The sequence below is a fragment of the Turicibacter sp. HGF1 genome, from assembly GCF_000191865.1.
Classification (GTDB): domain Bacteria; phylum Bacillota_I; class Bacilli_A; order MOL361; family Turicibacteraceae; genus Turicibacter; species Turicibacter sanguinis.
Map to the genome: position 1 here is coordinate 1 of NZ_AEXQ01000012.1, position 57,671 is coordinate 57,671.

General features: G+C 34.8%; 57 protein-coding genes, 1 pseudogene and 2 riboswitches (1 of these 60 running past the window's edge). Of the genes and pseudogenes, 11 read left to right on the plus strand and 47 right to left on the minus strand.

Going from position 1 to position 57,671, the window contains the following annotated elements; all coding sequences use genetic code 11:
* Positions 1 to 59: 59 nt before the first annotated feature.
* The 7 genes from HMPREF9402_RS01180 to HMPREF9402_RS01205 are packed head-to-tail and all read right to left on the minus strand — an operon-like array spanning position 60 to position 4,756.
* Positions 60 to 344, minus strand: coding sequence for a (Fe-S)-binding protein (locus HMPREF9402_RS01180; protein ID WP_006783791.1), 285 nt, complete (start codon positions 342 to 344; stop codon positions 60 to 62).
* The gene (locus tag HMPREF9402_RS14415; protein ID WP_006783792.1) at positions 341 to 499 is read right to left on the minus strand and encodes a hypothetical protein; all 159 of its coding nucleotides are present in this window, start codon (positions 497 to 499) and stop codon (positions 341 to 343) included. The genes HMPREF9402_RS01180 and HMPREF9402_RS14415 overlap by 4 nt, the downstream gene beginning before the upstream one ends.
* Positions 499 to 1,074, minus strand: a complete 576-nt coding sequence (gene rsxA, locus HMPREF9402_RS01185) for an electron transport complex subunit RsxA (protein WP_006783793.1) — start codon at positions 1,072 to 1,074, stop codon at positions 499 to 501. Before rsxA ends, HMPREF9402_RS14415 begins: the two co-directional genes overlap by 1 nt.
* The gene (rsxE, locus tag HMPREF9402_RS01190) at positions 1,075 to 1,695 is read right to left on the minus strand and encodes an electron transport complex subunit RsxE (protein ID WP_009606238.1); all 621 of its coding nucleotides are present in this window, start codon (positions 1,693 to 1,695) and stop codon (positions 1,075 to 1,077) included.
* A gap of 16 nt (positions 1,696 to 1,711) precedes the next feature.
* Entirely contained in the window at positions 1,712 to 2,245 is a 534-nt protein-coding gene (locus HMPREF9402_RS01195; RefSeq protein ID WP_006783795.1) for an FMN-binding protein, read from the minus strand.
* Between the two features lie 16 nt (positions 2,246 to 2,261).
* On the minus strand, positions 2,262 to 3,350 hold the full coding sequence (locus tag HMPREF9402_RS01200) for an RnfABCDGE type electron transport complex subunit D (protein ID WP_009606240.1): 1,089 nt from the start codon (positions 3,348 to 3,350) through the stop codon (positions 2,262 to 2,264).
* A 17-nt stretch (positions 3,351 to 3,367) separates the two neighbouring features.
* Positions 3,368 to 4,756 carry an RnfABCDGE type electron transport complex subunit C gene (locus tag HMPREF9402_RS01205; RefSeq protein WP_009606231.1) on the minus strand — a complete coding sequence of 463 codons (1,389 nt, stop codon included), beginning with the start codon at positions 4,754 to 4,756 and terminating at the stop codon, positions 3,368 to 3,370.
* A gap of 437 nt (positions 4,757 to 5,193) precedes the next feature.
* Between HMPREF9402_RS01205 and HMPREF9402_RS01210 the strand changes: the two genes are divergently transcribed.
* Positions 5,194 to 5,868 carry a CPBP family intramembrane glutamic endopeptidase gene (locus HMPREF9402_RS01210; protein WP_006783798.1) on the plus strand — a complete coding sequence of 225 codons (675 nt, stop codon included), beginning with the start codon at positions 5,194 to 5,196 and terminating at the stop codon, positions 5,866 to 5,868.
* A gap of 44 nt (positions 5,869 to 5,912) precedes the next feature.
* Here the strand turns inward: HMPREF9402_RS01210 and feoB are convergent, their stop codons facing one another.
* Together feoB and HMPREF9402_RS01220 are read right to left on the minus strand one after the other, a co-directional pair.
* A complete protein-coding gene (gene feoB / locus HMPREF9402_RS01215; RefSeq protein ID WP_006783799.1) occupies positions 5,913 to 7,904 on the minus strand; it encodes a ferrous iron transport protein B in 1,992 nt (663 codons plus the stop codon).
* A complete protein-coding gene (locus HMPREF9402_RS01220; protein WP_009606244.1) occupies positions 7,901 to 8,146 on the minus strand; it encodes a FeoA family protein in 246 nt (81 codons plus the stop codon). Before HMPREF9402_RS01220 ends, feoB begins: the two co-directional genes overlap by 4 nt.
* A 158-nt stretch (positions 8,147 to 8,304) precedes the next feature.
* Between HMPREF9402_RS01220 and HMPREF9402_RS01225 the strand changes: the two genes are divergently transcribed.
* Positions 8,305 to 9,429, plus strand: a complete 1,125-nt coding sequence (locus HMPREF9402_RS01225) for a nucleoside recognition domain-containing protein (RefSeq protein ID WP_006783801.1) — start codon at positions 8,305 to 8,307, stop codon at positions 9,427 to 9,429.
* Positions 9,430 to 9,454: 25 nt separating this feature from the next.
* Here the strand turns inward: HMPREF9402_RS01225 and HMPREF9402_RS01230 are convergent, their stop codons facing one another.
* From HMPREF9402_RS01230 to rsmD, 3 genes are all read right to left on the minus strand, one after another.
* Complete coding sequence (locus HMPREF9402_RS01230) at positions 9,455 to 9,754, minus strand: hypothetical protein (RefSeq protein ID WP_006783802.1); 300 nt, start codon at positions 9,752 to 9,754, stop codon at positions 9,455 to 9,457.
* Between the two features lie 228 nt (positions 9,755 to 9,982).
* Complete coding sequence (coaD, locus tag HMPREF9402_RS01235) at positions 9,983 to 10,468, minus strand: pantetheine-phosphate adenylyltransferase (RefSeq protein WP_009606230.1); 486 nt, start codon at positions 10,466 to 10,468, stop codon at positions 9,983 to 9,985.
* 35 nt (positions 10,469 to 10,503) lie between these two features.
* Positions 10,504 to 11,055 carry a 16S rRNA (guanine(966)-N(2))-methyltransferase RsmD gene (rsmD, locus tag HMPREF9402_RS01240; protein WP_006783804.1) on the minus strand — a complete coding sequence of 184 codons (552 nt, stop codon included), beginning with the start codon at positions 11,053 to 11,055 and terminating at the stop codon, positions 10,504 to 10,506.
* Between the two features lie 785 nt (positions 11,056 to 11,840).
* Between rsmD and HMPREF9402_RS01245 the strand changes: the two genes are divergently transcribed.
* Together HMPREF9402_RS01245 and HMPREF9402_RS01250 are read left to right on the plus strand one after the other, a co-directional pair.
* Positions 11,841 to 12,086 (plus strand): hypothetical protein, encoded by a 246-nt coding sequence (locus HMPREF9402_RS01245; protein ID WP_009606228.1) that lies wholly within the window; start codon positions 11,841 to 11,843, stop codon positions 12,084 to 12,086.
* A 483-nt stretch (positions 12,087 to 12,569) separates the two neighbouring features.
* Positions 12,570 to 13,058, plus strand: coding sequence for an RDD family protein (locus HMPREF9402_RS01250; RefSeq protein ID WP_009606233.1), 489 nt, complete (start codon positions 12,570 to 12,572; stop codon positions 13,056 to 13,058).
* A gap of 42 nt (positions 13,059 to 13,100) precedes the next feature.
* Here HMPREF9402_RS01250 and HMPREF9402_RS01255 read toward each other — a convergent pair whose 3' ends face one another.
* The 12 genes and pseudogenes from HMPREF9402_RS01255 to HMPREF9402_RS01305 form a co-directional block, all read right to left on the minus strand.
* Positions 13,101 to 14,252: a YibE/F family protein gene (locus HMPREF9402_RS01255; protein ID WP_006783807.1), complete on the minus strand. Its 1,152-nt coding sequence runs from the start codon at positions 14,250 to 14,252 to the stop codon at positions 13,101 to 13,103.
* A 17-nt stretch (positions 14,253 to 14,269) separates the two neighbouring features.
* Positions 14,270 to 15,777 (minus strand): annotated as a pseudogene (locus tag HMPREF9402_RS01260) (alkaline phosphatase).
* A gap of 216 nt (positions 15,778 to 15,993) precedes the next feature.
* On the minus strand, positions 15,994 to 17,421 hold the full coding sequence (gene ffh, locus HMPREF9402_RS01265; RefSeq protein WP_006783809.1) for a signal recognition particle protein: 1,428 nt from the start codon (positions 17,419 to 17,421) through the stop codon (positions 15,994 to 15,996).
* A gap of 3 nt (positions 17,422 to 17,424) precedes the next feature.
* Positions 17,425 to 17,751, minus strand: coding sequence for a putative DNA-binding protein (locus HMPREF9402_RS01270; RefSeq protein WP_006783810.1), 327 nt, complete (start codon positions 17,749 to 17,751; stop codon positions 17,425 to 17,427).
* 172 nt (positions 17,752 to 17,923) lie between these two features.
* Entirely contained in the window at positions 17,924 to 18,931 is a 1,008-nt protein-coding gene (gene ftsY / locus HMPREF9402_RS01275; protein ID WP_006783811.1) for a signal recognition particle-docking protein FtsY, read from the minus strand.
* Between the two features lie 85 nt (positions 18,932 to 19,016).
* Positions 19,017 to 22,592 carry a chromosome segregation protein SMC gene (smc, locus tag HMPREF9402_RS01280; protein WP_009606245.1) on the minus strand — a complete coding sequence of 1,192 codons (3,576 nt, stop codon included), beginning with the start codon at positions 22,590 to 22,592 and terminating at the stop codon, positions 19,017 to 19,019.
* Positions 22,593 to 22,786: 194 nt separating this feature from the next.
* Complete coding sequence (uvsE, locus tag HMPREF9402_RS01285; RefSeq protein WP_006783813.1) at positions 22,787 to 23,743, minus strand: UV DNA damage repair endonuclease UvsE; 957 nt, start codon at positions 23,741 to 23,743, stop codon at positions 22,787 to 22,789.
* A gap of 54 nt (positions 23,744 to 23,797) precedes the next feature.
* Positions 23,798 to 23,938, minus strand: coding sequence for a hypothetical protein (locus HMPREF9402_RS14420; protein ID WP_006783814.1), 141 nt, complete (start codon positions 23,936 to 23,938; stop codon positions 23,798 to 23,800).
* Positions 23,939 to 24,043: 105 nt separating this feature from the next.
* Positions 24,044 to 24,748: a restriction endonuclease gene (locus HMPREF9402_RS01290; RefSeq protein ID WP_009606229.1), complete on the minus strand. Its 705-nt coding sequence runs from the start codon at positions 24,746 to 24,748 to the stop codon at positions 24,044 to 24,046.
* Between the two features lie 61 nt (positions 24,749 to 24,809).
* Positions 24,810 to 25,172 (minus strand): YccF domain-containing protein, encoded by a 363-nt coding sequence (locus tag HMPREF9402_RS01295; protein WP_006783816.1) that lies wholly within the window; start codon positions 25,170 to 25,172, stop codon positions 24,810 to 24,812.
* Between the two features lie 88 nt (positions 25,173 to 25,260).
* Positions 25,261 to 26,703, minus strand: a complete 1,443-nt coding sequence (locus HMPREF9402_RS01300) for an aldehyde dehydrogenase (RefSeq protein WP_006783817.1) — start codon at positions 26,701 to 26,703, stop codon at positions 25,261 to 25,263.
* Positions 26,704 to 26,758: 55 nt separating this feature from the next.
* The gene (locus HMPREF9402_RS01305) at positions 26,759 to 27,664 is read right to left on the minus strand and encodes a magnesium transporter CorA family protein (RefSeq protein WP_006783818.1); all 906 of its coding nucleotides are present in this window, start codon (positions 27,662 to 27,664) and stop codon (positions 26,759 to 26,761) included.
* 434 nt (positions 27,665 to 28,098) lie between these two features.
* Here HMPREF9402_RS01305 and HMPREF9402_RS01310 point away from each other — a divergent pair, with 434 nt between their 5' ends.
* From HMPREF9402_RS01310 to HMPREF9402_RS01325, 4 genes are all read left to right on the plus strand, one after another.
* Positions 28,099 to 28,842 (plus strand): hypothetical protein, encoded by a 744-nt coding sequence (locus HMPREF9402_RS01310; RefSeq protein ID WP_006783819.1) that lies wholly within the window; start codon positions 28,099 to 28,101, stop codon positions 28,840 to 28,842.
* Positions 28,843 to 28,964: 122 nt separating this feature from the next.
* Entirely contained in the window at positions 28,965 to 29,879 is a 915-nt protein-coding gene (locus HMPREF9402_RS01315; protein ID WP_009606232.1) for an AAA family ATPase, read from the plus strand.
* 1 nt (position 29,880) lies between these two features.
* Complete coding sequence (locus HMPREF9402_RS01320; protein WP_006783821.1) at positions 29,881 to 30,606, plus strand: hypothetical protein; 726 nt, start codon at positions 29,881 to 29,883, stop codon at positions 30,604 to 30,606.
* A gap of 259 nt (positions 30,607 to 30,865) precedes the next feature.
* A complete protein-coding gene (locus HMPREF9402_RS01325) occupies positions 30,866 to 31,348 on the plus strand; it encodes a hypothetical protein (RefSeq protein WP_009606236.1) in 483 nt (160 codons plus the stop codon).
* 29 nt (positions 31,349 to 31,377) lie between these two features.
* Here the strand turns inward: HMPREF9402_RS01325 and HMPREF9402_RS01330 are convergent, their stop codons facing one another.
* From HMPREF9402_RS01330 to HMPREF9402_RS01400, 15 genes are all read right to left on the minus strand, one after another.
* Positions 31,378 to 32,778, minus strand: a complete 1,401-nt coding sequence (locus tag HMPREF9402_RS01330) for a cation:dicarboxylate symporter family transporter (protein ID WP_006783822.1) — start codon at positions 32,776 to 32,778, stop codon at positions 31,378 to 31,380.
* 267 nt (positions 32,779 to 33,045) lie between these two features.
* On the minus strand, positions 33,046 to 33,783 hold the full coding sequence (locus HMPREF9402_RS01335; protein ID WP_006783823.1) for a hypothetical protein: 738 nt from the start codon (positions 33,781 to 33,783) through the stop codon (positions 33,046 to 33,048).
* A 342-nt stretch (positions 33,784 to 34,125) separates the two neighbouring features.
* Positions 34,126 to 34,314 carry a hypothetical protein gene (locus tag HMPREF9402_RS01340; RefSeq protein ID WP_009606241.1) on the minus strand — a complete coding sequence of 63 codons (189 nt, stop codon included), beginning with the start codon at positions 34,312 to 34,314 and terminating at the stop codon, positions 34,126 to 34,128.
* Positions 34,295 to 34,603, minus strand: coding sequence for a hypothetical protein (locus tag HMPREF9402_RS01345; RefSeq protein WP_229040030.1), 309 nt, complete (start codon positions 34,601 to 34,603; stop codon positions 34,295 to 34,297). The genes HMPREF9402_RS01340 and HMPREF9402_RS01345 overlap by 20 nt, the downstream gene beginning before the upstream one ends.
* A 121-nt stretch (positions 34,604 to 34,724) precedes the next feature.
* On the minus strand, positions 34,725 to 35,888 hold the full coding sequence (locus HMPREF9402_RS01350) for a dicarboxylate/amino acid:cation symporter (protein ID WP_006783826.1): 1,164 nt from the start codon (positions 35,886 to 35,888) through the stop codon (positions 34,725 to 34,727).
* Between the two features lie 150 nt (positions 35,889 to 36,038).
* Positions 36,039 to 37,433: an alanine/glycine:cation symporter family protein gene (locus HMPREF9402_RS01355; protein WP_006783827.1), complete on the minus strand. Its 1,395-nt coding sequence runs from the start codon at positions 37,431 to 37,433 to the stop codon at positions 36,039 to 36,041.
* Positions 37,434 to 37,620: 187 nt separating this feature from the next.
* Positions 37,621 to 37,712: riboswitch (glycine riboswitch) on the minus strand.
* Between the two features lie 165 nt (positions 37,713 to 37,877).
* On the minus strand, positions 37,878 to 38,267 hold the full coding sequence (locus HMPREF9402_RS01360) for a hypothetical protein (RefSeq protein WP_009606234.1): 390 nt from the start codon (positions 38,265 to 38,267) through the stop codon (positions 37,878 to 37,880).
* A gap of 112 nt (positions 38,268 to 38,379) precedes the next feature.
* The gene (locus tag HMPREF9402_RS01365) at positions 38,380 to 38,973 is read right to left on the minus strand and encodes a hypothetical protein (RefSeq protein WP_006783829.1); all 594 of its coding nucleotides are present in this window, start codon (positions 38,971 to 38,973) and stop codon (positions 38,380 to 38,382) included.
* An 89-nt stretch (positions 38,974 to 39,062) separates the two neighbouring features.
* Positions 39,063 to 39,407 (minus strand): LiaF transmembrane domain-containing protein, encoded by a 345-nt coding sequence (locus HMPREF9402_RS01370; protein WP_006783830.1) that lies wholly within the window; start codon positions 39,405 to 39,407, stop codon positions 39,063 to 39,065.
* A gap of 71 nt (positions 39,408 to 39,478) precedes the next feature.
* A complete protein-coding gene (locus tag HMPREF9402_RS01375) occupies positions 39,479 to 40,084 on the minus strand; it encodes a hypothetical protein (RefSeq protein ID WP_006783831.1) in 606 nt (201 codons plus the stop codon).
* A 253-nt stretch (positions 40,085 to 40,337) separates the two neighbouring features.
* The gene (locus tag HMPREF9402_RS01380) at positions 40,338 to 42,284 is read right to left on the minus strand and encodes a DUF2075 domain-containing protein (protein ID WP_006783832.1); all 1,947 of its coding nucleotides are present in this window, start codon (positions 42,282 to 42,284) and stop codon (positions 40,338 to 40,340) included.
* A 40-nt stretch (positions 42,285 to 42,324) separates the two neighbouring features.
* The gene (locus tag HMPREF9402_RS01385) at positions 42,325 to 42,903 is read right to left on the minus strand and encodes a GIY-YIG nuclease family protein (protein WP_009606235.1); all 579 of its coding nucleotides are present in this window, start codon (positions 42,901 to 42,903) and stop codon (positions 42,325 to 42,327) included.
* A complete protein-coding gene (locus HMPREF9402_RS01390) occupies positions 42,887 to 43,507 on the minus strand; it encodes a hypothetical protein (RefSeq protein WP_039930635.1) in 621 nt (206 codons plus the stop codon). Before HMPREF9402_RS01390 ends, HMPREF9402_RS01385 begins: the two co-directional genes overlap by 17 nt.
* 203 nt (positions 43,508 to 43,710) lie before the next feature.
* A complete protein-coding gene (locus HMPREF9402_RS01395) occupies positions 43,711 to 44,481 on the minus strand; it encodes a TMEM164 family acyltransferase (RefSeq protein WP_006783834.1) in 771 nt (256 codons plus the stop codon).
* A gap of 2 nt (positions 44,482 to 44,483) precedes the next feature.
* Entirely contained in the window at positions 44,484 to 45,725 is a 1,242-nt protein-coding gene (locus HMPREF9402_RS01400) for a glycosyltransferase family 2 protein (RefSeq protein WP_006783835.1), read from the minus strand.
* A gap of 751 nt (positions 45,726 to 46,476) precedes the next feature.
* On the opposite strand from HMPREF9402_RS01400, the gene HMPREF9402_RS01405 reads away from it, so the two are divergent.
* Complete coding sequence (locus tag HMPREF9402_RS01405) at positions 46,477 to 49,164, plus strand: LTA synthase family protein (RefSeq protein WP_009606239.1); 2,688 nt, start codon at positions 46,477 to 46,479, stop codon at positions 49,162 to 49,164.
* Between the two features lie 112 nt (positions 49,165 to 49,276).
* Here the strand turns inward: HMPREF9402_RS01405 and HMPREF9402_RS01410 are convergent, their stop codons facing one another.
* Positions 49,277 to 50,776, minus strand: coding sequence for a hypothetical protein (locus HMPREF9402_RS01410; RefSeq protein WP_009606243.1), 1,500 nt, complete (start codon positions 50,774 to 50,776; stop codon positions 49,277 to 49,279).
* A gap of 868 nt (positions 50,777 to 51,644) precedes the next feature.
* Positions 51,645 to 51,729: riboswitch (cyclic di-GMP riboswitch) on the minus strand.
* A 150-nt stretch (positions 51,730 to 51,879) separates the two neighbouring features.
* On the opposite strand from HMPREF9402_RS01410, the gene HMPREF9402_RS01415 reads away from it, so the two are divergent.
* Entirely contained in the window at positions 51,880 to 52,149 is a 270-nt protein-coding gene (locus tag HMPREF9402_RS01415; protein WP_237701255.1) for a hypothetical protein, read from the plus strand.
* A 26-nt stretch (positions 52,150 to 52,175) separates the two neighbouring features.
* Here the strand turns inward: HMPREF9402_RS01415 and HMPREF9402_RS01420 are convergent, their stop codons facing one another.
* The gene (locus tag HMPREF9402_RS01420) at positions 52,176 to 52,790 is read right to left on the minus strand and encodes a hypothetical protein (protein WP_009606223.1); all 615 of its coding nucleotides are present in this window, start codon (positions 52,788 to 52,790) and stop codon (positions 52,176 to 52,178) included.
* 310 nt (positions 52,791 to 53,100) lie between these two features.
* Here HMPREF9402_RS01420 and HMPREF9402_RS01425 point away from each other — a divergent pair, with 310 nt between their 5' ends.
* Complete coding sequence (locus HMPREF9402_RS01425) at positions 53,101 to 53,694, plus strand: hypothetical protein (protein ID WP_006783840.1); 594 nt, start codon at positions 53,101 to 53,103, stop codon at positions 53,692 to 53,694.
* Between the two features lie 181 nt (positions 53,695 to 53,875).
* On the opposite strand, the gene HMPREF9402_RS14075 is transcribed toward HMPREF9402_RS01425, so the two are convergent.
* The 6 genes from HMPREF9402_RS14075 to HMPREF9402_RS01455 form a co-directional block, all read right to left on the minus strand.
* The gene (locus HMPREF9402_RS14075; protein WP_009606226.1) at positions 53,876 to 54,388 is read right to left on the minus strand and encodes a hypothetical protein; all 513 of its coding nucleotides are present in this window, start codon (positions 54,386 to 54,388) and stop codon (positions 53,876 to 53,878) included.
* 203 nt (positions 54,389 to 54,591) lie between these two features.
* Positions 54,592 to 55,062 (minus strand): hypothetical protein, encoded by a 471-nt coding sequence (locus HMPREF9402_RS01435; RefSeq protein WP_009606248.1) that lies wholly within the window; start codon positions 55,060 to 55,062, stop codon positions 54,592 to 54,594.
* Between the two features lie 38 nt (positions 55,063 to 55,100).
* Positions 55,101 to 55,727 (minus strand): hypothetical protein, encoded by a 627-nt coding sequence (locus HMPREF9402_RS01440; RefSeq protein WP_009606225.1) that lies wholly within the window; start codon positions 55,725 to 55,727, stop codon positions 55,101 to 55,103.
* A 203-nt stretch (positions 55,728 to 55,930) separates the two neighbouring features.
* Complete coding sequence (locus HMPREF9402_RS01445; protein ID WP_009606237.1) at positions 55,931 to 56,974, minus strand: DUF4179 domain-containing protein; 1,044 nt, start codon at positions 56,972 to 56,974, stop codon at positions 55,931 to 55,933.
* On the minus strand, positions 56,967 to 57,536 hold the full coding sequence (locus tag HMPREF9402_RS01450) for a sigma-70 family RNA polymerase sigma factor (protein WP_009606242.1): 570 nt from the start codon (positions 57,534 to 57,536) through the stop codon (positions 56,967 to 56,969). The genes HMPREF9402_RS01445 and HMPREF9402_RS01450 overlap by 8 nt, the downstream gene beginning before the upstream one ends.
* Before the next feature lie 117 nt (positions 57,537 to 57,653).
* Positions 57,654 to 57,671: the end of a DUF624 domain-containing protein gene (locus HMPREF9402_RS01455; protein ID WP_006785368.1), read on the minus strand. Its footprint extends 588 nt past the window's final position; the window shows 18 of its 606 coding nt (coding positions 589-606); its start codon lies off the right edge, out of view; its stop codon occupies positions 57,654 to 57,656.

Here is a 57,671-nt window from a genome sequence, read left to right on the forward strand (position 1 = left end):
TAGAGATCTATTATTTGAAAAAGCCCCATCGCATCAACAAAAGCGAAGGGGCTTTTTTGTTATCCTTTATTTTCTTTTAAAAATTCATTAATTTTAGCTTTAGCATCTGCACTACATGGTTTACATGAGTTAACGGTACCTCCATTTTCAATGATGTCTTCTGCTAAACCAGAACAACCAGGAAATCCACATGAACCACAGTTATATCCCGGTAACATTGCAATTAACTTTTCAATTCGCGGATCAACTTCAACTTTTAAATAAAGGTTCGCCAACCCAAGCAGTCCGCCAAGTACTAATCCTAAACCTCCAATGACTATAATAGGAACTAAAATCGCACTCACTCTTCTCCCCCCTTATAATGAGAACAAGTATGATTCGAACAACGATGACAAGACGTCTGTTCGTTTATTGTAATTGGAGCTTCGGTTCTTTTATTCATGACGTATGTCCACATAAAAATGCTCACCAAGACAACAAATAAAACAATCGGCGCCATCAAACAATCCCTCCAAATCCCATGAAGATGATTGACATAATCGAGGCTGTAATTAAAGCAATCGGAACTCCTCTTAACGCTTCTGGAATTGGAGCAAGTTCTAATCGTTCACGAATCACAGAAAATAAATAAATAACTAACGTAAATCCAAGTGCTGAAAATAAGCTAAACACAATGGTTTCTATTAAGTTATACTGATTATCAATCGATAACACGGCAATTCCAAGAACAGCGCAGTTAGTCGTAATAAGTGGTAAATAAACTCCCAGTAACTTATAAAGTTTCGGTGAAAACTTCTTAACTACCATCTCAACGAACTGAACTAAAGAAGAGATAACTAAAATAAACGTGATGGTTCTCATGTACGTCATATCACAAGGCACTAAAATATATTCATAAACAAGCCATGAAACACTTGATGAAACGACCATAACAAACGTGACAGCCAATCCCATCCCGATTGCAGACTCTGTCTTTTTAGAAACTCCAATGAAGGGACAGATTCCAAAAAACTGAGATAAAATAACGTTTTGAACCAGTAATGCAGTCAATGCAATTGGAACTAAAGTTTCCATCTACGCCTTCACCTCCTGTTTCACTCTTTTTTTTGATTGAGAGATCCGATATTGATTCATGATTCCAATAATTAATCCAAGTGCCAAAAAAGCACCCGCTGGATAAATAAAGATTGGAATACTAATCGACTCGGGTAAAAATTGAACGCCAAATAAACTTCCTACACCGATTAATTCACGGAAACTTGCCAATACACAAAGTCCAAGCGTAAATCCAAACCCCATTCCAAGTGCATCAAAAATAGAATCAATCACCTTGTTTTTACTTGCAAAGCTTTCAGCACGTCCGAGAATAATACAATTCACGACAATTAATGGAATAAAAATTCCAAGCCTTGCAGCAAGTGATGGAACATACGCGTTTAAAAGCATCTCAAGGATTGTCACACCTGTTGAAATAATCACAATAAAAACAGGAATTCGAACTTCATCTGGTACTAATTTTCTAATTGACGACACGACAATATTTGAAAAAAGTAACACAAAAACAACACTTAACCCCATCCCAAGTGCATTTTGCAAAGATGTCGTGACACCAAGCGAAGGACACATTCCAAGTAATAAAACAAATAACGGATTCTCAGTGATGAGACCCCGCTTCAAAATTTCCTTCTTCGTCATCCTCTTCCCCCCAATTCTAATGTTTTAAAAAATGTGCATTCGCCTCATCAATCGCCTTCTTAACCGCTGAACTCGTAATCGTCGCGCCTGATAATGTATCAATACTCATGCCATCCACCGGTTTATTTAATATCTGAGATAAAAACTCATCCTCTTTCACCCGACTCCCAAATCCAGGCGTCTCACTAAATGTTCCAATATAGCGGAGATTAATCAATTCCTTTGTCTTTAAATCATAGGCTACGAACATTTGAATATCGCCCCCATAACCTTTCGTCGCTAATTCATAAATTCGGCCCATGCAATCATTATCTTGATCATAAATATTATAAATCACCTGAATCGCTTTAAACTCTTCCGATTCCGATGTATCTGACTCTTCAAAACGCGTCATACTCGGAAAAAAATCTAATATAGTGGCCTCTTTTTCCGCTTTTTCACGCTCACTGATAATAGGGGCTGTCATCGTATTCACACTCGCAATTAATCCTGCACAAATAATTCCAATAACGGCCAAAAAACAAGCTAAATAGATTGGTTTTTTTACCACAACGTCTCACCTCACTTTAAATCATGATTCCAATTAAGACAGCAATACCAATAACAATCAAAAAGCTAACTAACCAAAAACAAATTTCTCCTCGTTTAAGTGGAAGATTCATTCGTCCCATAAATCCTCGGTCAATGACAGGTTTAAATAAATTCATGATTAAAATAGAGAAAAACACACCTTCTGGGTAATTTCCAAGCAGTCTGATGATGACCGTTAAGATTCCAAGTGCCATTCCAAAAAACACTTTCCCTTTTCTAGAAACGGGTGAGGTCACTAAGTCAGTTGCCATAAACGCAGCTCCAAATAAAATGCCTCCACTTAAAAGATGAAACAACGGATACCAAATCCCAGCCACTCCATTCATTGCTCCAACTATCCATGTCATGAAAAAGACGGTTCCTAAATAAAAGGCAGGAATTCGCCAATCAATAATTCGACGAACCACTAAATAAATCATGGCTATGATAATAGCAAATGAAATACTCTCCCCAATTGCTCCACCATAAGTCCCCATTAACAAACCGACTAGTCCACCATATGGAGCCGTTAATTGTTCATACGTCCCAATATATTGATTTTGCGCCAAATGCACCAGAGGAGTCACCGAGGTAACGGCATCAACTTGTGTTAAAGTTGTCGTTAATAATCCTCCAAATGAAATCGTGACCAAGGCACGACCAACCAGTGCTGGATTAAACGGGTTATAACCAACGCCCCCAAACACTAACTTTCCAAGCCAAACACTGACACAAGAACCAATCGCAACGACCATTAAAGGAGTTCCAATCGGCAAACAAAGAGCTAATAAAATAGCGGTAATAAGTGAATACGATTTTACAATTAGCGTTAACCATTCATAAACATCTTTAAATCGACGACCACATGCAAAGAAAATGGTTTCGGTTAAAATAGCAGATATTATTGAAACGAGTAACATCCATATAGCTTTTAGGGCATAGGCACCTCCAAAGGTATAACCATAAACGCTAATTGCAATTAAACTAATCACACCTAAAACGGCACTAAATTCATACATAATCTGTTGTGTACTACTTCGACTATGTAAGTGTGGCGTTGGTGACCATTTTGCGATTTTTGCCATGTTCTTCTCTTCCCCTCTTATTTTAAAATTCGTTTGGCTCGTCGCACAAACTCTGTCACTTCAATATGCGATGGACAAACATACGTACACATCCCGCATTCTACGCAAGATTTCGCATTTAACTTAGTGAGACGCTCTTTATCTTTAAGTTTAGCCATATCCTTAATCAAAACAGGTTGTAATCCCGTTGGACAATGATCAGTACAACGACCGCAACTCACACACGGTTGTTCATCTTTTTCCATGATGACCTCTTTTTTATAGTTCGGCCATAAAATATCCTTAATTCGGTCAAAGCCTTTATCGGGCCCCTCTTTTTTCTTCGTTGGTAATACCACAATTCCATTAACCCCACGTGATATGACAAAATCATCACTTCTCATCACGCCACCCATCATCGGTCCCCCAACAATGATTTTAATTTCATCTGCATCATCAATATACCCTCCGGCTAATTGAATTAACTCTTTAGCCGGCGTTCCAATTCGGACATAGTAAAGTCCTGGACGTTTAATCCCTTCTCCAGAAACTGTGACTAGTCGGCGAATAAATGGCCGATTATCACGAACAGCAAATGAAGTCGCAATAGCCGTTCCAACATTTGAAACAGTAAATCCAAGTTCTGAAGGTAAGCGATCATACTCTCGACCTGTAATCGTTTTAATCAAGACTTTCTCCCAGCCGAGTGGATAAGCATCTGGTACCTCGTAAACAGAAATTTGATCTCGAACTTGATACTCATCAATCTTTTGCTCTAAAAAAGCTTTTAATTTCTTTTTCCCTTTCTTAATGGCAATGATTCCTTTTTTAACATCTGCTGCTTTCATTAAAAATGAAATTCCATCAAAGAACCGTTCTGGTTGATCAAACATAAAATGATAATCTGTTGTTAAATACGGTTCACATTCAACACCATTAATTAAAACAGTATGGATTCCTTCTGGATTTAAGTATTTAATATACGTTGAAAATCCGCTACCTCCAAGCCCGACAACCCCATTTTTACGGATCATCTCCACAATGTCTTCTCGACTTAAAACACTTGAATCAGCGGGTGGTACACAGCTTGGATCCATTTCATATTTAAAATCATTTTGAATTTTAACACACAACACTTGTTTTCCACTTCGATGCCATTTCTTTTCAATCGCAACAACATCTCCACTAATACTTGCATGCATTGGAATGTTAATCCCATCCGTTCGATGACCCACTTCAGTTCCTACATACACATGATCTCCCACTTCAACAATGGCTTTACAATTTAAACTTGTATGATTAGTCAGTGGAATATAAACAAAATTTGAATTATTGTATTCCATGACATCCACAGTTAAAGCTAACTCTTTTTTTCCCGGAATATGAGTATAAGGATCCGGTTTTAAAATCCGATCAATCACCCTCATGTTTTATCCTCCTCAAATAAAGCTCCTGATGAGCATAACGCCCCTCTAACACACTATATTTTTAAAAACGAAAAGTTATTATACCCTTAGGCGGATAATTTGCATTTTGACTTAAAAAGTTCACTCTCTTTCGCAAATATCTTATCACTCCTCTGATTCTTTTGGCTAAAATAGCCACTCATTTCACTCATTCTGACCTACTGTTTGTGAAAAAAACTCTAAATCCCCTCATCCGGTATTTGAAATTTTCTAAATTAGTTAAGTTGTCATATTTTGAAAAGTTGTGTGATTGCACCTGAAGGAAAATCCATTCTTTTTATGAATCATCATATATTTTCACCTCTCAAAACATAGACTGAATCAAGACCCGAACAGTTTCTTTTTAAAATTCGGTATGCTATAATAATCCATAATTAAAACATTTTTGGAGGTGTCAGATGAATTTACGTCAATCTAAATCCGTTTTACTCATTTTTTCATACGTATTTGTGATGTTTTTACTACCATACGTCACGCTATATGGAATTTCAGCTCTATTTAATATCTCAGATCCAATTGCTTTACAAGTTTATACGAATCTTGTTTCCTATCTAGTTTTAGTCGCGATTACATTATTATTGTTTGGAAAAGAATTATTAACTGAATTAAAGGAAATCAAATCCACTGGAAAATATCTTCGTGCTGTTTTAGTGGGGTGGATTATTTTATGGGGTTGCTCCATTTTAGCAAATTTAATCGTGATGGCGATCACGCAATCTGAGGAATCATCAGTCAATCAACAAGTCATTGAACAATGTATGAACATCTATCCAGTGTTGATGGGAATCACAACCGTCTTATTTGCCCCATTAGTCGAAGAAGTCGTGTTCCGTTATACGATTATGAAAGGTTTCTTAAATCGTCCATGGATTGGCATTGCCCTCAGTAGTTTCTTATTTGGAATGATTCACGTTATTTCCGCAGGTGATTTTATTTATGCTATTCCTTATATTGCCATGGGATTTGCTCTTGGATATGCGTACTATAAAAATCAAAACATCTGGTATTCTATCGGCGTTCATTTATTCCAAAACTTATTTTCAACCATCATCTTAATTTCATCAATGCAATAAAAAAAGCACTGAAACTTACAGTTTCAGTGCCTTTTTACTTCAGTTTAAAATATAAAATGACCTATTTGATAAAAGACAAACGTCACAACATAAGCCACAATCAATCCAAAGCCAACCATCATCATCGTCGTCTTCGCTGATTTTGTTTCTTGATACATTACCCCAACGGTCGATAAACATGGGATGTAAAGGAGTGAGAACACTAAGAAAGAAAATGCTTGAAGTGGCGTAAATAAGTTCATTAGTCCCGCTTCACCACCACAGATAATAAGCATAGATGAAGCCACAAGTTCTTTGGCTAAGAATCCGACCACTAAACTACTCGCAGCTTGCCAAGTTCCAAATCCAAGAGGTAAAAACAAAGGAGCTAAGACACCACCGAGTATCGCTAAATAACTCTCGTCACCTGAAACATGTAGGCCGGCTGGCCCCATCTCATTTAAGATCCACATAATAATTGAACCTAAAATAATAAATTTCCCTGCAGTATGTAAGAAGTCACTTCCACGATTTAACGTTTGATTTAATAAATTTTTAAATTGTGGCACACGATACGGTGGAATTTCTAAAATAAAATTCGTTTCTGTTTTCTTAAACATCGAGACCGATAATAATTTAGCACTTAATAAAGCGATGATAATGCCTAGTAAATAAAGGGCCATGATAATTAACGACTGAAAACGACTAAAAAACATTCCCACGAATAAAACATAAACCGGTAAACGAGCTGAACATGACATAAATGGAATAATCATCATCGTTTTAATACGTTCTGAACGATCTGGAATCGTACGAGTCGCCATAATAGCGGGAACGTTACATCCAAATCCTGTGACTAAGGGAACAATGGCTTTTCCATTTAATCCAAAGCGAGAGAAAATATAATCCATCACAATCGCCACACGTGCCATGTAACCTGTTGCCTCCATTAACGATAAACAGAAGAACAAAATTAAAATTTGAGGTAAGAATATAATCACACCACCAACCCCAGCTACAAGACCATCTATTATGGCTCCGTAAATAAATCCATCAGGTGAGGCCCCTAGCATCACTAATAAATTCTCGATTTGTGGGATAATCCAATCATTTAAAACGCCATCAAATCCATCCGAAATACGATTTCCAACTAAATCAAATGTAATCGAATAAATGAGAAGCATAAAAATAAAGAAGATGATAGCTCCCCAAATTGGATGCGTTAAAATGCGATCAACACTCGTTAACTTCGGCTTCACATCCGGTTGAAACCCTGGAATTACTTCCATCGATTCTTGATATACCTTATAAATAAACTCACGTCGTTTATTAAAAATGGCTCCTTTTAATGATAGGGCAATTTCTTTTTCGATAATGATTTGCTCTGTTTTAGCAACCACCTGTCGAATCTCATCCGCATGTGATAAAGATAAATGACTAAAAATCCCTTCATTTCCTTCTAAAATTTGAATCGCAATCCAACGTGAATCCAAATGAGTAGGTGTTGAATCAAGTAACGCACTAATTTTACTAATCGCACTCTCAACTTCCACACCATAATACAAATTAAAGGCTACCTTTGAACTTGATGTAGGTAACACGCTAATTAAGTCATCCATTCCTTGATTTTTACGGGCGGAAATTAATGAAATTGGCACACCAATCAACGCTTGTAACTTTTCTACATTTAATTGCAATCCTTTTCTATTTAAGGCATCCATCATATTCATCGCAATGGTCATTGGAACGCCAGCTTCTAACAACTGAATCGTCAAATGTAAATTACGCTTTAAGTGTGTGGCATCTACAATATTTAAAAATCCATTGTAATCTTCATTTAAAATGGCAAATGTCACAACTCCCTCGTCTTCACTACTTGGAGTCACACTATAAGTTCCAGGAAGATCGATTAAAACGTCATCCGTTTTCTTAATACTTCCCTCTAGCTTGTCAACCGTTACCCCACTCCAGTTTCCAACATGAGCATTCGAACCCGTTAAATTATTAAATAAAGTGGTCTTCCCTACATTTGGATTTCCTATTAACATGTATCTCATTTTTTCACCTCTACTCTCATTTTTTCTATTTTAATTTTTTTCGCATCTTCAACACGGATGCAAAAATCAACATCTTCGATTGATATATAAAATAATTGTCCAAAGTTTAACACATTCAACATCGTCACTTCAGAACCAATTGAAATCCCTACATCATAAAGACGACGACTAAAACTATCAGAAATCCCATTAAATTCAAGAATGACAGCCGTTTCACCTATTTTTAATGTCGATAAATCCATTCTCTTGGCCCCCTTCTTTTTATTGATAACTATTATCATTAAATATAGTATATCATATGCCAAATTATCTGTCTACTTGTTTAAAAGTTGACTCTTGGCATCAGATTTAATACATATTTGCTTAACTTAAATAATACATTCATTATAGGTGAAGAAAAATGAAAAATATAATGAAATCTGTTGTGTTATTATTATTTCTAGTTTTATTACTGCTTTATCCCGCTCCTATTATTGCCTCGACAAAAACTGGACTCTTAACATGGGCTGAAAAAGTAGTTCCCGCTCTCTTTCCATTCTTTGTGCTCACTCGCTTGATGATTTACTATCAAGTGCCTCAAATGATTGGAAAATTATTCGCACCCATTTTCAAATCGGTTCTTAAAATTTCGCCTTTATCCTTCTTTGTGATGTTCATGAGCTTCATTAGTGGAAATCCATCAGGGCCGAAAATGGCACGTGAGTACTATGATAAGCATCTGATTTCCGAACGAGAGCTAACTGGACTTCTTTATTTTTGTAACTTTTCAAGTCCACTCTTTATCATTGGAACAATCGGAGTTGTCCTTTATCAATCGACACAAATAGGATATCTGTTATTAACGAGTCATCTTCTTGGGTCTATCACTGTTTTTATTCTGTGTTATCCCTATTTTAAGACGACCTCTTCTAAAACACTTAATATCGAATATCCAACACAATCCTTTGCTACTATTTTAATCGACTGTATTGAAAGTAGCATTCAAACCTTATTACGTGTGGGTGGAATTATCGTCTTTTTCTACATTGTCTCAGAAGCTTTTAACATCATTCACTTAATTGAGTGGTTCGATCAACTGTTAGCACCTATTTTATCTTCTATGAACATCAACACGATTGAGCCATTCTTTGCAGGACTGCTCGAGTTTACACAAGGTGTGACAAAAGTTGCCTCAGCTTCTTTCCCATTTAAAACGAAACTGATTTTAACTGCCTTTATTGTGAGCTTTACAGGGCTTTCAATTCACACTCAAACCTTTATGTTCGCTAAAAATTTAAGCGTTTCTTACATCAAGTACTTATTCATGCGATGCGTACACGGTATAAGTAGCGCTCTGATCGTCCTATTTGGCTATCAATACCTCGAGCAAACAGATGATGTATTTTTACAAGTCGGATTTCATCCGTTATTCATTCTAAATCCTTTTGTTAAATTAACACTTGGATTCATGATTTCATATCTGATTCTTAAACCTCTACAACTTATCATTCATCAGATGGATCGTTATAAAAAAGCAAAAAGATGAGGGAAAACTCCTTCATCTTTTTGCTTTATTTGTGTTTAATATACCCGACTAAATTTGTTTCGTTCACCAGCATTTTAACTTTTCCTAAGTGACAATCATTAATTTCTGTTTTAACTTCATCAATATATCCAAACTCTTCGTAAAAATCATTCAAACGATCGGTAATATCAAATACTAACCCATTGACAACCACGTAAGTTGGATTTCCATTCTTTCCATTGAAGAAACGATTAATTTCTTCTAACGTGAACACTTGATTAGGATAAATAAGTTTAGAAACAGTGGCACGGTGCGTTTTACCATCATCATAACTTTTTAAAGGCATATGTTCTTTTCCCCTCTCTTGCTATTTCACCTTACTGTTCTTCTCATATAATCTATGAGAGAAATTCATAAATAGATACTGATTTAGCCTAAATAAGTCTTTTATCGCTAAACATTTCACTATATGAAACCATCGAGTCGATTATTAGCAAATAAGAACAAATGTCTAAAAAAAAAGATAAAACCATTGTTCTTAAACGCTGGTTTTATCCATTCATTATTTATTAAATTATTTATTAAATTTTTTCTTTAATGCCTCTTGCACAAACTCAGGAACAAAGCTTGAAACATCTCCACCAAATCTAGCAACTTCTTTTGTCGTAGAGGATGATAAAAACATGTTTTCAGCACGCGTCATTAAAAACACTGTTTCAATACTAGGTTGTAATCGTTTATTCGTCGTTGCAATTTGAAACTCATATTCAAAATCCGTTACCGCTCGTAATCCACGTAAAATCGTTTTAGCACCAAGTTGATTAGCAAAATCAACTACTAACGCATCAGCACAAACAACGACTTCAACACGTTCTAAATGTTTGGTTGCTTTTTTTAACATGTCAACACGTTCCTCGACCGTAAACAATGTTTTTTTATTAATATTTTCAGCAACAGCGATATATAAATAATCAAATAATTCATATCCACGACCAATGATATCTAAATGACCATTGGTAACAGGATCAAACGTTCCTGGATAAATTCCAATCTTTTTCATAACTGCTATTCCTCCACTATCATCCTTACAAAGGATTAATCACGATGATAAATCGTAATGGATGTGATGCCATAAATTTCACGTTTAACTTGTTTGATATCCCCTATCATCTCATGCAATTCATCTTCTTTTAAGCACTCCGCCATAATGATTCCCCCAGATGCTAATAGGTTGTGTTCATTTACAAACTCAATAATCTCATTAATTTTCTGTCCCTTATAAGGTGGATCTAATAAAATTAAATCAAACTGAATGTCTCGCTTGACTAACGCCTTTAACGCTCTAAAATAATCATTACGATAAATTTCGACGCAGTCTTCAATTCGTAAATCTTTAACATTTTCTTTAATCGTGTTAATAGCAATCGTTTCTCGATCGACAAAAATGACTTTATCAATTCCTCGACTTAATGACTCGATTCCTAAATTTCCACTTCCACCAAATAAATCAAGAGCGATTCCACCATCAAAATATGGGCCAATAATATTAAAAATACTTTCCTTTACTTTATCAGTCGTTGGTCGAGTATTCGTACCTTTTACTGCTTTGATGCTTCTTCCTTTTAATGTTCCGGCTACGACTCGCATTTTATCACTTCCTAATATTTTTCTATTTTATCTCATTATTAAAATGTAATTGAACTTATCATCTTTTATTATCTGGAGTAACTCCATCATGACTAGCGGGAAAGTTCATTAAAAATGTCTAGTTACAGTTAGCGCTCTATCTTAATCTCTCTTACTATTAATGTTAAGAATTATCTAACTCAAACTTTTAATCTGACGAATACTCTTTTAATTTTAATGTTAGAAGGTCGAAAAATCAACAAAATATATTTCTTTAAATCTATTGCGATCAATTCACCTCTATCTTTTCAATAAAGTTTACTAATTTTATAGTATTTTAAAATCCTAATGTTTTAATTAAAATACCTTTTTAATGATCATCTTCAAACTATTACGATTGCATCGATTTCCAATGACAGAGTTTTTAATCTGAATAACTTCAATTCATATTCCCTTTATCAAAAATATAATTTGGAAAAATTATATAAAATTAGCTTAAATACCATAAAAAAGATATTTACGTATAATTTCAGCTTGTTTACGTTAAATAATCTCAAACTTAATATTAACGTGATATATTAAAAGTGCTTTGAAAAGCAAAGTATAATTGCTAGGAATAAATAAAAAACTGGACCAATTAACCTTTCTATACCAAAGACTGATTAGTCTATCCAACAAGAATGTTAATTTATGTGCTTTTATTTCCCCTTTAATGCATCTATTAAAGATTTTTAGCAAATGTATATTTACTCTCATATTTGATTTATCTAAATCTTTTATATCATCAACAAGGAGGTTACTAAACGATGAAAGCTTATTCTCAAATTATCGGACTATCAAGTCTTATTATCGGATGTTCATTAAACGTAGTGTTATTCACTTCTTTAATTAATTCAATGATCGCTGTTATCCTATTAGCAGTTATGGGGGTTGTTCTAGCTGCCTTCTCTTTATCTTTAAAGCCAGAAAAAAAATGGATTGGAATTGCCGGACTTGTCTTAAATCTAATTCCTTTAGCTTATATGGCTATTTTATTTGTCGGGCTTGGATAATCTAAATTAAAAATTAATATTATAACCAAAAGATGTTAGATGAATTTCTAATATCTTTTTCTTTTTCAATCAACAAATATAATTTCCTAACACCTCCCTAATCTACTCCCCTCCAATGATTATTTCTCCAAAATTAAGTATCTTCTACAATGTCATCGATCTTTGAAGCTAGAGAATAACTTATAAAACACTCTGTTTTGTCAATTATCTTATAATCCCTTAAAGGAACGACAAAAACTCTTATCTATTTTTAAAATAAACGTATAGAAAATAAAAAGATGGTCAATATTATTAGTGTAGCCGAGAGGTTACAGTAAAATAATCCCCCCTATTCTTCTATCATACTTCTCCTCTCCCTTTCACATATGGTCAAAGTATGAATGAATAAGCCGCCCCCCCCCTAGGCGGCTTATTTTTTTATCTTTACTACCCAATGAAAGCGTGTTATAATATCTAAAAATTGGTAAAAAGAGAGTGATTGTAATGAAAGAAAGTTATTATCTTGCTCCATTTAAAAAACGAATGAATGCCCATGCTTTGGATTTATCGATGACGATTGGTCTTATGTTTATTCTTATTTTGGCACTAACAGGGCCGATTCAATACCCTGTGGTTATCATTGTCTTTTATGTCATGGCCATCTTATTTCCTAGCTTAAATCATGGACAAACGATTGGAAAAAAATTAATGAAAATTAAACCGGTTATGATAAAAGATGAGAAAGAACTCACTTGGTGGCAAATTCATCTTCGAGAACTTTTTAAATACTTATCCCTATACTTTTCTTTCGGTATCACCCATTTGGCTAGCTTTTATATGATCAGCGAACGAAAGGATAAACGAACGATACATGATTTAATTTTCAAAACACGTGTCGTAGACTTAAACCCTCAATTATTATATGCACAACGCGATCAAGCAGCTGAAGACGATTACTATAACCATTATAATTCCCAACGAAGCATCCGCTAAAAATGAAAAGTATCGAGTCCTCAAGAAGGATTCGATACTTTTTTATTGAGTTAGTTCCATCACTAATTCTTCTTGTTTCTTTCTTGATATAGGACAATAAAAAACTCCACAAATCAAAGCAGTTAAAGGAGAAACCAGCACCAGTCCCATACATCCAATAAACGTGTGCAAAATTTCAGCTGAAATCTTTTGAGAATTTAAAATGGATAACAAAGGCGTTCCTTGTGCTAAATAAACCATTAAAATCGTAATGTAACTTCCCATATAAGCCAACAGCAAGGTCGTCATTTGACTCCCAATAACTGACTTTCCAATTGTAAGTCCCGATTTAATTAAGGCAGTGCGTTTGATGGTCGGATGATGCTTTAACACCTCCTCAAGTGCCGCTGAAATATCAATGGCTAAATCTAGAACGGCACCCGAACATGCTAAATAAATACCCGCTTGAAAAATACCGTCTAAATCCAAATTTTGATAACCTGCATACAAAAGCGATTCTGACCAATCCATTACCGCTCCATCAATATTAAATAATCTTCCAAACCATACCGCTAATAAACAAGTCAAAAAAGAACAAATCATCGAACTTGCTATGGCTGTATAAGCCTTTTTGGTCCAGCCTGCTACTAATAACAACGTCACGATGGTTAATAAATTCCCCACCATTAAAGCCATAAAAAGTGGATTCCAACCTCTTAATAAGGACGGAATTAAGATTTTACAAATGCTCAGTAATGCAAAAGCAAAAGACAATAACGTCCGAACCCCGGTAAATCCAGAAACCATAATGAGTAAGAAGATAAAACAACCAACTAAAATCAGTTGTTCGTCCAATCGATAATAATCAATTAAATTAGCAAATATGACTTGACCTGATGAATTTTGCTCAATCAACGTCCATACCTTATCTCCGACTTCATATAACTTATCGACTTCTAGTTTTCCCGTTAAAAGATTCATTCCTTCAACGATTTCACCTTTATGTGCTCCACTTAAAATTTCAATTTCGCATCGCTGATCCCCCTGATTAAGTAATCCAGTCGTGTAAACCCCACTGTTATTGACAGATCTCACGGTTGCTTTAACGCCTGATGAATTAATATAAATCTGCTGTTCATAACCTGTTGGTAAAAACCAAAGAATCGCTAACAACAAAACAAAAACACTAACAAATACTATCTCTTTACGCTTCACACTGCTGACTCCTTCACTTAATCTACCTGACAAATTTCAACTAATTTATGAAAGACATCCACATTATCGTAAAATCCACTAAACAATTCAGCTCCAACACCTCTCGCATAAATCGCAACCGGTGCTCCTGTATGCGCATAAGATGTCCAACCAATACCTGCTTTATTATTTAAAAGATGAGTTAAGCTAACCGATAGTGGATCATATCCGCCATATAAAATTTGAGCCTCCTCAGTTTGATCCCGATCATCCTTATTTTTCATCGACTCTTCAAAGCCAGCCTTTAATTTCTTCAACTCATCATCCGACATGACAAACAATGCCTTTTCTCCATGAGTAGCCTCTTCATCTTCTGATGATATCAATCCAAAGTTTTCTTTAATAATCGGATATACATCCTCAAACGTTAAATTTGGGTTGCTTGCTTTTAAATCTTTAATTAATTCATCAAACGCAACATAAGACATTTTTTGTGCCTTTAACAACTCAAACGCTGTATGATAACCTGTTTTAGTATATCCAATACTCATTCCTCCTGTTTCATGATCACCGGTCACCAAAATTAACGTTTCTTCAGGATGCTCATTTGCAAAATCAATTGCCACTTGAACGGCATCTTCAAAAGCTAACACTTCAGCAATGGCCGTCATGGCATCATTTGCATGACAAGCCCAATCGACTTTCCCTGACTCTACCATCATAAAAAATCCTTGTTCGTTATCTAGGACTTTAATCCCTTTCTCGACAAAATCAGCCAACATTAAATCGTCTTCTTTGGCATCAATGGCATAAGGCATGGCTCCTGAATCTTGTAACACAGGACTTTGAGCATATACCTTACCTGATGAGGAGTCAAGCGCCAAAATATCTTCCTTCGTCTTAGCTACTTGATATCCATTTTCTTCAATGATCTCATACACATTTCGTTCATCTTCATTTTTTCCCGTTGGCTGTGCAATGCTTCCTCCGCCAAAATAATCAAAGTTAGATGTTGCTAATTGTGTGGCAATCTCGTAATAATCACCTCGAGATGGAACATGAGCATAATACGCTGCAGGGGTTGCATGATTAATCGTGACTGTTGTCACAATTCCAATTTTTTTCCTGCTAATTTTAATTTTTCAGTGATGCTTTCTGTTACCTTCGTTTTATTTGCTTCTAACCCAATGACTCCGCTATGCGTTTTCACACCAGAAGATAAAGCTGTAGCTGTAGAGGCTGAGTCTGGAACGAAAGACGTTGAATTATGTGTCGTGACCAATCCAACCGTAGGAAAAGCTGTAAAATTTAAATTATTAGTTGTGATTTCACCCTCTCCATCACTTCCTGTATAGACTTGGGCAGTATTTACCTGAACCTGTGACATTCCATCTCCAATGAACATAAATACATACTTAGGCGCCACCGTCACTTCAATTGTTTCAGCAACTGATACTGATTTTTCTTCTTCATTTGAACACCCCATCACAACCGTTAAAGCAGTTGCCATTGATAATAGGATGTTTAACCATTTTTTATTCATCATCCATCCTCCTGTTTTTAACCAATAAACTTATGATAACCAAATGATAGATTTTTCATCAAAAAATCTAACTTTAGAGAATATGAGGAATATCTAGACGACATGATATTCTCTTATTAATCTGACTTATCTTTATCAATCGTATTTTTTATTTTTCGTAAAATCTAAATTTTTATGTCAAAAAAGAGAGCACTAATTCAGTACTCTCTTTTAACGATATTAGAAACGGAAGCCACCGCGACCTTTACCTTTTCCTTTTTTACCTTGTCCCATCATGCCTCCAAAGCCACCCATTGCACCTGGATTACCTCCGCGTTGCAAGGCATTGGCCATACGTTCCATCTGTCGTGGATCCATGCTTGAGAATTTCTTCATCATTTTACGCATATCTGTAAATTGTTTAATCATACGATTAACTTCTGCAATATCACATCCGCAACCTTTTGCAATACGTTGCTTACGACTTGCATTAATTAAATCAGGATTTTTACGCTCTTGCTCTGTCATTGAGTAAATAATCGCTTCAACACGTGCCATTTGTTTTGGATCAATATTAATATCTTTTAATTGGTTTCCGACACCCGGAATCATTTTTAAAATATCTTCAAATGCTCCAAGTTTTTTCATTTGTTTCATTTGCTTTAAGAAATCATTAAAGTCATAAGTAGCATTCATCATTTTGTCCGCTAACTTCATGCTTTCTTCTTCATCGAAGTTTTCTTGAGCACGTTCGATTAAGGTCATAACATCTCCCATTCCTAAAATACGAGATGCCATACGCTCTGGATGGAAGACTTCTAATGTATCTAATTTTTCACCAAGACCGATGAATTTAATTGGAACATTAGTAATTTTACGAATTGATAAAGCAGCACCACCACGAGTATCACCATCTAACTTCGTTAACACAACCCCTGTTAAATCCAATTGATCATGGAATGATTGAGCGACATTAACCGCATCTTGTCCAGTCATCGCATCAACGACTAATAAGATTTCTTGAGGATTAACAAGCTCTTTAATATTTTTTAACTCATCCATTAATTGCTCATCAATATGTAGACGTCCAGCTGTATCGATAATGACTAAATCATGACCATTTTCACGAGCATAAGTCATCGCTTCTTTTGCGATATCAACTGGGTTCATTGATGTTCCTTTTTCATAAACCGGAATATTTAATTGCTTACCGATTGTTTTTAACTGATCAACGGCAGCAGGACGATACACGTCACAGGCAACTAATAATGGATTTTTCTTTTCTTTTTTACGTAAATAACTTGAAATTTTTCCTGTGTGTGTCGTTTTCCCGGCTCCTTGTAATCCGACCATCATAAAAACAGCTGGTTTAGCATGACCAAAGTTTAACTCAGCCGCGCTATCCCCCATTAATTTCGTTAACTCTTCATTAACAATCTTAATCACTTGCTGCCCTGGCGTTAAGCTTTTTAAAACAGCTTCTCCGACAGCTTTTTCCTTAACTTCATTAATAAATTCACGTACAACTTTAATATTAACATCGGCTTCAAGTAACGCTAAGCGTACTTCACGCATCATCACGTCAACATCTTTTTCAGTTAATTTTCCTTTACGTGTGACACTTTTTAAGGCCGATTGTAGTCGTTCTGATAATGTTTCAAATGCCATAAATTAAACCTCCAAATCGAGTTGTTGCAACTCATTAATCCACTTCATCATCTGCTCATCCTGTGTATGAACTTGCATCTGATCTAAAATTTCTTCACGTATTTCACGCTTTTTTAATAATTGTAACTTCGTTTCATAATCTTCTAACAATTTCTCTGTTCGTTTAATGTTATCAAACACGGCATTACGACTTACCTCAAATTGTTCAGCAATTTCACTCAACGATAAATCTTCTTGGTAATAAAGCTCAAGATAAGTCTTCTGCTTTGATGTTAATAATACTTGATATGCATCATACAGTTCATTCATTCGATTGACTTTTTCTAACATCACAATGCCCCCACTAGCTTCTATATACAAACTAAACGATAATTTATAATTTCATAATCAGACTTAATCGTTAAGCTCTTTTGATACTAAAGAGACCTATAGTCCCGATAAAAGTTTTCAACTGCATCAAACTTATCAAGACCCATCTATTCAGCCCTACCTAAAAACCTAATTACTCTGCTTCATTTTCAAATAAATCTGCAAATAATCCATAAATATATTGTTCAATATCAAAGTGAACTAAATCTTCGGCTTTTTCTCCTAAACCAACAAATTTAATCGGAATCCCAATTTCATTTCGAATGGCTAAAACAATTCCACCTTTTGCTGTTCCATCTAATTTTGTTAAAACAATTCCAGATACATCTGTCGCTTCTAAAAACGCCTTCGCTTGATTCATTCCGTTTTGTCCTGTTGTTGCATCAATGACTAATAATGTATCATGAGGCGCTCCTGGAACTTCACGTTCAATCACGCGTTTAATTTTTTCTAACTCTTTCATTAAGTTAACTTTATTTTGTAAACGTCCTGCCGTATCACATAATAACACATCAACATTACGAGCCTTCGCTTCTTTAATCGCATCAAACATAACGGCTGATGGGTCTGAACCTTCACTTAATGACACCACATCGACCCCAATGCGGTCTCCCCAAACCTGTAATTGTTCAATTGCACCTGCACGGAACGTATCTCCTGCGGCTAATAAAACAGACTTTCCTTTTCCTTTTAATTGATGAGCAATTTTTGCAATTGAGGTTGTTTTTCCAACCCCATTTACCCCAACAAATAAAATAACAGTTAATCCTTCTTTATTCAGACGTAAGTTTGAGTTCACAAACTCACCTTTAACGTAAATTTCAAATAGTTTATCGACCATAATACGCTGTAATTCTTTTGGATCCGTAACATTATGTTCGCGTACAGTCTCTTTTAATTGATCAATGAAATCTACCACGGTATTAACACCAATATCAGCCATAATGAAGATTTCTTCTAACTCTTCAAACATCTCTTCATTAATGTCATTATAGCTTGAAAAAACAGACTGTAACTGTTTTAAAAGGTTACCACGTGTTTTTTTCATACCTTCTTTATAATGTTGCTGAGCACGAATTTCTGTCTCAGAGACTTCTTTTTTTCCAAGTACCATCGACTTTAGACGATCAAATAAACCCATCAGGCTTCACCTCAATTAATTAATAATATCGTGTCATACAAAATGACTTTAATGCTACTCTATCATATTTTACGGTCTATGACTATTATTTTTCATCATCTAGATAATCTGAAACATTATCCATACGAACTGACACGAGTTTCGTTACCCCTCGTTCTTGCATCGTCACTCCGTATAATACATCAGCTTTTTCCATCGTTCCTTTACGGTGAGTAATAACGATGAACTGTGTTTCTTTACTAAATGCCTTTAAATAATTGGCATAACGAGAAACATTGGCTTCATCAAGTGCAGCCTCAACCTCATCGAGCACACAAAACGGAACCGTACGAACTTTTAAAATGGCAAATAATAAGGCAATCGATGTTAAGGCTTTTTGTCCACCTGATAATAAATTTGAAGTTTTTAACTTTGTTCCAGGTGGCTGTGCAATGATTTCAACCCCAGTATTTAATAAATCGTGAGGATCAGTTAACACTAAATCAGCGGTTCCACCACCGAATAATTTTTTAAAGATTTCAATGTACTCAACACGAACCAAGTCAAAGGTTTCTTTAAATTTAATGGTCATCTCTTGGTCCATTTCATTAATCGTTTCCTCTAAATTAGCTTTCGCTTCAATTAAATCATCGCGTTGTGTCGTTAAGAATTCGTATCGTTCTTTCACTCGTTGGTACTCGGCAATTGCAGCCACATTGATCTCACCGAGTGAAGCAATTTGACCTTTTAAGCTACGAATTTTTTGTTTAACTTCTTCAATACTTCCCTTTAAAGGATAATGTTCATTCGCATAGTCAAACGTCATTTGATGTTCTTCTTCAAGTTTTTTAATCATTAAATCCATCTCAACATCAACTTTTCCAATCGCAACATCGAGTTGATTAATTGACTCCGTCATTTTTTGATGAATTTTATGACTTTCTCTTACTTCACGCTCTAAAATCTCAAGTTCTTGACTGACTTTTGTTAAAGTCAAACGTTGTTCTTGAATTTTTTCAACAATCGATTCACGAGATTCTTTCTGTTGCTCAATTTGTGTTTCAAGTGAAATAACTTCATCATCATTTCCAAGCATTTCTTGTTCGCTTTGCTCTAATCGATTGATTAATTCTGCTAAACGTTCTTTTGCTTGGCCTGATTCCTCTTGCAAACGATAATGAGTCGCAATTTCACTTGTTAGAGCCGTCTCAAGTTTAGCCACTTCAACTTTTAACTCCGTCATAACTTCCATCAACTGAGTTTTCATTTCTTCTTGTTGTTCAAGTTGCTCTTCTAGTGTATCAATGATTCCTTTAGCTGATTCAATTCGATTTTCAAGTCTTAAACGCGATTCGGCTAAATCATTATTCTTTTCAACTAATTGCTTATACTCCGATTCATGTTCACGACGTTCAATTCGAAGTAATTCGTCACGTTCATTTTGTGCTTTTTCACGATATTCAAACGCTAATTTTTGTTGATTCGTCTCCGACATTTTATCTTTTAAACGTTCGCCAGCCGATTGAAGTTTTGATAATTGTTTTTCAGAATTTTTAACGACTTCTTGTAACTCTTGTTGAAGTCCTTTTGATTGTTCGACTTCTTCATTTAACTCTGCAATTTTCTTTTGACAATCTTCAATTTCATTTTTTTGACGTAATAACGATGAACCTTGACGTTTAACAGCCCCTCCGGTCATCGCTCCTCCTGCATTAATAACGTCTCCTTCAAGCGTGACAATACGATAACGATAATTCAATTGCTTTGCTAAATTTTTAGCCACATTTAAATCTTTCGTAACAATAATACTTCCTAAAATATTCTCAACAATTTGTCGATATCGTTCTTCATAACCCACTAATTGTGAAGCCACACCTACAACATCTTGATTATTTTGAATACGATTTAAAACATCCATTGGCAACACACGAGACTTAATAACATTTAAAGGTAAGAATGTCGCACGCCCCGCATGATGACGCTTTAAGAAATCAATAGCATTTTTAGCAGCATCGTCACTTGTTGTCACAATTTGTTGCATAACAGGACCTAGTACCACATCCATCGCCAACTCAAGTTCTTTAGGAACAGACACTAGTTCAGCAACGGCTCCCTCAATCCCATTAATTTGATTTTGCTCACGAGCCTTTAAGATTTTTTTTACCCCTTCGTTAAATCCTGAGAAATCTTTTTGAGCATCCTCTAGCCATTGTAAACGATTCATCATTTTATCGACTTGATGCGTTAACTGTCTAAAACGATTTGTCTCCATTTCTAATTGCTTTAACGAATGTTGATGCGTTTTTTGTAATATTTGATACTCTTCACGCTTCTCCTTTAATTGTGCACTTAATTTATCATACTCTTGCTTAAATCCTTCTTGCTCACGACGCAACGTCTCACGATCAATAAGCGATTTATTTTCATCACCACTAATGCGTTCAAGCGTCACCTCTGTCTTTTTAATTTGCTGATTAATCGAAATGTATTGATTTTTAACACTAGCTAGTTCATTAACATCTTCAAAGTAAGCCTCTCGCGTGGACTCTAATTCTGTTTTTAAATTTTCCTCCAAGTGTTGATATTCTTCCGTCACTTGATTTAACTGTGTTTGTTTGGCTAATAAACGGGATTCGGTTTCTTTCATCGAACTGGTCGCTAGTTCTAATTGCTTCGTCGCTAGTTCTAACTGCTGTTCAAGTTCGACCTGTTGTTCCGTCAGTTGCTCTTTATTTGAAGAGGCATTTTTATGACGTTCTTTTAAAACATCTCGTTGACCTTGTAATTTTTGAATTAACTCTGACGTTTCAACTAACTCAGTTTGTAAGGCTTCTAACTGTTGTTCTTGAGCTTGTTGCGTTTGCTTTAAATTATCCATTCGACGCTCATCCGTCGCAATCTTTCCATTAATACTTAAATGTTCAAACTCCACTTCTTTACGTTCTTTTTTTGAACGTTCCATTTGGTCATTTAACGTTTTAATATCATAAGCTAACACACTGATTTCTGACTCACTACATTCCTTTTTTAAGACCATGTACTTTTCAGCTTTTTCTGATTGCTTACGTAAGGGTTCAACTTGGTCTTCTAACTCAAAAATAATATCTTGAACACGACTTAAATTATCACTAGTCGATTCAAGTTTGCGCGTTGCTTCTTTTTTACGCATCTTATACTTTAAAACACCTGCTGCCTCTTCAATAATCACACGGCGATCTTCAACCCTTGCCTCGACAATGGCTTTAACTTTATCCTGAGAAATAATGGATAACGAATCATGGCCAATCCCTGAATCCATAATCAAATCAATGACATCTTTTAAACGAACTTTTTGTTTATTAATTAAGTATTCACTATCCCCCGTTCGATAAACACGACGGGTAATACTTACTTCATCATAATCAATCGGTAAGCTTTGACAACTATTATCTAAAACGAGTGTCACTTCAGCAAAGTTAAGTGGTTTACGAGTTGATGTCCCGGCGAAGATAATATCTTCCATTTTCCCACCACGTAAACTTTTTGCCGACTGCTCTCCGAGTACCCAACGAATCGAATCTGAAATATTACTCTTCCCTGATCCATTCGGTCCTACGACAGCCGTTACGCCTCGTTCAAACTCGACTACAGTTTTATCGGCAAAGGATTTAAAACCAATTGTTTCAATTCTTTTTAAATACATATGTTTCATCCTTTATCTACATTCTTTATCTATTTTATTATACCAAAAAGTCATACGTAAAATAAAGGGACTTCTACGTTTATCAAACATTAGTTCTAAGATTATCTTCTAAATCACATATCATTTTCCAAAGCTATCCCCTCTTGTGATGCTTATACAAAAAAACAGCACTTCTTTTCGTGCTGTTTTCACCATTAAACTTCAAAGGTTGTCCCATCTAACCACTTCCAATGTGGTCTTGCAACTTTTATATCCTGTATGAGGCGATATAAGGCTAAATCTTTTTGTTTTGCTTCAATCATAATATCTAGATCTTGATTAAGGGGTTGAACCAACTCAATAAATCGAAGCAAATCCTCAATTTCAATATAATCTGAATGACGACGATCCGTGTCAAATTCTTTCGGACTTGAAATATGAACTTTAGGAGGCCAAGGATTTTGATCCCACGTTTTAAAAATGGATTCTAAAAGGGGTTGAAGCTCTATCCCTTCGTTATAGCAACGATGATGATGAATATCAAGAACCATGGGGATATTTAAGGTTTGACATAGCTTAAGAACATCATCGGCTGAATAAACTTTATCATCATTTTCAATGATTAAAGCCTTTTGAATATTTGGTGGTAGCCGATGAAATGTTTGAATAAATCGCTCTAATGCCGCCTCTTTCCCACCGGCTTTCCCCCCCACATGTAAAACAAGTTGAGGAGACTTAATATCAAATAACTCAAATAAATGCAACTGATGTAAAAGGGATTGAATCGACGCTTCAATCACTGCTTCATTGATACTATTTAAAACATTAAACTGATCGGGGTGTGCATCGACTCGCATGTCATATTTCTTAATTAGATCTGCAACTTCTTGACATTCCTCCTGAATGACTTTGGAATAATCCCATAGAACCTCTTGATGGGTGGCCAATGGAATTAATTTTGATGTCATTCGGTAAAAATGAATCTCTTGTTTCGCGTTATAATTTAAAATTTTAATCAAATCGTGCAAATTTGATTTAGTTACGCGCGTTAATAAACTAAGTTGCTCACGCTTTGAAGAAAGTGATGAATATTTTTTATAGGTCACAGGTGATGAACTTGTAACCTTATCTAACTTTAGCGCAATAGCTACATAACCTAAACGAATTTTCATAAAAAAGACCTCGGTTTTCTAGAATCATTCTAGTTTACCCAGGTCCTCTTTAAATTATTTATCCTTAAATCTTTCATCTTGTTTGATCATTTGTTCCATCTGACGATCGGCGCGTCCCGCTACGACTAAACAACTATATAATGCAACCATCACTAACGTCACCAAACTTCCGACGACGACACCTGCTAAAAACATGGCGTCACCTCCTTTTACCTCTAGTTGTTATTTTCTATGTTTACTAAGCCCTTCTTGTGAGACGACGATCCCCAAAATATCTAATCTATCGCGGATGAATCAGACCTAGAGTTCCATTTCACTGACATTTAAAACGAGACTCGTTCCGTTTTCCCTTAAGTTTTCAATTTCATGGTAAAACTCATATCCGGTTAGCAATTCAATGTGATTCCGATTTGCAAAATCTTTCGCTTCATCATTAAAATCACTTGTTGTAATGACAATAGCTTGATCTGCTTGAACATCAAAATCTTGCATCGCTCCTAAAACACCTCGAATGTCACTAACCCCAACGATATCACCGACTGACATTTCTAATCCTGCTGGATGGGTATATAAATCTTTGATTAAGGGAACACATTTAAACCACTTGACAATGATTTTTTCACCTTGTGACCACATTAACAAATCATAACCTTGCGTCGCCGGATTAGTCGCTACTTCAACCGATTCATATCCCTTCAGTTCATAAAATAATTTTAATAATTGGTTAAAGGATTCATCACTTAAATGCTCTAGTTGCTCAAATAAAACGAGTTGGCTTAGCTGTAGTCGACGTCTTTCATTTTGCTTACTATACTCATCTAATGCTAATTTACGTTGATTTTGTTTATATTTAATCAACAATAAAGCAGCAATGGTTAAGAGTAAAATAATAAGATACCAATTCCACATCTGCCACTTTGCAATCCAATCCGTAAATCCATAAAAGAAATCAAAAACAACAAATGCAATAATTAAATATGCAATATAAACGATTCTTTTTTCCATAACATCACCAATTTTATTATGAAAAAAATGGAACGATTTTAAACAAAATCGTCCCAATAAATCAAATAACTTCTTTACCAAACGGCATTAGAGATAACTTTGCCATTTTAATGGCCTGAAAAGCGAATGGAATTCCAACAATAGAAATAGCTAACATTAAAGCACTCACTAAATTCACTAAAGCCATTTCTAACCCACCAAAAAGTAACCATAAAATATTTAAAACAAAAGTCCCACTTCCATTGTTGACTGTCACAACCTCTTTACCAAATGGAGCTAATTGTAATTTAGCTAACTTAAAGCATTGCAGACCAACCGGAATGCCAACAATCGTTAGACACCAGAGAACGCCAAACAAACACCAAATTAATGAGGCCCATAACCCGCCAAAAAGTAGCCATACTAGATTTCCAAGACATGACATAAGCATCTCTCCCTTCCTATTTACTATATCATATGAGAGATTTGATAGGAAGTCGTGTAGGATATTACTAGAAATTGTAAATCATTTGTTATTTCATAATCTTTTTAATTAATTTTAACTTGTCTTTGTACGGAGGGAACACAAGATTTAAGTGAATTTTCGTCGAGCGATTCACCATGCTTTTTTCGTAAGTGAACGTCTTAAAACTTGCCTCTCCATGATAACGACCCATTCCAGAACTTCCAACCCCTCCAAAAGGCAGTCTTGAAGACGCAACATGCGTAATGGTATCGTTGATACAACCTCCACCAAACGAAAACTGCGTGATTAATTGATGACTAAAGGCTTTATTTTCAGAAAAAACATAAAAAGCTAATGGATTAGGATGAGCTTTTAAACAACGCTTAATCTCATCCATTGATTGATAAGACATCGTCGGAAGAAGAGGACCAAATAACTCATCCTCCATTAAAGAAGAAGTTAAGGTCACCTCTTTGAATACAGTAGGTTCAATAAAACGATCTTCTAAATCAACAGCTCCACCCATCACAACCTGATCACGATTGCCTTCTATTAAATCAGCTAAACGCGACGCATGACGGGTCGTTACAATACGTCCAAACTCAGGATTTGATTGAATGTTATCTCCGTAAAATGACTTAATGACCGTCTGTAACTCTTTTAAAAAAGCTTCATAAACGGAATGATGAACCATCACGTAATCAGGGGCAACACAGGTTTGACCAGCGTTCATAAATTTTCCCCATGCAATACGCTTAGCAGCCAACTTTAAATTCGCTGTTTCATCTACAATTACAGGTGATTTTCCTCCAAGTTCAAGTGTAAGAGGTGTTAAATGATGGCTTGCTTTTTCCATCACAATCTTTCCAACATTCACACTTCCGGTAAAGAAAATATAATCAAATCGTAAATCAAGCAAAGCCTGATTCACTTGGTAATCACCTGTCACCACTGAGACATATCGAGAATCAAAGGCTTCCTTTATTAAACGAACCATAACTGATTCAACATGTGGTGTAAACTCAGACGGTTTTAAAACCGCAACATTTCCACCTGCAATAGCCCCGATTAAAGGTTCTAATAACAGTTGCACTGGATAATTAAAGGGACCAATAATTAAAACAACACCATAGGCACTTGGAATAATCAAAGACGTTCCAATTAATTGTGCCGCTTCTGATTTCACACGTTTAGGACGCGCCCACTTCTTTAATCTTTTTAACGTATAATCAATAGAAGCGTAAATAAAACCTATCTCGGTTGAATAAGCTTCAAATTCATTTTTTCCTAAATCAATCTTTAAGGCTTCTTGTAAGTCCACTTCATATTTTTTAATCGTTTCTTTTAATCGTTTTAATCCTTCGATTCGTACAGAAAGTGGAATATTCCCTCCTCGTTGCTCAAGATAATCTTGATGCTGAGTCAAAATATGATTTAATTCTGTCTTCATTGATTCTTGTTTCTCACGATGAGTTTGATGGTTCGTTAAATTAGAATTTAATGCTTTCATCTTTGTCGACCTTTCATTTGAAAAAACCCTTCTAAATAGAAGGGTAATCATTTTTTTATTTTCTTTTATAACGTCGGTTTTCCTTTTTATTAATATAAACACCCGCTAACCCGGTAATAATAATTGAAATAATCGTTACAATTAAAAAGCCATATTGATTTTCTTGAAATGGCACCGGGACGTTCATCCCCCAGAAACTTGATACAACCGTTGGAACCGCAATAATCACAGAAACAACTGTCAAAAACTTCATGACCATATTCAAGTTATTTGAGATAATCGTTTCAAAGACATTTAAGTTGCTATTTAAGATATTTCCATAAATCTTTGACATGTCTATGGCCTGCTTATTTTCGATAATCACATCTTCAAGCATCTCAGCTTCTGGCGTATCTGATTTTTCAAGCTTAACTAGACGTTCAAGGACGATTTGGTTTGAGCGAAGTGAGGATGACATGTATACTAATGATTTTTGTAAGTCTAGCATTTCAATTAAATCTTCGTTTTGAGGCGTTTGGCGAAGGGCACGCTCAACTTGACTACTTTTTCGTTCAATGACACGTAAGTATCCTAAATATTGAATCGAAATCGTATAAAGAATTTGGTAAATATGACCATTAATACTTTTCGTTTGGGTCTTTAATCGCTTACTAAAGACACTTAACTCTTGTGTACACAGTGTTAATAATAATTTATCTGTTTTTACAATTCCTAAAGGAACCGTTGAATAATATGTATCAGACTCATATGAAACAGGGACGTCAACAATGATCATCGTGAAGTTATCTTCGATTTGAACACGAGAACGTTCCTCCTCATCGAGTGCCGTAATAACTGTTTCAAACTCAAGGTCATGCTCTTTACACATAGCCTCAACCTCTTGATGCGTTGGATTAATTAAATTAATCCATTGAAACCCACTATTCGTCAGTGAATTAACAAAATTCACTTCATTTCTCATCGAATCACCTCTTACATTTTCACACCTAAGAACGTTTCACCGCAAACATAAGTGTGATTAATTTAATTGTCCGTATGGGAATGGAATCTTCCACTTATGTTCACCTCCAAAAGCATGATGCTAACGTTTTAAAAACATAAACTACTCGATCGTAATTAGTGTTTGCACACGCTAGACTAAATATAACAGGATAATTTTTTTCCTTTTAAAGTATACAACTATTTTCATAAAATAACCACCTTGAAGCGGAAGTTTTTTCACGTTTCGACATTTTAATTATTTTCGACACGATACCTTACCCTCAAACTCCCTATAATTGGAAGACTGCGAAAGGAAATCCGAAAAGATACGGAGATTTTCTTAACTTTTGACATTAAGTCGGATATAATGGTTATATTACAATTTTGTTGATTTGAAAGGACGTGACTATTTAAATGACTTCTGAAAAAGTTCATACACCCGAAAAATTAGTTCCTGAGGTTACTAGTAACTTGCGTAAAAATTTTGTTCGCGTTCCTGAAGTGATTCGTAATTGCAGTGGAATCCGTATTTTTGGTAAACGATTAAAATCATTTATTTTTACAACTGATGTTGCAATCATAAAAAATACAAATGCTGATGCTGTTATTGCTGTTTATCCATTTACCCCACAACCTACTATTACCCAAGCCATCTTAACAGTCTCTGACATCCCTGTTATCTGCGGAGTTGGTGGAGGATTAACTCACGGAACACGTTCTGGAAACATTGCGCTTCACGCTGAATTCCAAGGTGCAATTGCCGTTGTCTTAAATGCACCAACCCCACACGAAACCATTAGGTACGTTAAAGAAAGTATCGATATTCCAGTTGTTGTAACCGTTGTTTCGGAATCAACAGATGTTCAATCTAAAATTGAAGCGGGAGCTGACATCATTAATGTCAGTGGAGGTGCCAATACCGCGGCCATTGTTCGTTCTATTCGTCAAAAATTCCCAACTATCCCAATTATGGCAACGGGTGGACCAACAAATGAATCAATCTTAGAAACCATTGCGGCAGGAGCAAATGCCATTACTTATACACCTCCAACAAATGGAGAATTATTCCGTGTTAAAATGGAACAATACCGTGAAATTGAAAACAGTGGTCAAACTTATCAATTAACACCCACTGAAAAAGAAGCATTAGCTGAATAAGAAAAAAGCTCTGATAATCTCAGAGTTTTTTTTATAAATGTCCCTCTCCTCCTTCTTAAACCGTGCCATTTCTCCTTTCCTTTGAGTAATTTATATTAGGCATCAAATAAGGGGGGAAATTTGTGAAGATCCATAGATTAATCGTAAATAGTACAAATAGTTTGAGCATTGAACCAATCGATTTCCATTCACTAACACTCCTCGTTGGAGTCTCAGGATCAGGAAAAAGTCAAGTTCTTCATTATATTAAAGAGTTAACCCAACTGTTACAAACTGGACAAACCAAGACACTCGAATCTGGGCACTACGTCCTTGATTTTGAATACAATGAGCACCTATATACTTATGAAGTGACACTTGATAACTATCATATCATCAATCAAGATTTAAGTTCTAGAGAAGGTGCCTTATCCATTCCACTACAAATTAAAAACATCAACGAAAAAATTCGTTATGTTCTTCCTGTTTCACTCATCAGACAACAACAAATTAAAGAAAACTCACTAAACTTCTTAAGTGATAACACCTTAGAAAGACTAGCCTATATTTATCAATTTCAAAAAGGGCGTTTCGATATTCTAAAAGCCTTATACCAACTGATATTTGAAGAAGTCGAAGACTTGACCTTTGAAACAATTGAAAATCAATATGTTCTACGTCTAAAAGATAAATCAGGTGCTACGCTGACGCACCACAACTTATCAGATGGGATGCTTAAAACACTTATCTACTTAAGTGAAGTAACCTTAGCTAAACCCGGAACAGTCTTATTAATTGATGAATTTGAAAATGGTTTAGGCCTTAATTGCTTAGGACTCATTCTAGAAGAGATGATTCAAAAACAAGGAATTCAAATGATTTTAACCAGCCATCATCCCTATATCATTAATAACATTACACCTTCTTGTTGGGTCATTGTTCATCGAATCGACTCTATCGTTTCAAATAAAACAGCAATCGAACTCGGCATTGGTCAAAACAAATACGATGCCTTTTTTGAACTCATGAACCGACTTGAATACGAAGGAGTCTTCTAACATGAATCTCTACATTCTCGTTGAAGACGGAAAATCTGGTCATAAAATCATCGATAACTGGATTGGCAATTTAATGCCTTCTCTCACACGAGTTGCCACTGTTAATGAGGTGACTGACCAAAATTATGTCATCTTTAGTGGGCTCGGTTATCCACGTCTTCTTGGAACAGATCCTAGCTCACCTTCTCGAAATATTCTAGGACAAACCATTGAAACCATCAATCGAAGTCATAAATTCAACTACCTTCTCATCTTCTTAGATGGAGATGATGAAGGCGTCATGGCTCGTAAACAGATAACAATTAATAAAATCAAAAACTATCCACATGCCTTATCTTGTCCCTATCAAATATTCGTTCAAAATAAATGCATTGAAACCTGGTTACTCGGTAATCGTGACTACTTCCCAACCAGTTACAGTAAAGCCTTTGCCCCTTTTGCTAATCATTATAATGTGGCAATCCAGGACCCTGAACTCATGGAAAAAGATAATCGTGGCCTCGTCAGTACAAATGCTCTATATCATGAACGATACTTAAGACAAATGATGCAAGAAGTCGGTCTTCACTACATGAAATCTCGGGCTCATCCTGTGATGTATAGTCTTGAGTTCATTGAAGGCCTTCAAAAAAGAGTTTTTGAAACAGATGACTTACGAAGTTTAAAAGAATTTTTTGAGTTCATCCAAAAACTAAATGACACGACTTTAGCCCCTAACGGCCAGTGACGGGCTTTTTAACGCTCATCTTTAGACCGTACGAGAGATGAGTCTTCATGATTCTAATCCTTTCATCTCAAGAGAAAGGATTAGGCCGAAGTCAATCAGGTTACTTAACATCGTACTTTCCTCGCGATACTTATAGGTAATCTAAATTTTAAATCAATCAAAGTTTTCTAAAAATCAAGAAAACTTATCGTCACTGATATAGGATAAAAAATAAAATATAGTAAAATGACAACAAAGACTATAAAAGCGAGGGAAGAACATGCAAGCACAATGGACCATTCAATTAGACACCCATCTCTACGGTTGTTTCAATACATCCTTATTAATTTGCGAAGAAGACAATGCTCGATACGCGACTGATGAAGAACAAATAGACTTTTTAAATCGCCTCATTCAAATTGACTTAGAAGAATTAAAAGATGCTTATTTAATCGAACGATTAGATATTTTTAGAGAACATCTAATGGCTTTAAATTTCACACCAGAATTCTTCCATTGTTGGAATGAAGTAGCGCCTAATAGCTATACAGAATATTTAAAAATTGAGCATCAAGAGAATAAAAAAATCGTGGCTTGCTTTAAAGTCAACACGACGCAAGGGATCAAAAATCAGGAAATCATCGATCTTGTGGGTGAGATTGAAAGTATCAGTGTAACCAAATATGAAATTGCAAAAGATTCTAAAATTGGATCCATTAAACTTCAACTATTAGATTTAGGGATTCATGAATTAAAGGCATAAAAAAGACGGGGTGAGTCCCCGTCTTTTTTCTATTCTTCATCTTCAGTTAATGTTTTGCGTCCATAGAACACATCTTTATCAATATGATTATATTTTTTTCCAATTAAAACAGCTGTTGTTAATGTTCCGTTTACATTTAACATCGTACGTCCCATATCTAAAATCGGATCAACCGCAATAACTCCTGCAATCAGTGGGAAATAAGCTCCCATTCCCATTCCTGATAACACAACTGAAATCGCCATCGTTGCAGACCCAGGAATTCCAGCAATTCCAAATGAAGCTAACGCAATCACTAAGACTAACATCGCAATAAAGCTTAAATCAATCGGTGTTCCCGTCATGTTAGCTACCATGACCGCGACTAATGCAGGATAAAGTCCCGCACATCCATTCATTCCAGCATTAGATCCTAAACTTCCAACAAAAGTAGCCGTTCCGTTATCAAGTCCAACATTATCGGTTAGCTTTTCAATACTTACAGGTAATGTTCCAAGACTTGAACGTGAAGTAAAGGCTAATACTAAGGCATCTAATACATTTTTAACGTAACGGAATGGATTTAATCCATTCATTGCAATTAAGATTAATTGCACCACAAACATCACAGCGACTCCAACATACAGGGCAATAATAAAGTCAAACACTTGTCCTAAAGCTGACATTCCACGTCCCGCAATCGTATTTGCTAGTAGGGCAATCACGGCATATGGCATCCATTTGATGATTGTCATCGCAACACTTAAAATGATTTTATAGAAAGCTTCTACAAAATCAATAAATGGCTTCACCACATCATAATACTTTTTCGTTTGACGTTTCGTCGCAATTCCTAAAAAAGCCGCAAAAATAACAACTGCTACCACATTTCCTTCTGCCATCGCTGCAATTGGATTAGATGGAATTAGCCCACGAAGTGTATCAACAATTGAACTCACTTCACGAATAGAAACATCACCCTCCATTAACGTTGTGCTAACCCCTAACTTAAATAAGTTTCCAATGATTAATCCAATAATCGCCGCAATCGTTGTTGTTCCAACTAACGTCAACAAGGTTCTAGCTGTCATCGCTCCTAAATTTTCTCCCTCTTTCATGTTAATAATAACACGAATAATTGAGAAGAAAATAAGTGGGACAACTAACATTTTTAATAAATCCATGAATCCGTTTGCCACTAATCCATACCACTTATTAATTTCTGCAATAAATGGAACATCCATCGGAACATCTGGGAATCCGCCTACAACTTGAATTAATAATCCAAGTACAAGACCAATCGCAGTTGCCGATAACATACGTGTTGAAAATTTAACTTTCTTTTTTTCAAATTGCTTCATCACAAAGAATAAAGCAATTAAAATCGCAATAAAAATAACCGTTCGAATATCGGTTAAATATAAGAAATCTGTAAAAAATGAACTTGTCATCCGTTCACTTCCCTCCTATTCAATTTGTCAAGTGTCTTTTATTTTACAATGATGCTTTTAATTTAGCAACTAATATAATAACTATTTTTCATAATAATGATTAACATTCACAATCATTAAGTCATCTGATTCAATACAAACTTCATTTTAAACGAATCAAAATAGCATCTTAACCTTCCTAGCGTGCTTTATATAGAATACCCCAATCTGATACTTTAATCCAAATTGTGATTGATAACAAATAAAAAAACCATGATTATCATGGTTTTATTCCATTTCGGTAAGAACCTCTCCTTCCACCCCTTGTAATAATTCAAAATAATACCCAATCAAGACTGTATCATCGATGTAAGAAGATTCTTTAACGCAGATACGGTATAAATCAATTAACTTTAAACATTCCTCTTGTGATTCTACCTTATAAAACGGTTGATTTAAATCTTCACTATTGCCGGTGAGTAAATTTCCTCCAAGATAGACTTCTGTTTGATCAACTACATAAAGAGAAGGTAACTGTTCAAGCCACGTCTCATTAATAATTTTAAAATTCGTTCGTCGTTCAATATGTGTCACAGATAACTCAGGTTTTTGACAACATAAATAATATAAGACACCACAGACCATCGTAATTAAAACAAAAAGTCCGACTTTAAATGGAAAACGAAGAGAAACAATTAAAAAAACAAGCGTCAATCCAACCAAAATCAGAGTCGCTAAAAATTTTAATTCCTTCACTAATTGAATTCGTTCTAAGTCAACCTCAATTTTTAAGGACCGATATAAAACTTCATGAAATAAATGATAAAAGTAGGAATCCGATTTTTCAAAGATATGACTCGTCATCGTGACGTCGACTTCAACTTGAGGTGAAAATTGAAATTTCGCAAACTCATCTGGATTAACTTCACTAACATAGAGTTCTGTTTTTTTCTTTGAAGCTCCTAACCGTTCCTTAACCTCTTCAAGTGAACACGATTTTAACGATTTAAGATTAGAAAAATCCATTGCTATTCCTCCCATCCATATCTATTAACTAGCATCACCTTTTCGCTTGGGATGGTTTTTTAAATTGTACAATAAAAGTTAGTTAAAAGAGACCTCATGAATACCTAGTACGATGCTTATTATTCTGCCATCTCTTTTCCTCCTTTATACTAATATATGCGATGACACATAAATTTAACCCTCCCTTTCTTCATGCTACTCAACCTCCATCCTAAAAATCATCCAGATGACAAACATCAAATCTAATTCTGAATCCTCACCTCTTTTAATCTCATATTGTTGTTCATTACGCCAAAAATTATAACGATACTGCACTTCAAATAAACACGCTCCTGACAAATTTTAAATTTGCCGAGGTTCCTTACTTTCACTCGTTGCAATCACCTCTAAATTTGGTGAATAAAACACATAATTCTCCTCATCTTCTAACACATAACCTGACACTAAACCCGCTTCATTAAGCCCCTGAAATAACAGCTGATTCTGAACACTCTCAAAATAACTCACCAATTCATGATTCACGGTACACATACACATTCGCCTCGAAAAAAGATGACATTTCAAGTCGTGCATATCCCACTTTCTTATCTTCAATATAAATCGCTCGGTACTCATCCATCGCTAATTGACTGCCTTTTAAAACAATCTCCTCCCGCTCTTGAAGACATGCTCTCATTTCTTTGGCACTTAGGGTACTTCCTCTATCGAGCAACAATTCAAACTCACACATAACCATCCCAACACACGTCACAACTATCAAAATCAAAAGTCCTACAATTAAGATAAAGCGACCTATTTCAGAAAAACCCTCCCACCTCACTTCAATCACTCCAATATCTTAAAATTCAGTTCTCTAAATTTTATTGTTTTTTTGACATAAATATGAATTTTCATGAAAAACGATCCCTTTTTAACCAAAAAAAGAGCGAAAATTCGCTCTTCTATCGTTTACGTTTAATTAATCTTTCCACAAAGATGGCCATTGCCCCATCTCCAGTGACATTAGTAGCCGTTCCGAAACTATCTTGTGCCGCATGCAAAGCAATCATCAATGGCTTCTCAAAACTTCCAAATCCAAGCATGGATTCGAGTAACCCAAGAGCCGCCATCACACCACCTCCTGGAACACCAGGTGCCGCAATCATCATAATCCCTAACATTAAAATAAACGGAATATACATCGCTAGTGTTGGGGATTGTCCATTTAATAACAAAATGGCCATCGAGGTTAACACTAATGTCATGGTATCACCCGCAATATGAATGGTTGCAGACAATGGAATCACAAATTCACAAACTTCTTCATCCACATCATTCGATTTTGCACATTCGAGCGTAATCGGAATCGTTGCAGCCGATGACTGCGTTCCAACAGCTGTTAAATAAGCGGGGAACATATTTTTTAATAATCGAAATGGATTTTTACGTTTAATTCCCCCAGCTACCGTATATAAAATGATTAGATATAAAACCTGCAATCCAAATAAGACAAGATAAACCATTAAAAAAGATTTAATCGTTGTGAAAATGGTTCCACTATAACTGAGTTCTGCAAAAACCGAACCAATATAGATGGGAACAATCGGAACAATCACTTTTGAAATCACAGACATCATAATCTCACTAAAATCCTGACAGACTTTAAATAAAGAACTTTCTTTACGAGTTGAAAGCCCAATTCCAAGTAAAAATGCTAAAACTAGTGCGCTCATCACTCCCATAATCGCTGGCATTTCAATCGTAAAAATCGGGGTAATCGTGATGCCATCTTCCGTAAATAAGCTAATGCCTCCTATTAAAGAAGGTAATAATAATTTTCCAATTACGAAAGCCAAAAATCCTGCACTAATCGTTGAAACATAGGCCAGTACCGTTGTTAGAAATAAACTTCTTCCTGATTGATTTCCAAGCGATGCAATCCCAGGAACAATCAGTCCAATAATAATTAATGGAATCACAAACGAAATAAACGCTCCAAATAGACTTCGGAAAGTCGCCATGATGGCAATCGGTAAACTCAACTCGGTGGTGCGACACATCACCCCCAAACTGATTCCGATGATTAACCAAATTAAAATACGTAAAATTAATGGCATCTTTTTCATGCTTCTTCCCTCACTTCTTTTGAAATATTGTTACTATTATCTCAAAATTTACAATTTTTTCAACATTTTATTACCAAAAATAATATTTTTTTTTAAAATTTAAAAGGAATCTCTAATTCTGAGATTCCTTCTTTTTTTTATCAAATTGGGTTATGACCTCACTTTAACGTGAAGATCATGTATCTCCTCTTGTTTAAGATAAGCTAAATAACGTTTGGTTTCAGCTACCACAACCCCACTTAAAGCGATTAACGCAATTAAATTCGGTAAAGCCATTAATCCATTCACAATATCAGCTATTAACCAAACTGCATCTAATTGTAAGAAAGCTCCAAGTCCAATCATGATGATGAAAAGAATACGATATAGCGTAATACTTTTCACACCGAATAAAAATTCACAGCAACGCTCGCCATAATAGTTCCATCCTAAAATCGTGGTAAAAGCAAACAGCGATAAACACACCATTAAAAGTAAAGAACCTAAAGGCATCCCCCAGACAGTCGGTAACACAGAATTAAATGCAGCTTCTGTTAAAGCACCACCCGAAATCCCTTCAACCGTAAAGACACCTGTTACGATTAAACTTAAACCCGTTAATGTACAAATAATGAGACTATCGATAAAAGTTCCCGTCATCGAAATTAACCCTTGTTCAGCTGGCCAATGAGTTTTAGCAGCTGCTGCTGCAATCGGTGCACTTCCAAGACCTGACTCATTTGAAAATACGCCACGCGCGACCCCATTTCGAATAGCCATTGCTATCGTTGCTCCTGAAAAACCGCCCATTGCGGCTGATGGTGTGAAAGCACCACCAAAAATCATTTGAAAAGCTGGCAGAATGAACTGATAATTCACGATTAAAATAATAAGACAGATGATAATATAAGCCCCTGCCATCACAGGCACCACTTTTTCTGCAACTTTTGAGATAGCCGTAATCCCACCAAACGTAATAATCCCAACTAAGACAGCTAATAAAAGTCCAGTGATTTTTGCAGGAACATTTAATGTCCTTTGAATACTTGAAGAAATCGCATTGACTTGCGTAAACGTTCCAATACCAAGTAAAGCCACTAAAATCCCACTAAAAGCAAAGAATATGGCTAATGGTTTAAACTTTTTCCCCATTCCATTTACAATGTAATACATCGGTCCTCCCGCTACGTTTCCATTTTCGTCCACTTCACGATATTTAATGGCTAATACGCCTTCTGCATACTTCGTTGCCATGCCAAAGAACGCAGCTAACCACATCCAAAAAAGTGCTCCTGGTCCTCCCGCTGAAATCGCAGTCGCCACTCCAATAATATTTCCTGTTCCAACCGTTGCAGCTAACGCTGTACATAACGCACCAAAAGAAGAAATATCCCCTTCACCTTTATTATCTGCTTTAAAAATTAACTTCACCGCTTGAGGTAATTTAAATAATTGAATTAGCCCTAAACGAACGGTTAATAAGACCCCCGTTCCAACTAACAACGTTAGCAGTGGAGGTCCCCAAACAAAACGATTCATTTGATCTAATAACTGTACAAAATTCATCACTAACACTCCTTTTTTTACACCCAACTGGTTGTTTTAAAAAAGAAGGGAAATAATATGTCGATTTCCTGGGAAATTCCTGTTATTTTACCCCAACAAACAAAAAGAGTCACCTTTTTAAAGATGACTCTGGAGTTTGACGTTAGTAAAAAGAAGGGTAACACAAAAAATGCGTTCCCAAAAAATACTATTCATCCCTGTCCTTTTGCCTGAGAGATTGAGCGAGATTGCCTTGCCCCTTCGGCGCCTATTCAAATAGGTCTCTCCAGAGTTCCGTCCGCTTTACAGTCCTCACTTGATTAATCAAGTACCTGAGAGTATGACTCCTTCGGTGTTCCAAATTGGAAACTCTTCTATAAAACTTCAACCGGTGTATTTTCATTAAATTAAAATTAGAATAACTCATCTTGTCGTATTTTGCAAGAGAAATGAGTCTAATAAATTTTATTTAGCATCGTTTTCAGAAATAGAAACTGACTGAACTGAGATTTTGCTCATCATTTCTTCAGCTGAAACCATTGGAATCCATGAGTCATCTCCTTTTTTAAACATCACCCTTAATTCCTTTGCTTTTTGACCATCCTGCTGAACCACCATCCAAATCTGCGCTAAATCGCCTTCTTCTGTGATATCAATAACATCATAGGTTAAAGAAAAATTTTTATTCTCAAAATTTGAATCGGTACTTGTTAACAACGTCATCTCTAATTCCTGGACTTGATACATCAGTGAATCTAAACTTTTTCGTGGAGATGGAACCTCTCTTAATCGTCCCACTTTTCCCACGATTAAAAAACTGACAATCAAGATCCCCATGATTAATCGTCGATTCATTTTTTCACCTCTTTTAATATCCTTTGCATGATGAACCTAAATCTCATCTTTGAAACATTAAAAAGCTTTTATTTTAGCTGATTGTTCCTTAATTTAAAGTTCTACTCGTTCATCACGATACGAATCCAAGAATACCTTGTTTTAATTTATCTAAAATCTGTTCTTGAGTAGGAATTTTAAACGTCTCATTTAACCATTCTTCGGTGAGATCTGGGACCCACAATCCTTTTTGTTTCTTGAGCGGCAGATCAATGGTCTTGCTCATCATAGGCTTTTCAATTTGTTCATTTTCCATTAAACTCAAAATGGTATTAACTAACATGTCTTGGCCTCGTCCATTGAAGATATCATCAATTGTTCCAAAGAAATTGGTCAAGACTTGTTTTAAAATCGTCAGGCGTTCATTAATAATCAGTTGCAGTACATCAACAAAGGTTAAATCGACTGTGACATACGCTTCCTGTCCTTCAATCCGTGATCCTTTTATCTCATAGCTGATCGTTGATAAAACAGATTGTAATAAATCCCGCTCTTGATCCGTTAAAGTAAGCTCATCCGAGTTTAAAATTAAAGCATAATCATCTTCTTGAACTTTATCAAACATCACTTTTACGGTTAATTCCGGAAATACTTGCTGAAATTTTATATATCCCACCCCGCCAACGACCACTAAGACGGCAATGATTATCCAAATCCATTTTTTCATGACTCACACCCTTATCCTATCTTTTTATTCATTATAGACTTTTTTAAAGGATTTTATAGCCATTGCCTGTAAAAAAGAGATTAGTTACGCTAATCTCTTTTTTCTTCATCTTGATCATCTAAATCTTCTCTACGAGATGGAACAATGAGTAATGCCATCCCTATCACCACCAATATCATAGGAACTAGTAACATCTCCATAGTCGGAATCCATTGACATAATAAAAAGGAGACTCCAATCCCGAGACCGATGAGATTTCCACGTCGAATACCGTTTTCAAAAATATGAACTCCACACGGAATAATGATAAAAAATGCCCAAAATCCACTAAAGAACACACTAAAATCCCAAATCCTTAAAACATCACCCCCTACTCCAATTCCTAAAATAATGAGTGCTAATCCCCAAATTAAATCCGATAGTTTCAAACTCATAACAATCGCCCCTAACTTGTATTTACTACACTATATGTTAGATACTGTCAAAAAGTGACCTAATTTCTTTATTAAACTCCTTCATCCTCATCAAAAAACGTTAATAGTCCCCCATATATTCCATTTAATACAGCTTCATCGAGAACAATCTTCCACGAATCCTTTTCATAAATAAGATGAACCTCGACCGTCGTTGTCATCATTTCCCTCTCCTCGCTATGAATCAGATACGTCATGATTTGATGATAAGCCTCATTTAATTCTTCTTGATTGGGATGCCCCTCTTCATATAACGTTGCATTTGAGAATAAACGGTTGAAGATTTCGATATAAAATAATGGCATGACTTTGTCCATGTCTACATTTGTCATTTCCGTGTAAACGATAGCGCAATCCCCTTCATCTTCAACATCTAAAATTCTAAAATTAAACCGTTCAACCACTTGAGGCATCATTCGATCAAACGGGATATCGTTCGTAATTTTGGCATCTAAAAACGTGTTAGGATCTAAAATATTAACCCCAAAATATTTTTCAACCGTTCTCTCATCATAATTTTGAACCCCAATTAAAGCACTTGAAACCGCGCTTTTAATCGGTTCTCTCGATGAACCACACCCCGTTAGTAGAATGATCATCATCATAATTAAAACCTGTTTTAAACATTTCCATCCCATTTCATCACCTCCTCTATTCACTAACTATTCCTACTTAATATCCCCCATTTTCCCTCGACTTAAACCTAAAAAAAAGACTCCCATCTTCTTATAGAAGCTGAAAGTCTTTCATTTGATTCAATCTCTTTTAAACTTAGTTTTTCAATAATAATCTTAATTCCTTATAGAAAATTTACCGATTGTAAATATTCCTCAAGAGTTGAGCAAAATCTTTTTATCAAAAGATTTCCCTTTAAATACTCCTTGGCTGTTATTATTCTAACTCATCTTCTGCTGCCATTGACCATCCATAGGTATCCGCTACTGGAATATAGCGAATTACTTTATCAGTTTGATTTAAACGTTTTTTCAAATAGATACTTAAGTTGTGATCGGTACAATAAATATAGCATCCTTTTTGTCCACGAGTCATTAAGGTTCGGTATGTATTTTTTATGATTTTGTCTGCTAACTCTAAAGCTTCTTCAGGATTTTTTTTATACATTCCTTTTAATCCTTTAATGGATTGGTCGGTGCTAGCTCGTTTAAAGAAATCTGTTACAACTTGACCATTTTCATAACGCATATCATCCCCAATAATCACACCAACATAGTCGAATTCAAGTCCTTGACAGGTATGAATACATCCTGCTTCTTTCACTGAGGTTGGATCAATGGCCCATGTTGATGAGTTTCCTAAATTCCAACTCATTCCGAAATGATGCTCTTTAATTTCGATATCTTTATGATTCGTATTATTACGACCGTCTTTTTTCCATTCCCAACAATATCCCGCTACAATTCGTGCTTTATTATTAATCACATTTTTCTTTTCAATTAGGTCTCTCATGACATTCGGATCATCCACCACTTTAATATCATAATCAAATTCGAATCCATCAAAGTTTGCCGTTTGTTTAATTTCTAATACATCATCTAACCAAGACAGGTATCCATCTGCTCCATTACATCTAAATTGAGAATCTAATTTCATTTCATAAACATCCGCATTTAACTGACCTGCAAAGAATCTAATGGCCTCTTTACTCCCCGCATCTGATACTGTTACCCTTTGATTTTCATCTATAAAGAAGATTGAAAATTTAGCGGCATTAATAATTTCTTTTGTTTGATTTTCTCCTTTATTTTTAAACATCCCAGACTTTTCATTTAACCGATGTGCTTCATCCACAATTAAAACATCAAACTCATTTTTATCAGATTCATAATAACACCCTGAACCTTTAAATAAATTATTTATGTATGATTTTTTATGATTTCCTTGAAGTTTCTCACAATAAATCGAACGAGGCGCACTATTTTTCGTAATATACTGACTTACCATCTCCTCTGATGTCAATTTAACTAAGAGATTTATAGCAAGAACAGATTTACCTGTGCCTGGCCCTCCCTCAACAATTAACACATTTTTCTTATTACTACGATAAGAATCGCGAGCTAACTCTAGTGCCTCTTCATACACCACTTTTTGAGTATCTATCATAATAAATTCTTGATTTCCTTGAAGCATTGAATTTAATGAATCTTGTAAAGACTTTGAAGGACGAATTTTTCCATTTTCAATTTTATATAAAATACGCTTTCGATCGGAAAGTTTAATATATTTCTGAATAAATGATCTAAGTTTTAATACATCACCTTTTACGTAGACAGGGGCACGGTCAATATAATCTTGGTAATGTTCGTTTATTAAAGCATCATTCTCTTCAAGAACATAATTGTGTAAATAGGCACAAGGATATAAACTTACCTCCCCATTTTGAACTGATTCATTATAATTTTCAATTAAACTTGCATATGACCAAGCTTGATACGATGGATGGGCTGTTTCAGTTACTCCATGAGCAAATCGAGTTTTAATAATTCCATCCTTCATTTCAACTAATTCAGAACTTTCCCACTGCTTGAGTTCCACAATAACAACAGAATCATTTTTTTGCTCATCCATTCCAGTTAAAATGAAATCAATTCGCTTTGAAGTGGTTGGCACCTTATACTCAATGGCTACGCCTGCTTCACTAGGAATGTCATCTGTACTTAAAACCTTATACATATATTGCATCGAATTATCCCAAGAACGTATTTCATTTTTTGATGTACGTCCTATCTTTTTCTGATAATTCTCATAAATTTTCATCGTTAATTCATCATTTAAAATATGGTTTAAAAATTCACTTTTTGTTGCTTCATATACTATCATTTATATTTACTCCTAAATGTCATAGTTAACTCATTATATTCTACACTACTTGAGACTGTCTATATTCTTCAGCAATCATAGTTTTATTAAATTCTGCCGTTGGATCAATTTCTGTAACTATTTTTTCTAACTCATCAATTGATACATTAAAAAATTCTTTTCTTAGATTAATTTTATTAACCCTATTTTTTTCAAGAATACTATGTAATTTTTGTTCTAAAGCAACTGCATCATCTGAAAAAATGAAGCTATGTACATCGAACATAAAAGGCACACTGGCATCACTTAATTCCTTTACTCTATCCATAGGCTCTAACCTTCTTGTCATACCCACCTTAAAAATATTCTCTCCAAACGACCCTAAGTTACTAATTATATACACATTTCTAGCTTTTCCATTTTGACGTTTTATAATATCGTCTTTCTTCTGCTCAACATCAAACAATTGTCTTTGTAACTCTTCAATTTTATTATTTAATTGAGATAATTTATCTTGATTATCCGTAATTAACAATAGCTCTTTAACTTTATTAATCTCTCCAATATATTTAGCCTCTTCCTTTTCAACCTGTTTTCTTTGTTGTTCAAGTTGTTTTCTCTCCTCAACTTCTTGCTTCATATTTAATCAATAACTCATTAATAGTTTTTTCATTTTCTTTATAGGCTTTTCTTAAAGATTTCACATCCATAGAATGGATTTTCAATACAACTGTTGGACACAAGTCTTCTAACTCAAGTGACTCTAATTCCGATAACTCTTGATAATTATTAATAGAGTATTCTACTGCTCTATATAATTTCTTTATTTTTTCTAATTTATTTGTTTGAGTATTAATTTGTTTTTCTACTTTGTCGACCTTAGCTGTGGCATTTTCTATTTCATCTTCTAATTTCTTTAATTCTTCTTTTTGTTTTAATTGTTCATTAAGTAAATCTGTTATTGACTCTACTGCTTGTTTTTCAGCATCTTTTATTATTTCGTTAATCATAACTTCTTTATTTTCTATTTGATAAATTAGATGACTTAAATGTGCTTCATAATTAATAATTTCTTTATTTAATCTATTCACCATCTTCAAAAGTTGTGATTTTTTAAAACTTAATATTACGGCAAAAATTAATGAAAAAAATAAAAACCATCCCATGTATAAAACTGCAATAAAAACCTCATTATAATACCATTTATTCAGTCGATTTATAACTTGTTCATAAGACAATACCATCTACATATTCCCCCTTTTCTGATTTCTTCTAATAATAGTTTATCACATAATTTTACATGCAAAAGAATTATACGGGTAATTATCAATTCAATTTTCAAAAAGACTCCTCCTATTTAGAGAAAGTCTTTGGTTTATTATTTCTCATGAACAAAGTGTGGAATACAAAAAAAAAACGTCTCAACAATGTGAGACGTTTTTTTGTATTAATTAAATTTTCTTGTTTGACGAGCCAAGATTATTTTGACAATCAATGAAAATAGGGCAGGTCCAACTAAGTAAGCTAGCATAGCCAGTAGCGTATAAGCGACTTGACTATGTTTTTGAATTTCATGAACAAAGGCAAATGGAACATTAAAGGGTTCTCGAAGTAACATAATGTTTGATCCAAATAAAACATTTAAGATAATTGATATCATGGCTCCTATCATAAAATAAACACTAAAATAAACATAAGTTTTTCGGTTTACTAAAGTTTTTTGCTGTTTTAAATACATAAAGCTTAAATAAATCATAGCCGTATGGAAGAACAGACTGTATAAACATAAGTAATGCCAAATGGGATATCTCATGAGTGACGTTGTCGGGAAAATTAAAAATCCAATTCCCCCAAGTAAAGCACCCATGATAATAAAGGCATCACCGAGTTTTTTAAACACGCCTTTTCCATAGCCACTAAGCCATAACGCATATATAAACAATGAGCAATACGATAATGGGAACCATGCATCTAACCAGGTATAGCCGAAATAAAAGTTATAGCCAATTTTAATGAGCTCGAGAAGGGTGATGATAACCGCTAAGATTTTGGTTAACTTCATCACTGTTTTCCACTGCATCTTTCTTGAGGCAAGTAAACACACACCTACTATCACAAAACAAACCAATAATGAGATAAGATGGGCGCTTGTAAACATCCCTGCACTTGGATATTGATCCAATGGCGCAAAAAATGCCGAACTCATTTGTTTTAGCATCCTTATCCCTCCTTAATTTCAGCTATTGTTTTTGCTTTACTATGTTCAATGGGTTTCCATTCCACTTTTTTAAATAAAGCCGTAATCGTAATAGGAATATACGTTAACATAAATAATGGGAATGTGAAAATATACAGAACTTTTTTGAAGTTCGTCGTGTGAATTTTATTCCACTGCGTAAACGTTGTTAACGCTCCGATGGCAACTAACGTAAAGTAAATATTAATAATCATTTGCTGTAAACTACGAATAATAACAGCCACTTCATAACGCGAGAAATCCCCCAATAACAGAGCCAATCCATTAAATAAAATACTAAAAATAGTTAAGAAGATAGCTGGGCTAATGACCATAAACATGTCAAAGCATGATGAGTTTTTTCGAAGCGCTCCCTTCATTAAATTCCCACCATATTGACGAAAGACTTGGAAAAATCCTTTTGCCCAACGAAGACGTTGTCTAAATGATTGTTTGAATTTAATTGGTTGCTCATCATATAAGACGGCATTTCGGCAATACCCAATTTTTTCGCCTGAAAGAACATTATCTACGGTGAATTGAATATCTTCTGTTAACAAGAAAAATTTCCATCCGTCATATTTTTCAATAATACGACGACTAAAGAAGAAGCCTGTTCCAGAGACAGCGCAACTTGTTCCAAGTAACATACGTCCTCGATTTAAATATTCTGATTCCCATAAAAACCAGATGGCGTATCCCGCTGAAATCCAATTATCACCAAAGTTTTTGGAGTTACGATAACTCGTGATGATGTCATAACCATCGGAGAACGTTTTATTCATTTCTAAAATATAGTTTTGATCCAAAACATTATCCGCATCAAAAACAAAATATCCGTCAAAACGCTCATTGTTTCTTTCCATCTGGTCTAGTAAATATTCCATCGCATAGCCTTTACCAATTTTATCTTGATTAAAGCGTTCATAGACGACGGCTCCTAGATTTCTTGCAATTTGAGCGGTATTATCCGTACAATTATCTGCGACAACAAAAACCGTTACGTTGCCCTTTTGATACGTTTGTGCCTGAATACTCTCAATCAAATGGCCAATCACTTCTGCCTCATTTCGTGCAGCGATTAAGACGGCAAAATGATGAGCTTTTTCTTCTTTATGCGGTTTATCTTTTTGAACTAAGGCCGTTGCTACATATAGAAATTGATAACAATAACAGACGAAAAAAATTGCTGCCACCGTAAAGTTAATCATTATTAGTTTTTCCATAAATCTCTCCTCAATATGACTTAGACATGGTTGTCATTTGTATTCGTTTAAGTTAGCTCTTTAATCTTCATCATAATAGGTGTTGAAACAGATTTATTTGACATGGCTCTATCTCACATTAAAATAAAGACATCTCAAAATCACTCTATTTGACAATCCTCTTTCTGTTTAAAATTCGAGCGATTGTGACAAACATACATGATAACAATATTTTATTGAATTGACAACACATTAACTTAAACATTCTATAAACAAGCGCTTTCTATTTTCAATATTGGTGCAAGAATTCATTATTATAATTAAAAAGATTAGAATCTGTTTTAAAAATAAGTTAATTTTTGAGTTTCGATTCTCGTCGACAATTTGTGTCATTGCTGACATCTAGACTTATTTTAGAAAGCTTAGCCTTTCAAATCAATAGTTCACGTCATTTCTATACAAAATCACTACTATATTCACTATTTTGCTACATTTTTTATACATTTATTAAAATTTAGGTCCATTTAGTTTGGATTGATAAAAAAGATTCTATCCTTAACTTAACCTATCTTATATGAAGTATTCTTATTTTTAATCTTGATTTTGACGGAATCTAAAATAAACCAGTAAGTTTTTTCGACATTTTTCTATCTTTTCTAAGAATTATGCTTTAAAATATAGGATGATTCTTTGATTATAATTCATGATCTAAATAAAAAAGCTTGCCAAAATGCAAGACTCTAATTAACGGATTATGAAGGAGGGATTTAAAATGAAACAGTTTAATCTATTTAAGATTTGCATTGGAATCTTAACAGCCTATGGTATTCTCACTTGGACGAATAGTCAAACGTCTCAACTTCTATTAAGTATCCTAGTGACAGCCCTTTGGTGCGTGGCTTATTTTTTCATAACCAAGCAAATCAATGTCAAAAATAAATCCAATCTAAACCTTATTGTTTTTTTAATCACCTTAATTAGTGTCTCATATTTCAATTTTACGATTGAGAGGCCATTACCCTTTCTAACACAATCTTATTCATTAAGTTTTGTTGCGAGTGAGGGACCTGTTCAAATTTCTCAAATGAATGTAAATCATCAAAATTTGGATTTAAGTACTCTAACGACAGACAATGATTGGATTTTTAAAGAAACATTAGCAAGCTCTAATGGTACTCCTTTAACTCTATCCAACCTAAAAAATGAGTTAATCGGCATCCAACTTTTAAAAACGAGTGGAGCTGGAACTCTTTCTATTTATCGTAACGATCATCTCGTTAAAACCATTCATTTAAATAGTACAACAGAGAACGATTTAAAAATTAAAGTGTCACCCGACTATCCTATTTTATTAAACCTCGCTTATATGGGCTCGCTGATGGCTTTTTATCTCATTTTAAGTTATCTGGTGGCTTTTGCTGGCAAACTGACACAAAGGTTCAATGTTGAAGCTTTATCACCTGAAATCATTGGATATGCTGCACTGCCTATCCTCCTCATCACTTTATTTAAATGGACCGGACTTGCCAATGTCTCTTATCGTCCTCTATTATTAATGATTTTCTTCATTTCTATAACGGGAAGTGAAATCGGATTATTTAAAAAAGTAAAAATGAAACACAATGATTCATTCATCAAGTGGATTCGTATTTTCTTCTACTTAATACTCACTTCGATTCTGACCATCTTAGTGATGCAAATCATTTACTTTTTCCCAAACTTTGATATCACCATGACATGGATTGCACATCATATCAACTTAATTTTCTTGGCTTCAACAATTGTCTTTAGTATTAGTTTGGCATTATATTGTCTTTTTAATCACTTAATTTTAGCAATTAGCTTATCAAACCTCTTATTAATTGTCGTTGGCATTGCGAACTACTATAAAATGCTTGTCGTTGGAGAACCAATTTATCCGTCAGATATGTCTATGTTATCGCAAATGGATGAAATCGTAGGCTATGTTAAAGAAATTTTATCGCCAGCTCTGATTGGTGGATTAATGGCTTTCATCATTGGTCTAGCTATTCTTTCCGTCTTCACACGTAAAGGAACAAAACTAACACTCAAATCCCGTGTCATTGGATTAGTTTTAGCACTTTTTTATCTCGCCTCAACCTTTTACTACGATAAAACATTCATGAATCCGATCGTCACTAAGACAGTGAATTTCTCAAAATGGAACCAACTTTCAAACTATCAACAAAATGGCTTCCTATTTGGATTTATCACCAATCTTCAAAACGACTTGATGATTAAAAATGAAAACTATAGTGAAGCCAATATGCAACAAATCACTGATTATTATACTGAAAAAGCAAAAGAATATAATCAAAACTTAACGAATACCCAAACACCTAATGTGATGGTCATTGTCAGTGAGTCATTAAGTGATCCAACTGTGTTTAATCAATTAACATTTAGTGAAGATCCACTTCCTAACTTAAGACAATACATGCAAACTTATTCATCAGGGAACATGTTATCACCTTTTAAAGGCAACCGTACCGCAAATATTGAGTTTGAATTTTTACTTGGCTTTACAAACTCTTTATTACTAGAAGGAACCGTCCCATTCCAACAAGCTTTAAGTCAAAAAACAGAGATTCCATCGATTGTCTCTTACTTTGATGATTTAGGTTACTCTTCAATTGCGATTCATCCAAATAATGCAGCCTTCTATAAACGAAGTCTCGTTTATCCAGCTCTTGGATTTGATGAATTTATGTCAATTGATAAAATGACAGCCCCTGAATATATTGATAGTGGGAAATATGTAACAGACGAATACGTATTTAATCAAATGTACGACCATTTACTAAACACAGAAGGTCCTACCTTCACGTATGGATTAACCATGCAAAATCACATCCCTATCTTTGATGAGAAATTCGGTCCAACGTCCATAACCGTTACAGATTCATCTGGAGTTGAAAACAAGGAAATGGAAACTTATGCAGAGGGTCTAAAAGAAACAGATACTGCCTTAAAAGACTTTATTACCAAAATTGAAAACTATGATGAACCAACGGTTGTTGTCTTCTTTGGAGACCATTTAGTCAACTTCTCATCCGATATTCATGCTGCTCATGGATACGTTGATAAAGATCCAAATGCACAGACAGCTAAATTATTCTATGAAACACCTTTATTAATTATGTCAAACATCCAAGACTTTAACATTGAAAACATTTATGATGTCAGCCCAATCTTTATTGCTCCCCTAATCTTAAAAGAGCTTAATTTGCCACTGACACCTTTCCAAATGTTCTTATCTGATTTATACGAAGAATTCAGTGTGTTACATAACAACTTTAAAATGGATGCTAACCAAAACCAAGTTAATGAATTAACAGCAAAACAACAACAACTTTTATTAACCTTTGAATTAATTCAATACGATATTTTAGAAGGTTCAGAAGACTTACTTCCTACTTTCTTCAATGTCCCTGAGTAAACTAAAAAGCGTATCAGATCGCAATGGCTTGATACGCTTTTTTTCTTATTCCACCGTAAATGAAATCTCCTCATTTGGCTTTTTATTTTGACAATTTTCCCTTATATCTCATCTATCTTCTTCCCCTATCCATTTTCTGAGCGAGCTTTTTAACAATTTCTAAAATAGCTAATGCATCACGACTCGCACTGCGTGGAAAGACATATGGGATATCGAAATAATCACAAATACCTTCAATTCCTAGTTTTGCAGGACTTGGATATAAATCATGAAAACAATAATAAATTAATTGAAATAAGCAAAGTGTTTCATAAGACTGATTTAACCACACCCCATTTTGACGACACGTATGAATTAAAACGCCTTCGCGCTTGGTCATCACATGAGATAATAAATTTTTTCCGACTAAATGAGCTTGTAACTCTTCATTAATACTTAAAAAATCAGGCGCCTTTTCAAACATCGATTCTTCATAGCCCATCTCAAGCACTTTTTCACTCAGTGGTTGTTTCGAATAAACTAATGTTTGATACACGACTTCTCCCGCTAAATTCACTAGCGCAACATCAATGAGCATCATCATCTTAGAATGTTTAGATTCATTTCCATATGCCATCAAAATTAAAGCATTTGGGTCATTTAAAAATTTTTCAAACTGCGACTCGAGTCGTAATTTTCCTTGTTCATGTGCAACTTGTTTCCGAACTTCTAAGCACGTTAAACAAAGGCGCTCCTCTAATCTCCCCTTCTTTAATGTCATCTCTCCACATTGGCAAAGAGCAGACTGAGGGATATCATCTAAATGAAATACTTTAATTTCTTTAACGCATTTCTTTCGGTTACGGCTCCCCATCTTTTTATAAACACCCACAGGTTGTAATCCAAGCCCCACCACATCTAGTCTGTAATGTTGTGACAGTTCCGTTAACGAATACAACTGACCACTTTCTTTTACCTCGATTTGAGAGAGTCGAGGTAACAAAGAGATTTCATTTACGCCATCACTACATTCTAGTGAAATATACGCCTTCATATCTTGAATCGGTAATCTTCTAGCACGTGATTCATCAAAAATTTGTAAATGTCCCGTTAAATAAGACTTAATGGCACGTTCACTTTGCAAATAAGATTCAACCGTTTCCAACGTCTGATGCACCAAAACCTTTTTAACATAAGTCTCTTCTTCAAAATACCCGTGTATAATCGTATACCACTTATTCTTAATCAAAGAAGGCAGGATTTCTGACGTTTTAGGAAGATAAAAGACGCCAGACGCTAACTCTTCATCTGATAATTTCTCAATGCCCCATCCAACATGAGTATAATCTTCTAGGTACGTCAACTCACCTTCTGATGATGCCACCTCATAGACAAAATAATCTTCTTCATTACTCGCAAATTTCGGAACAGTATAAATGCCATGGCCAGTTCTAACAAGACATAAGTAATGATTCACAGCTGATTTAAAATAAGATTCTTGTTCACACGGCATTTCATCCATAAAATGACCATTTGCATAAACCTCAATTTGACCATTGTCATATTCTAATTTAAATAAAATTCCTCTAATCCACTGTTCATAATCACGAGCCCCAACTTCTGATAAATACATGTTTATTCTCCCTCGAATCAAATTCCTTTTTTTGACAGTTTATAACATAATATTACCATACTAATCCTTCATTTCCTATCTTTAAAACCATAAAACCTAACTTATGATTTTGTTTTATTGTTTTTTTAAACAGATAATTAATAAATTTTCAATCCTTAAAATATTTTTCTTATTAAAATAATAAATTTTACATTTTTGGCCTACTCAATCGTAAGTCTCACGTCATACTGAATGATGTTATCATCTCATTCAGCTAACCATGATCTCTTACTTAAAATAGAGTGGATTTAACTTAAACAAAAAAAAACTCTGATAAATATAGTTTAAAAATGTTTCATTCACATTTTTAAACTAAACATTTATCAAAGCTTTTAAATGATATTGAGTAATGTTTTATTAGAGTATTTTTTCGTTTATGAACCATAAGAATTTGGGTAATTTTTTCATAAACAAATAGGATGATAGCGATGATTTCCTACTTTGGGAGAATAAAAAACCATCTGCTTGCTTCACATGATTTAACAAGTATTGTCCTATTTTGGGATACAGGCCAATACTGAGTCATTTTCAATTCATGGATGAAAAGGCATATCATACGATTGGGAGGCCATACGATGCTTTCATCTCATAAATGATCACGACTCTAATCCAAAAAGGATTAGGAATTAGGACTTTAGTGCCATTGCTTGAGTCCTAGATTGAAATGAATGAGTAGCCTAGATCATAACGTTTTTGAGATGCTTTATGATCAGGTCCAATAAAGAATCCGTAGATTCAATGACTGCAACCTCACACTACCGCAAACAGGTGATTGCCATTTTATCTAAAAACAGGTGTCATTAAACATAAAAGAATCTATCTTACCTTCTATGGCAACTAGCTAGCATCATCATCTTGAGTTAAGCCCTGTAGCTTGGCGTCCTTAAATTTCCTTAAGTTTGTCTATTTGATTGCATGTCCTACGATTTCTTCATGTTTAATTATAACGAAGACAAATTCCATTGTATACCCTAAATAGGGTGTCAACTTTGTCACCGTATTTGTTATAATCAATCTAAAAATAGCCAAACTACTTTTAAAAAGGAGGAATTATTTTGAGTGTCGTGGAAATTCACATGGAATTAACCAATAAGCAATATGCGTTGCAAGATCATCTCTTTGAACTTCAACACGAAATGGATTTAGTTGAAAAAAACATCGAAGCTCATGAGCAAGATCCTTTCATTTCAGAAGAGCAAGTTCAATCTCTGTATCGTCATCTCTGGTCTTTACAGGCTGATTTTAATGAAAGTAAAAAAGAATTAGAGACCGTCAAAAAACGTTTAAGTGAACTAGTTGAGATAGTAGGCGGTATCATGAGTTCAGATTTTTAAAGGCACTTTTGATAAAAGTGCTTTTTTTAGGCTAATTGTTTGGCAATAAAACGTCCCTTAAATAATTTCTTCATCCGATTTAATGTGTGAGACAAGCTCTCTTCATCTGCATGAATCGGTATTGCCTTCATCTCTTTTACTGAGGCATTACTCGGATCTTGTGGCAAGTTAAGGTGAAAAGATTTTAAAATTTTATTCGTTACCTCATCCATATTTACAAAATATTCATTAAATAAAACCGTCACTTTAATCATGATTTGATTCACCACTACAATAAGAGAGGTCTCACACCCTTTAAACCCAAGGTCATTTTTAATAATCATCCCCTGATAACCATCCACTTTAATTCCTTTAATTTCAGCAGACTTTCTCATTAACAACTGTTGATTTTTCATAACAGGTGTCATCCCCTCATCGAGTTGTTGACGTGTAATCGAAATAGTAAGGGGAGAATCAACGCTCGATTGTCCCTCAATAGCCATTAAGTCATAACCATCCAAATTCATTAATACCTCTAACTGTCTCGGAATCATAATCGAAGCATCCATTAATTGATATCTCACTAAATGATCATAACGATATCGTCCTCCATAGAACGCCTCAAAACAATTCTCATCCTTCAAAAATTTCTCCATTTTCATCTATCCGTGTCCCCTTTATCCATAAAATATCGCCGTGTATCCGACAGCTCGTTTACATGTTTACATTATATTGACAAAAATCTCAAAATAGACCTAACTTTTTCATAAAATGAGGCGGATGGAAAAAGACAAATATTCCTTTAAATCGAATATCTTTCAAAATGCAGACTTTTTTTATGTAAGATGTTGCCCCTTTTTGTTTTAATGGTTCACTTCCTTTTTTTAATTTTGAAAACATTTGTCAATCACGTCGTAAATCTCTTTCTTCTTTTGTATACTATAGCATATTAAGGAAGAGAGGGATTAACCATTGAAAAAAATTGTCATTAGTATCTCACTACTCGTCACTGTTTTATCTATCGTTTATATCTGTCAATATAATACAGCCTCTAAAACAGCAGAAGAAGCCATGTCTGTCGCCGGTGCTGATTCCATTGAAATCCTTTATGAGAAAAAAACAGAAGATGGTAGCATTTTACTGTATCGAACCATCGGAACGGATTCCTTATCTATCGCCTATGTCAATCGTAACTTTTCAGGTTATGAATTTATGGATTACAACATTGCTTATGAAATCTCAAATTTAGAAGCACAAGCTGGTCTTTCTTATGTCAGTCTTCAAAAAACAGAAGATGTTCCCTATACGATTTATGCAGGAATCACAACAGATGAAAACTTACATGAAGTCTTAATTACAGAGCCGTCTTTTAGCATCGCTCATAGCGCTAAAATTATCGAATCTGATATAGAGGGAACCTATATTTGGATGGCCTATTCTCCTGATTTTACAGGAGAAAATTTCTCACTCATCGGTCTTTCCGAAACAGGTGATATTATCGGTGACATTGAACAAGATGGAACACAAGTTACCATTCATACCATTGATACAACTGAAGCTCACTAAAAAGAGGAAACTTAATGTTTCCTCTTTTTACATTGAGGTGTCAATTCTAAAAAAGCAACGGATAAACGCCCCCTATCTAAACAGGTATCAAACCAATAGTGATACCATCTTACATAAAATAAAAAGACATAGGCCCCTACACTCCTATGTCTTGTTTCAATTTTTAATAATCATCATCACCTTATAAGACAAATTCAGTTTTAGTCCATTGTCTAAAAAAATTAATATCTCGAATCGATCCATCACCATTTAAAAGCCCCAAATAAATCCCATCAGCTTTTCCAACTTTCCAAATCGCACTCGCTGTATTATCTTTCGTCGAAATACCAGCTGACTTCACATAATCAATAAAAACATCTTTACCAACACCAAATGTTTCAGTCACATAAGCGACTAAATAAATATCGATACAACTCGCTCCTAAGTCATTCACATCTTTGCTCAAAATATGCTCTTTTACAATTTCAGGCCATTCCTCAGGATAACTCTCCACAATCAAATCTTGAATTTCACCTAAACAATAGGCACGATAACTTCGTTTCTCCCATTGTTTTAATAAAGAAGCATCACCTTTTAATTCCACTAAATGATTTAATGTTGTTTTTAAATGACAAAGCATGGGGATGACTTTCGTATCCAAACTTCGTCCTCTCAAATGATTTGGTAACACAACCTTCAAATTATCATCTTTCATCATATTCTCCCCCATTTATTTGAAAACCCTTTCCTTTTCATCACTATTATATGACCTCTTGTCGATTATATCAAGAAAGCCTCTAAAACTTTTTTTAATTTTTGCTTGCAAAATAGCTCATAGCAAATCTCAAACTAAAAAAATCAGAGTAGCCTTCTATATTTTTCAATATATGTCGGCTTCCTCTGATTTGTTGACTTTTTTTATTCCGTTACGTAAAAATTTCGCTGCGAATAGCCTAAATCATCATGATCTAGGCAATAAATGACTTTACCTTCTTGGGTAAATCCAATTAAATCGACCTTAATGTCCTCAATTATCGTCAACTGCTCTAAAAATTCTAAAATTCCATCTTCTAATATCTCATAACGCTCAATATCAATCCATTTCGGAAAAAACTGTCCCTCATTTTTAATTCCAATCGCCACTACCATTTCATTTCCTTGCTGCATATAATCCATAATCTCTCGAGTCTCCCCTTCTACCGGTTCAAACTCAATCAAATCCCCCTCCAAAAACTGCTGCTCCTTTAACCCAAACCAGCGCATGACAAAATCATCCTCTTCATATACAAACATTTGTAAGTAATCTTCATTATAAGCTAAATCCATCATATTCGCTTGAGCAGGAACCTCTAATTTTTCACAAGTCTGTGACGCTAATTCACAGATCAAATATCCTGCTGCCGCTTCATATCCCCCGATTTCTGCTATTAAATGTTGTCCATTATTAATAAACGTTGCATTCCATAATACGACACTTCAAGTAACTTTTGAGCATCATAATAAATCGGTTTGGCTAACAAAACCGGTTCACTCCCCTGATTCCATAACCAAAGCCCCTCCGTATTGCTATAACTCATCATCGTTAAATCCTGATTAAAGTCACACCCCAAAATTTTCCCCTCTCCGTTGATAACATCAGGTAATCCCTCTACCTGAACAACTTCTAACTCTTCATCAAAAATAAATAACTCCTCTTCCGTTATCACATACAATTGATTATCAAGAATCTTTACCTTAAAAACACTCATCCCAAGCATCACTTCTTTGATGACATCTAAACGAGATGCACTCGTCTGATAAAGAATGGCCTGATGATCTAGCGTATATGGCACTGTCAAATAAAGATCATGACCTCCAAGACGTCCTAAAAACGTCAAAGGCTGCAGATACTCATCGCCTAGCTCATTAAGATTAAACAGCACATCAGAAAGCTCTTCGACTTCTTCTTCAACCCCTTGATTATCCTCTACGATTTCTTGCTGTGGCATTGAAGTCACAGACTGACATCCAGCTAATAACATACTTAAAATAAAGATACTTATCCCTTTTTTCATGATTCCCCTCCATTTTTTCTAATTATACCACATAACATTCTAAATTCCCTTCATTCACTACATGAAATAAAATCAATCAGCAATGATTGGTTAAAGTTTTAATAAATTGCAAAACTTAGACCTTTCCGTTCAAATATAACTAAAAAAATCCCCCTAAGAACCGATTCTTTAAGATTTAAAAGGAGCCATCACAGGCTCCTTATTTATTTAATTGTAATCAGACTTTCTAAAATAGTCTCACTTTCATGATGTTCATAAGAATCCTCACCCGTAGGAATCCAAATTTGTTTTTCAATCACAACTTTGAACGTTCCTGTTTTAGTCTTTGATGCTCGATAAATTCCCTTTACGCCTTGATTTCCTAAATATCTTAATTGGCTCATCTGAAGCTCTTCTCCTGTTTCATCAAAAACACGAATATCATATCGTGACCAATCTTCCTCTGGAATAGTCGCATCCACAATGACTCCAAATGGAGTCATTGATATTTGTTCAATACTGGCTCCATTCGCATTTACTCCTTCAACAACCGTCACTGATGATAACTCTTGATTAACCTTAACTGGCACTTTAAATGCCCAAGTTCCCCATGTGGTTTGTGATTCATCATCAATATGATTGGCACAATTTTCTACGACAATTTTCTTTGTTTGGAAGGTAAACTCTTCTGGAATTTCTCCTGATCCTAAATAGTACTGCTCCACGCCAACAAACGTATGCTCATCAATAAATTTTCCTTCAAATCCTGAAATTCCGATTACCTCTAATTCCGCATCAAAATCAACTTTACTATAGGCCTCTTCTACAAGCAGTTGATTCACCTCAATGACCTGATTCTTTGCTTCTTCAACGATGTAGGATAAATGTTCAAATGGTTTCTCACTCTCCACGACATACGTTACATATAAAAACTGTCCATCACTAAAAATTTCCGACAACGTCATCGCAATTCCATTCGAATAGGCGGTTTCATTCACTGATGTTGCATACTCTGAATAATTACCTGGGAAGTACAAATTCTTTTCAATTGACTCAAAGACATTACCAATAACCGGTAACTTAGAAGCTACTGCTGGATTCGTGAATCCAAGTCCTAGTGTAATCATAAGCCCCGCTGCTAATCCTACTCCTACCTTTTTCACACGTCCTAATTTCTTTGTACGTTTCATCATCATCGCCTGCTTAACTCCTTCATTAATCACATCGTCTAATTGATTGGGTAAAGAAATCTCATCATATTTATTCATTAAAACATCCTCCCTTTAATAAAACATTTAACTCCTCTTTCGCGCGTCTTAAATGACTTTTTACGGTATTTAGCGGTAACTCCATCAAATCGGCTATCTCTTTTTCTTTATAATCATTAAAAAACTTTAAAATAATTACCATTTTATACTCAGGCCGTAATCGATCCATTGCTTCATACAAATCTAACTTTTGTTCAATCGAAATTCCTTTGTTAACCTCCTGAATATCAACCTGATCTAATAATGGCATCACATCCTGCTGCTTCTTGATTTCCTTTAAAGCCACATGAATCAAAACTTTCGTCATCCATGTCTTAAAATAATCGGGATTCTTTAATTGATGAATCTTCATCAATCCTAAATAGGTCATCTCCCCAACAATATCAAGGGCTACTTGTTGCTCCTTCACATAACTAAAGGCCATTTTATAAAAATAGGCTTTATGACGCTTAAGTAGTTCACCATAAGCATCATGATCTCCTCTTATCGCCTTTTTAGCTAACTGCCTCTCACTGACTTCCTCTACTTTTTTAACCCAAGGTATTACTAATACACGATCCATATCCTACGCCTAACCTTTCTTTGATACCATGCTATCATAATTGACACCTATTAGAGAGATAAACAGGATAAAAAGTTGCAAGAAAATAAAAAAAATAACCATTCACAAACCGAATGATTATTTTGAGTGATTTAA

What these genes read in the sequence shown, in the direction of transcription:
- HMPREF9402_RS14415 (WP_006783792.1), bottom strand. Translation starts at nt 499, where the DNA reads ATGGCGCCGATTGTTTTATTTGTTGTCTTGGTGAGCATTTTTATGTGG.
- rsxA (WP_006783793.1), bottom strand. Translation starts at nt 1,074, where the DNA reads ATGGAAACTTTAGTTCCAATTGCATTGACTGCATTACTGGTTCAAAAC.
- rsxE (WP_009606238.1), bottom strand. Translation starts at nt 1,695, where the DNA reads ATGACGAAGAAGGAAATTTTGAAGCGGGGTCTCATCACTGAGAATCCG.
- HMPREF9402_RS01200 (WP_009606240.1), bottom strand. Translation starts at nt 3,350, where the DNA reads ATGGCAAAAATCGCAAAATGGTCACCAACGCCACACTTACATAGTCGA.
- HMPREF9402_RS01205 (WP_009606231.1), bottom strand. Translation starts at nt 4,756, where the DNA reads ATGAGGGTGATTGATCGGATTTTAAAACCGGATCCTTATACTCATATT.
- HMPREF9402_RS01210 (WP_006783798.1), top strand. Translation starts at nt 5,194, where the DNA reads ATGAATTTACGTCAATCTAAATCCGTTTTACTCATTTTTTCATACGTA.
- feoB (WP_006783799.1), bottom strand. Translation starts at nt 7,904, where the DNA reads ATGAGATACATGTTAATAGGAAATCCAAATGTAGGGAAGACCACTTTA.
- HMPREF9402_RS01220 (WP_009606244.1), bottom strand. Translation starts at nt 8,146, where the DNA reads ATGGATTTATCGACATTAAAAATAGGTGAAACGGCTGTCATTCTTGAA.
- HMPREF9402_RS01225 (WP_006783801.1), top strand. Translation starts at nt 8,305, where the DNA reads ATGAAAAATATAATGAAATCTGTTGTGTTATTATTATTTCTAGTTTTA.
- HMPREF9402_RS01230 (WP_006783802.1), bottom strand. Translation starts at nt 9,754, where the DNA reads ATGCCTTTAAAAAGTTATGATGATGGTAAAACGCACCGTGCCACTGTT.
- coaD (WP_009606230.1), bottom strand. Translation starts at nt 10,468, where the DNA reads ATGAAAAAGATTGGAATTTATCCAGGAACGTTTGATCCTGTTACCAAT.
- rsmD (WP_006783804.1), bottom strand. Translation starts at nt 11,055, where the DNA reads ATGCGAGTCGTAGCCGGAACATTAAAAGGAAGAAGCATCAAAGCAGTA.
- HMPREF9402_RS01245 (WP_009606228.1), top strand. Translation starts at nt 11,841, where the DNA reads ATGAAAGCTTATTCTCAAATTATCGGACTATCAAGTCTTATTATCGGA.
- HMPREF9402_RS01250 (WP_009606233.1), top strand. Translation starts at nt 12,570, where the DNA reads ATGAAAGAAAGTTATTATCTTGCTCCATTTAAAAAACGAATGAATGCC.
- ffh (WP_006783809.1), bottom strand. Translation starts at nt 17,421, where the DNA reads ATGGCATTTGAAACATTATCAGAACGACTACAATCGGCCTTAAAAAGT.
- HMPREF9402_RS01270 (WP_006783810.1), bottom strand. Translation starts at nt 17,751, where the DNA reads ATGTTAGAAAAAGTCAATCGAATGAATGAACTGTATGATGCATATCAA.
- ftsY (WP_006783811.1), bottom strand. Translation starts at nt 18,931, where the DNA reads ATGGGTTTATTTGATCGTCTAAAGTCGATGGTACTTGGAAAAAAAGAA.
- smc (WP_009606245.1), bottom strand. Translation starts at nt 22,592, where the DNA reads ATGTATTTAAAAAGAATTGAAACAATTGGTTTTAAATCCTTTGCCGAT.
- uvsE (WP_006783813.1), bottom strand. Translation starts at nt 23,743, where the DNA reads ATGAAAATTCGTTTAGGTTATGTAGCTATTGCGCTAAAGTTAGATAAG.
- HMPREF9402_RS14420 (WP_006783814.1), bottom strand. Translation starts at nt 23,938, where the DNA reads ATGTTTTTAGCAGGTGTCGTCGTCGGAAGTTTGGTGACGTTAGTGATG.
- HMPREF9402_RS01290 (WP_009606229.1), bottom strand. Translation starts at nt 24,748, where the DNA reads ATGGAAAAAAGAATCGTTTATATTGCATATTTAATTATTGCATTTGTT.
- HMPREF9402_RS01295 (WP_006783816.1), bottom strand. Translation starts at nt 25,172, where the DNA reads ATGTCATGTCTTGGAAATCTAGTATGGCTACTTTTTGGCGGGTTATGG.
- HMPREF9402_RS01300 (WP_006783817.1), bottom strand. Translation starts at nt 26,703, where the DNA reads ATGAAAGCATTAAATTCTAATTTAACGAACCATCAAACTCATCGTGAG.
- HMPREF9402_RS01305 (WP_006783818.1), bottom strand. Translation starts at nt 27,664, where the DNA reads ATGAGAAATGAAGTGAATTTTGTTAATTCACTGACGAATAGTGGGTTT.
- HMPREF9402_RS01310 (WP_006783819.1), top strand. Translation starts at nt 28,099, where the DNA reads ATGACTTCTGAAAAAGTTCATACACCCGAAAAATTAGTTCCTGAGGTT.
- HMPREF9402_RS01320 (WP_006783821.1), top strand. Translation starts at nt 29,881, where the DNA reads ATGAATCTCTACATTCTCGTTGAAGACGGAAAATCTGGTCATAAAATC.
- HMPREF9402_RS01325 (WP_009606236.1), top strand. Translation starts at nt 30,866, where the DNA reads ATGCAAGCACAATGGACCATTCAATTAGACACCCATCTCTACGGTTGT.
- HMPREF9402_RS01330 (WP_006783822.1), bottom strand. Translation starts at nt 32,778, where the DNA reads ATGACAAGTTCATTTTTTACAGATTTCTTATATTTAACCGATATTCGA.
- HMPREF9402_RS01335 (WP_006783823.1), bottom strand. Translation starts at nt 33,783, where the DNA reads ATGGATTTTTCTAATCTTAAATCGTTAAAATCGTGTTCACTTGAAGAG.
- HMPREF9402_RS01340 (WP_009606241.1), bottom strand. Translation starts at nt 34,314, where the DNA reads ATGTGTACCGTGAATCATGAATTGGTGAGTTATTTTGAGAGTGTTCAG.
- HMPREF9402_RS01350 (WP_006783826.1), bottom strand. Translation starts at nt 35,888, where the DNA reads ATGAAAAAGATGCCATTAATTTTACGTATTTTAATTTGGTTAATCATC.
- HMPREF9402_RS01355 (WP_006783827.1), bottom strand. Translation starts at nt 37,433, where the DNA reads ATGAATTTTGTACAGTTATTAGATCAAATGAATCGTTTTGTTTGGGGA.
- HMPREF9402_RS01360 (WP_009606234.1), bottom strand. Translation starts at nt 38,267, where the DNA reads ATGAATCGACGATTAATCATGGGGATCTTGATTGTCAGTTTTTTAATC.
- HMPREF9402_RS01365 (WP_006783829.1), bottom strand. Translation starts at nt 38,973, where the DNA reads ATGAAAAAATGGATTTGGATAATCATTGCCGTCTTAGTGGTCGTTGGC.
- HMPREF9402_RS01370 (WP_006783830.1), bottom strand. Translation starts at nt 39,407, where the DNA reads ATGAGTTTGAAACTATCGGATTTAATTTGGGGATTAGCACTCATTATT.
- HMPREF9402_RS01375 (WP_006783831.1), bottom strand. Translation starts at nt 40,084, where the DNA reads ATGGGATGGAAATGTTTAAAACAGGTTTTAATTATGATGATGATCATT.
- HMPREF9402_RS01380 (WP_006783832.1), bottom strand. Translation starts at nt 42,284, where the DNA reads ATGATAGTATATGAAGCAACAAAAAGTGAATTTTTAAACCATATTTTA.
- HMPREF9402_RS01385 (WP_009606235.1), bottom strand. Translation starts at nt 42,903, where the DNA reads ATGAAGCAAGAAGTTGAGGAGAGAAAACAACTTGAACAACAAAGAAAA.
- HMPREF9402_RS01390 (WP_039930635.1), bottom strand. Translation starts at nt 43,507, where the DNA reads ATGGTATTGTCTTATGAACAAGTTATAAATCGACTGAATAAATGGTAT.
- HMPREF9402_RS01395 (WP_006783834.1), bottom strand. Translation starts at nt 44,481, where the DNA reads ATGCTAAAACAAATGAGTTCGGCATTTTTTGCGCCATTGGATCAATAT.
- HMPREF9402_RS01400 (WP_006783835.1), bottom strand. Translation starts at nt 45,725, where the DNA reads ATGGAAAAACTAATAATGATTAACTTTACGGTGGCAGCAATTTTTTTC.
- HMPREF9402_RS01405 (WP_009606239.1), top strand. Translation starts at nt 46,477, where the DNA reads ATGAAACAGTTTAATCTATTTAAGATTTGCATTGGAATCTTAACAGCC.
- HMPREF9402_RS01410 (WP_009606243.1), bottom strand. Translation starts at nt 50,776, where the DNA reads ATGTATTTATCAGAAGTTGGGGCTCGTGATTATGAACAGTGGATTAGA.
- HMPREF9402_RS01420 (WP_009606223.1), bottom strand. Translation starts at nt 52,790, where the DNA reads ATGAAAATGGAGAAATTTTTGAAGGATGAGAATTGTTTTGAGGCGTTC.
- HMPREF9402_RS14075 (WP_009606226.1), bottom strand. Translation starts at nt 54,388, where the DNA reads ATGAAAGATGATAATTTGAAGGTTGTGTTACCAAATCATTTGAGAGGA.
- HMPREF9402_RS01440 (WP_009606225.1), bottom strand. Translation starts at nt 55,727, where the DNA reads ATGAAAAAAGGGATAAGTATCTTTATTTTAAGTATGTTATTAGCTGGA.
- HMPREF9402_RS01445 (WP_009606237.1), bottom strand. Translation starts at nt 56,974, where the DNA reads ATGAATAAATATGATGAGATTTCTTTACCCAATCAATTAGACGATGTG.
- HMPREF9402_RS01450 (WP_009606242.1), bottom strand. Translation starts at nt 57,536, where the DNA reads ATGGATCGTGTATTAGTAATACCTTGGGTTAAAAAAGTAGAGGAAGTC.